Below are 56,830 nucleotides of genomic sequence, written 5' to 3' on the forward strand. Positions count from 1 at the left end.
CCGAAGTCCCGCCGGCCGCGACACCGCGCGTGCCCGCCTTCCGCCTGACCGATCCGCCGCGCCGCTTCGACCCGAAGGGCTGGGACGGCTGGCGCCCCTTTCCCGACACCGGTTTCACGCAGGCAGACCCGGACGAGGAGGTCAGCGCCGGAGCGCTCTGCCGCCGCATCGAGGCGCTGAAGCGCGCGCTCGACGATCTCGACGGCCATGCACGGCGCTTCGCCCGCCGGCAGGCGCGGCGCGCGCAGATGGCCCGGGCCGCACGCCGCTCGCCGCTGCGCGCCGGTCTCCCGCCCGGCCACGACAAGCGCGCCGCGCGCGCCGTCGACCACGTGCTCGCCGAATGCCACGGCCTCGCGCTTCAGGCGCTCAGGCCGCCGGACACCTCGTGAGAGCAAGAGGGCGAAACGGGAGTTTCGAACCGGCTTGCGACGGCAGGCGCGGTCGCGATCGCGCGCGCGCTTGCCTCCGTCCCGGCAGGGCCGTCAGCCCCGCGCCCCGTCCCGAAACAATCGAAACACACGCGCCTGCCCCCCGAAACACGGGTGAAACGGGCCGCCGGCATAGTCGCCCCATCGAAACTGATCCATGAGGAGACAAGACCATGCAGACCAAGACCTTCCCCGCCGCGCGCGCCATCGTCATCGACCCGATCCACCCGGTCGGCCCGGAACGCGCCCGCGTCTTTTCCCACCCGAACGCCGCCCCGGTCTGGGAGCGCGCCTTCAAGCGATAAGCCTGCCCCTCCGAACCTCCCTCCCGTCAAAAGGCCGCCCGCTCCCCCGCGGGTGGCTTTTTCGCTGGTGGGCCGGCGGGTCGGCCGATCGAGAAGTGTCTGGCAAATGGAGGCGCGGCGCCAATCCCACGCGCTACCTTCTCCCCCCGTGGGAGAAGGTGGCACGAAGTGCCGGATGAGGGGGCTGGAACTCGGTCTTGAAACGAGGGGGCCGTCGGCAAACATCGAGCGGCCCTTGATCGCCTATTCCTGCAGCCGCCGCTTCAGGAGGTCGAGATATTCGTCGTTGCCGCTCGTGTCGGCCGGTTCTGGCTGCGACACGCAATGCGGCGTGTAGTCCAGCGCCATGCCGGCCTTGACGCACGTGCCCACCTGCCAGCCCGGCGGCAGGGCGGTCAGGTCCACGGTCTTCCATTTCGGATGGCCGGTCTCCTTCAGCGTGCCGAGCCCCGACAGGATCAGGCTGGAGAAATCCGAGACCGTGTCGCAGCTCTCGCGGTGATAGGCGTTGCGGTCGGGATCGTAGTCATAGGTCATCAGCACGGCCTTGACCGCGACGAGGTCGACCGCGTCCGCCTGGAACCCGTAGGTGCCAGCGGGAATCGTCGCCTTGGTATAGGTCGCCAGCAGCGGCGCCTCGGTGATCGGCAGGAGATGGAACCGCTCGGCGTCGATCTCGGCATTCGCGAACAGCGAGGCCGGCGCGCCGGCGACGTAGAAGAAGGCGTCGATCTCGCCGGCGAGAAGCTTCGGCAGCGCCTGGTCGGGGTTCAGCGGCAGCCGCTCGGCCGCCTTGACCTGCAGGATGTCGAGCACCAGCGAGGCGGTCAGGAACGTGCCGCTGTCCTTCACGCCGATCGCGACCTTCTTGCCGGCGAGATCCTTCACCCCGGCAATGTCGGCGCTGGCCAGCACATGCACCTCTTCATTGTAGAGCGGGAACATGATGCGCACGCCGCGCACCGCGTCCTGCACCTCGGCGTCGCCTGCCTCGAAGGTCTTCAGATATTCCAGCACGTCGCTCTGCACGATGCCGAACTGCGTGTTGCGCCGCTTGCGCACGCCGATGAAATTCTCGAGCGAGCCGGCGCTTTCCACCACGTTAAGCGTCAGCCCGCATTGCGCGCCCAGCCCGGCGATGTCGCGGCCGATCTGGATATAGGTGCCGGTCGGGCCGCCGGTCATGATGTTGCGCTCGAATTCCGCCGCGCCGGCCGAACCGGCTGCCAGAAGCGCCAGCGCAGCGGCGGCGAAGCGAAGGATGAAGGCTTTCACGGGTCGGTCTCCTCTCGTCAGCAGCCGCTGTTCAGGTCGCGGATCAGGTTGCGCAGCGCCAGGATCGGCACGTCGGCAAAGACGGCTTCCAGCGCGGTCGTCACGCACTCGCCGGCGACGAGCGCGTCCTTCAGCCTTTGCCTGTCGGCTTGCGACAAGGTGGCGAGGCCGGGGGCGTTGCGCAAGGCCGCCTCGACCTCGGCCGGATCGCGCGCCGCCTGCGCTGTGGCGTCGGCGGGTTCGGTCGTCTCGCCTGCCGCCGGTTCGGTCCGCTCGGGCTGCGTCGCCGTCTCGGCGGGCCGCGCCTGCGCCTCGGCCAGCGCCTGCCGCGCGGCGGCAAGCTCGCTTTCCAGCGTCGAAATCCGCGCCTCGGCATCCGCCTTGGCGCCGTCGAGCGCCGCGACCTGCGCTTCCAGCTCGCCTGCCCGGCCGTTCGCCGCTTCCAGTTCCTGCGCCAGCCGGTCCCGCTCGTCGGTCAGTTCCGGAATGACCCCGTCGCGCAGCCGCGCCAGTTCGTCGGCCAGTTCGCCCTGCCCGGCGCTCGCGCTGTCGCGCAGTGCTGCGAGTTCGTCCTGCAAGGCCGCGACCGCGTCGGCCTGCGCTTCGGCGTCAGTGACGGCGGCTTGCCGCTCGTCGCTGACGGTGGCGAGCTGTTCGGTGAGCGCGTCCAGGTCGCGGGCCTGGCGGTCGATCGTCTCGCGAAGCCCGGTCTCGTCGGCGTCCTGCTGCGCCGTCGCGGCGGCCTGCGCCTGCGACAGTTCGGCCTCGGCCGCCTTCAATTCGTTTTCCAGCCGGGCAGTCTCGCCCGTCAGCCGCTCGATCGTCGCGCTGTCGTTCGGGCCGAACAGCCGCGACAGCAGATATCCGCCGGCAAGGCCGATATCCATCGCGATGAAAACGGCAAGAGCGAGTATCACGCGCCGGCCGGGCCCGCCCGATTGACCGCCGCTGTCCCTGCCCCATTGATTGGCCACGATCGCTCTTCCCCGTTTGTCCGCCTGCAGCCCCGGCGTAACCCGAATTCCCGGCCCTCGCAAGCAAACGGGCCGCCTCGCGGGCTAGCCGTAGCGCGTGACGAAGTTTCGCAGGATCCTCGCCCCCGCCTCCGGGTTGCCGCGCCGCGCCGCCTCGGTCAGGTGCTCGGCGTCGGCGGGATCGAAATAGCCCTTGTCGCGATAGATGCGGATGCGCAGCGCGAACACCTCGCCATCGGCTTCGGGGTGGAACTGCGTCGCATAGACATTGTCCCGGTAGCGGATCATCTGGAACGGACAGGCGTCGCCCGCGACCAGCTGCACGCAGCCCTCCGGCAGCGCCTGGACCGCTTCCTTGTGGCCGACGAAAGCGTCGAACGGCCCCTCGATCCCGGTCAGCAGCGGATCGGCCCGCCCCTCCTCGGTCGCTTCCGCCCGAACCACGGACACAGGCTCGCCAAAGCGCTCCTTGGAAACCGCGCCGCCCAGGTGATGCGCCAGAATGCCGATGCCGTAGCAGCAGCCGAGAAACGGAATGTCGCGCTCGGTGATCGCCGGCATCAGGCTCATCACCTCGTCCTCGATGTGCTTTTCCATCGGGCTCTTGTCTTCCGGCGCGTCGGAGACGCAGCCCGGCCCGCCGCCGACGATCACGCCGGCATAGTCACCCGGATCGAGCGGCGGCAGTTCCTCGCGCTCCAGCCGGATGCGGCGAACGCGGTCCTCGGTCAGCCCGCCCTTTTGCAGGATGGCGTGAAACTCGTCGTCGGAGGCTTCCGCCTCGGGGCGCAATTGCAGGATCAGAAAGGGCTTCATGGCAGTCGTCCGGACAGGAAACGCCGCTTAATGGGCCAATCGCCGGAACCCGTCAAATGCGCGGCCGCGAAACGACGTTCCACGCATCGGCGATCTCGCGAAAAGCTTTTTCCCGCCGCGCCCGAAAAAAGGGCCTGCCGACTTATCCACCGGCGCTTCCAGCGCCCATATTATGCTGAGCCCGGCTTTCGCCGGGCGTGTCGGTTTTGGAAAGGCGGCCCATGGCCCGGATAGCCCAGCTCGAAAAGAACGTCTTCGTGGCCTCGCAGCTCACCGAGGACGATTTCGCGGAAATCGCCGCGCGCGGCATCCGCTCGGTCGTCAACAACCGGCCGGACGGCGAAGCCGACGACCAGTTGCCGAGCGCAGAGGCCGAAGCCATCGCCCGCCGCCACGGCCTCGACTATCGCTTCCTGCCCGTCGCCAGCCATGACGTGACCGACGACGAACCGGTCGACGCCCAGACCGAGGCGCTGCGCGCCCTGCCCGGGCCGGTCCTGTTCTACTGCCGCTCCGGCAACCGCTCCACCATCCTGTGGACCCAGGCGGCCGCCGCGCGGCTGGGCGCGGACACCGTTCTCGACCGTGCCGCCGGCGCCGGCTTCGATCTCGAGGAACTGCGCGAATTCGTCGAGGACCGCGCCGAGGCCATGGCCGCCTGAAAAGCCTGAACCTGTCAATCTTTTACAAATTTACTGGCCGCGACATCGCATCGCAACATTTAGACACGAATTGAAAGCCAGATTTCCGGGATTTCCGTGACATTCCCCTCTCTTCGCTGCATTGCGGCGTGACAGATTTTTACAAATCGACGAGAGGAAGCCCACATGTCATACACGCAGGATATTCAGGAAGCCCGCGATCTGATCACCGGCCGCGGCAACAGCTGGAACGCCATCGACGCCGAGGCGGTCGCCCGCATGCGCGTCCAGAACAAGTTCAAGACCGGCCTCGACATCGCCCGCTACACGGCCAAGATCATGCGCCGCGACATGGCGGCCTATGACGCCGATCCGGCCAACTACACCCAGTCGCTCGGCTGCTGGCACGGCTTCATCGGCCAGCAGAAGATGATCTCCATCAAGAAGCATTTCGGCACGACCAAGGGCCGCTACCTCTATCTCTCCGGCTGGATGGTCGCCGCGCTGCGCTCCGAATTCGGCCCGCTGCCGGACCAGTCCATGCACGAGAAGACCTCGGTTCCGGCGCTGATCGGCGAGCTCTACACCTTCCTGCGCCAGGCCGATTCGCGTGAACTGAACATCCTGTTCCGCGACCTCGACGCCGCCCGCGACGCCGGCGACGTGAACAAGGCCGCCGAGATCCAGCACAGGATCGACAATCACGAGACCCACATCGTCCCGATCATCGCGGACATCGATGCCGGCTTCGGCAATGCCGAGGCGACCTACCTGCTCGCCAAGAAGATGATCGAGGCCGGCGCCTGCGCGCTGCAGATCGAAAACCAGGTCTCAGACGAAAAGCAGTGCGGCCACCAGGACGGCAAGGTCACGGTCCCGCACGAGGAATTCCTCGCCAAGGTCCGCGCCTGCCGCTACGCCTTCCTGGAACTCGGCGTCGATGACGGCGTCATCGTCACCCGGACGGATTCGCTCGGCGCGGGCCTGACCAAGCAGATCGCCTTTTCGCGTGAGCCGGGCGACCTCGGCGACCAGTACAACGCCTTCCTCGATTGCGAGGAAATCACCGCCGACGATCTCGCCCCGTCGGACGTCGTCATCAAGCGCGACGGCAAGCTGATGCGCCCGAAGCGCCTGCCCTCCAACCTGTTCCAGTTCCGCTCGGGAACCGGCGAGGACCGCTGCGTCCTCGATAGCATCACCTCGCTGCAGAACGGCGCGGACCTGATCTGGATCGAGACCGAGAAGCCGCATATCGGCCAGATCGGCGGCATGATGAACCGCATCCGCGAGGTCGTCCCGAACGCCAAGCTGGTCTACAACAACTCGCCGTCCTTCAACTGGACGCTGAACTTCCGCCAGCAGGTCTATGATGCCTGGGAGGCCGAGGGTCGCGACGTTTCCGCCTATGATCGCGGCACGCTGATGAGCGCGGCATATGACGGGTCGGAACTGGCGGCCGAGGCCGACGAGCGCATCCGCACCTTCCAGGCGGACGCGGCCCGCGAGGCCGGCATCTTCCACCACCTGATCACGCTGCCGACCTATCACACGGCGGCGCTGTCCACGGACAATCTGGCGAAGGAGTATTTCGGCGACCAGGGCATGCTCGGCTACGTCAAGAACGTCCAGCGCCAGGAAATCCGCCAGGGCATCGCCTGCGTCAAGCACCAGAACATGGCCGGCTCCGACATCGGCGACGACCACAAGGAATGGTTCGCCGGCGAAGCGGCCCTCAAGGCCGGCGGCAAGGACAACACGATGAACCAGTTCGCCGCCTGACGGCGAGACTGGCCCCATGCGCCGCCTGACCCGGCGTTGCGGAGGAGGAGAAGGAGGCGGGTTCCGGCCCGCCTCTTTCCATTTCGGTCCGAACACGCGATAGATGGTAAGACTGCGTTCCTGACAGGTGATCGTCTCCCGATGCGAGTATTTCCGTGTGTTGCCGCCTGTCTTTTCATGACCGTACATGCACAGGCGATCGATCTCGACGCGCTGGAATATACAAGCGACCAGGTCGCCGAGGACGTTGCCTTCGTTTACGAGAGGATCGCCGATCATCATCCGAACGCCTACGAATATGTCCTTGACACCGACTTCCAGGCTTACGCCGAAGACCGCTACTACGACGCGGAAGAGACGCTGAGCTTCTACCAGGCCTTCTACATCGTCCAGCAGGTCGCTTCCTTCGTCTGCGACGGCAACACCTGGCTCGACATCCCGACAGCACACATCCTCGATACCCGAAAGAAGACGGTCGCCGCGCCGTTCTTCAGCGTCGGGCCGGACGCAATGACCTATCTTGGAAGGGGGTCCCTGGCCTCGCGCGAAGTCTACGATTTCGAGGGCAGCAGGCCCGCCGAGCTCCACCATTGGCTCTACAGCGCCAGCGTCGCCGACGGCTGCGTCAACGACATGACCTACGATCTCTCCGCCGCCAGGCCGGACCTGGTCAAGATCGTCGGCGCCTTGATGGGCTTTCCCGAACGCTTTCACTACACGACCGGCACGACCTGGCATCCGCCCGGCGTGGACATCGAGGGTTGGTCGTGCTGCGAGCTACTTGCAGACGAGTTTGCCGTTTCGCTGGCGGCTGTTCCGCCCGACCAGATGAATCGGGTCATGCAGGCGCTGGCGTCGGGGTTCATCTCGCCCGACCCGCTGCTCTTCTCCACCGGACGGATCGCGGATGCGCTGCGCGGGTCCTATCGCGCCGAGAACGCCGCCCTTGAAGCCGAATATCTCATGATATCGACCTTCGGCGGCTCGCAACTGGACACCGGCATGCTGCGGGAGAGGGTCGGCCACATCCGGGAAAACGATCGCGCCCATCTGATCGTCGATCTCACCGGCAATGTCGGCCGCGACTGGACCGGTCTGGAGAGCGTCCTCGACGCCTTCGAACTGTCGCTGAGCTGGTACGCGCCGGCCTGGTACGAGCGTCTGAAGAAGGAGCGTACCGGCTTCCATCCGAAAGACCCCGACGCCGCGACCGAAGAAGCGCAGTCATGCGACACGTTCGATATCCGGCAGGGCTATTGCGACATCTACCTGACGCAGGATCGCGAATACGATCGGTCCTGGGCGCATCGCTACAGGACCATGCAGGTCCTGATCGACCAGCGCACCGGCGGCGCCGCCCTTGCCATGGCGCGCGTCCTGCAAATCGAATTCGACGCGACGATCATCGGCAGCACCTTGGACAATGCGGTGCGTTCGCAATGCCTGGGGCCCGAGGGCTACTTCGAACTGCCCAACCTTCCCGTGCGCCTGATGATGCCGTTCCGCTGCCTCCAGTGGTACGAAGCCTTCCACACGCCCCTGACGCCCGACATTCCCATTGCGAGCGGCATCGACGAGAATGGCCGCGTCAATCCGGTCCGGGTGCGGGCCCTGCTGCGCGCGGTCGACGAGATCAGGCGCAGCAATGCGACCGCCCCGGCGCCGGAGGAATTCGACTATCCGTGGATGCCACGCGGCTGAACGCCAAAACCGTCACAAAAACGTCAAGAGTCGCACCGTAACAAGCCGTCCGACACGCAGGGAGAATTGAGCCATGGCAGACGAGCCCAATCTGATGGACGGTAACGACTGGCTGGAGGCCGAACTCGCCGACACGCTGGACGAGGATTACGAGCTCGAGCTGGAAGACGCGGCGCTGTCGCTGGAGATCAAGAAGATCTACCAGCGCGCCCATGGCGCGACGATCCCCCGGCAGGATTACTTTCGCGGGCTCCTGAACCTGCAGGCCGAACTGATCAAGCTGCAGGATTGGGTCATCCACACCGGTCAGCGGGTGGTCGTCCTCTTCGAGGGGCGCGATTCGGCCGGCAAGGGCGGCGTCATCAAGCGCATCACGCAGCGGCTCAACCCGCGCGTCGTCCGCGTCGTCGCGCTGCCCGCCCCTTCCGACCGCGAGAAGACCCAGTGGTATTTCCAGCGCTACGTGCCGCATCTGCCGGCCGCCGGCGAGATCGTTCTCTTCGACCGCTCCTGGTACAACCGCGCCGGCGTCGAGCGCGTCATGGGCTTCGCCTCCAAGGACCAGGTCCAGCAGTTCTTCAATGACGTCCCGGAATTCGAGCGCATGCTGGTGCGCGACGGCGTGCATCTGGTGAAATACTGGTTCTCGATCACCGACGAGGAACAGCAATTGCGCTTCCTCATGCGCATTCACGATCCGCTCAAGCAGTGGAAACTGTCGCCGATGGACCTGCAGTCGCGGGTGCGCTGGGAGCAATACACCAAGGCCAAGGAGGAGATGTTCGCCCGCACTAACATCCCCGAGGCGCCCTGGTACATTGTCGAGGGCAACGACAAGAAGCGCGCGCGCCTGAACTGCATCGACCACCTGCTGACGCTGTTCCCCTATGAGGACGTCCCGAGCGAGGATGTCGCCCTGCCCGACCGCGTCTTCAATCCGGACTACGAGCGCGCCGTGCTGCCGCGGGAACTCTACGTTCCGAGCAAATACTGACGGTCACTGACCGCGCCGGGCATGGTCCTCGTCCGGCGCGATCACCGTCAGCGCGCCCGGCGCCGTGCGAATTTCGACGGGTCCGTGCATGTGCACCAATTCGCCGTCCATCGCGGCCCGGATCGTCCCGCGCCGCGTCAGCCGCAGGCGAGTCGTCGTGAAGCGCTCCATCTGCGGCATGCCCGCCCAGTCGCCGGTCGAAAGCCGTGCCGCGATCGCGGCCAGTTCCGCCGGCCGCACCGTATGCGCCAGGTAGACGCCGAGCACGCCCCCGTCCACGCGGTCGGCATAGGGCAAGTGCCCTTCGCCGAAGGGATTGTTGGAGATCGCAAGGCCGGCCGTCACGAGCCGGCGCTCATTTCCATGCCCGTCGTCGAACCACACCCTGACCCGCGGCGGCCGCATCAGCACGCGCCACAGGGAAGCGACGCTGCCCATCAGCTTGCCGATGCGCGAACCGAAACTCTGCCGGTCCCGCAACGCGATCATCTTCGGACGCAGCCCGAGCGAGAATTCGTGGATGAACGGCCGGTCATTGGCAAACGCGATGTCGGCCTTTGCCGGCTTTCCGCTCGCGACCGCGTCGACGGCCGCTTCCAGGTCGAGCGGAATGCCCAGCGAACGGGCGAACAGGTTCATGTTGCCGCCGGGCAGGATCGCGAGCGCCTTCTTCGCGTCATGTGCGATACCGGCCGCCAGCGAGATCGTGCCGTCGCCGCCCCCGGCCAGGATCGCGTCCGCTTCCGCGGAACGCGCGGCTTCGCCGAGCGCCTCCGGCAGGTCCTTGCCCTCGTGCAAGGTGACGGAAATCGTGTGACCTTCCTCGCCAAAGCGCGTCTCGATCTGCTCGACGAGCGCATCGAGGTCGGCCGTCTTCAGGCTGGAAGCATCACGATTGAGGACAGCGATATATCTCAAGATACCCTCTTGTCTCACACCCGGATCATCGGCACTGGCGATTGAACCATCGCGCGCCAGGCCTGTCACTTCTCGGTGCAGCGACGCCGGCCCGGCCACTCGGCAGTTGTGATATGCAAACAGATTGGCCTACAATTAGTTGCATAGATTCTTCATCATGGGGACCGCATGCGCTGCATGCGAAGATGATCGAATTTCGGCCAAAGGGGGGCCTACCGCCAAATGTATCGCGTACTGGTTGCGCCTGACTTTGTCATCGCGCCCTCCAATCCGGATTTTCCGCCGGCCATTCTCGAAGCGATGAAGATCGCGCGCGATCAGACGCAGAGCAACTACATCTCCTTCTGGGCGCGGCTGGAGGGCAACGGCCTTGCCTCCAACATCATCGTGACCACCTACCCGGCGCATTGGCTGGAGCGCTATACGGAACGCAACTACGCCCATATCGATCCGGTCATCGTCAAAGGCCTGGATTCGGTGGGTGCCGTCATCTTCGATCATCGCCATCCCGAACATGCCGGCCTGACGGAAATGGCCGAAGGCGCCATCGAGTTCGACATCGGCCTCTACACGGTCGGCATCCCCATCCACATCTCCCCGGGCATTCACTCGGTCACGACGTTTGCAACCGATGTCGATGTGACCGGGGCGACGGACGAAGCGGCCGGCCTGATGGCCAAGTTCCGCGAGCATGCCCATATCATCGCCCTGACGGTCACCGAGCGTTTCCTGAAGAACGATCCGCCCAAGGTCGCGCTCAGCGACCGGGAGATCGAGGTGCTCTACTGGGGCGCGCAGGGCAAGACCGACAAGGAGATCGGCGAGACGATGAAACTCTCGCGCTGGACGATCGTCGCCCACATGCAAAGCGCCAAGAGCAAGTTGCACGTGGCCAACAAGCCCGCCGCCATCGCCCGCGCCATAGAGTTGAATCTATTCAGTCGATACGAGCATAAGTTGTAATCCTCCTCCAGTTGAGATATGACAGCCTTCGATGTAACCGGAGGTTGCAATGATCATCCATGTCGAGACGCATGACCGTCCACGATACACGCGCGAGGTCTCGGCCTATTTTCGGTTGCGCAAGACGGTATTCCACGACCAGCTCGGCTGGGACGTTCCCGTGCATGGCGACGAGGAGCGCGACCCGCTGGACGAGATGCCCTGCACCTATGCGCTGTCGGTAGATGCGGCCGGCGCGGTCAATGCCGGCATCAGACTGATCCCGACGACGCAGACCACCCTGCTCGATCTCGCCTTCGACGGCCTCGTGCCGGAAGGCCTCCATTTCAGTTCGCCGACGATCTGGGAACTGTCCCGCTTCTGCGTCGATCGCCGGAATGCCGGGGGCCGGTTGCCGGTGGGGCTCGGTCTCGCGACGCTGGAACTGTCACTCGCCAATTTCGAATATGCTCGGCGCAACGGCATCACGCATTACATCACCGTGACGGAGCAGCGCATCTTCGAGCTCACCCGCGTCTTCGACCTCGGCTGCGAACTGCTGGGCCATCAGACGATCGACGGCTGTCCGGTGGTCTGCTGTCTCATCCAGATCGACGAGCATGTCCGGCGACTGACGGAACGCTACCGCCCGCTCATGCAGGCGCGACAGCCTTCTTGTAGAGATGCCACGTCGCATGCCCCAGCACCGGCAGCGTCACAACCAGACCGAGAAATACCGGTACCGACGAGACGATCACCGCAAGCGTGACGAACAAGCCCCATCCCAGCATCGGGATCGGGCTGGTGGAGACCGACTTCACGCTGGTGATCATCGCCGTGACGAAATCGGCCTCGCGGTCGAGAAGCAGCGGGATGGAGATGACGGTGATCGAGAACAGCACCATCGCAAGCACCGCGCCCACCACATGGCCGACCCCGAGGAAGATCCAGCCCTGGGTCGTGGTGAAGATGACGTCCAGAAACCGGTCGAGCGTCGAGAAGGAGGATCGCGCCAGGATGATCGCCACGAGCAGGCGTACCTGGTACATCCACACCCAGAAGACGAACAGCATCACGAAGGCCATCCACGCCAGTTCGCGTTGCCGCTGCAGCCAGATCACGCCCAGCACCTCGCCCCAGTTCAGGGGCTGGCCGGCCTGCAGCCTGCGGCTGACTTCGTAGAGCCCCACCGCGACGAACGGGCCGATCAGCGGGAAGCCGATCGCCACCGGGTAGATCATCCACGGAATGTCCCAGACGGTCAGCGACAGGGCGATGACGATGCCGCCCAGCGCATAGACCCCGCCGAAAAACAGCCCGAACAGCGGCGCCGACGCGAAGTCGGACAGGCCCTTGCGCAGCACCTCAGCGAGGTCGCGCAATTCTATTCTGTTGACCTTCGGCATGCCCGGCGCCCGCCGGACCGCGCCTGCCACTTCGTTGTCGTCCGCCATGATGTCTCCTCCCGCTCCCACCTGCGACAGATTGATGCGGGCGGCAATTGCGCTCATTGACGCATGTCAAACGCACAAGCTCCATGCGCGGCAAACTGTTGCGCTTGGAAGCCGAACCGGCATCGGATAACCTGAAAACATGAGCGAGAAGGCGATCAACGACCAGACTTCGATGTCTTCGGCGGCCCTGCCGGAGGGCCGCGTGCTGCTCGTGGGCGCCCTGATGACCGCGCTGATCGGGCTCATCGGTTTCGCCGGCTGGGTGCTGCATGGCGACACGCTTTTCTGGTCGCTTCTCCAGGCGGGTCTCGCCTGGTGCGGGTAGCCCTGCCCGCCGCGCCGAAATGACGGGATGAAATCTCGCCCCTGCGCGCCTAAATGGAAGCCGAAACATTCAAGAGGTTTGAAATGCGCACGATCATCGCCGCCCTCATTGTCGTGTTGGGCGCGACAGGCGCCTGGCTTGGCTACGAGATCTACCGCCAGTCCGCCACGGACGCAGGCGAGGCCTATGGCGTCGCCTTCAACCTGGTCGACCAGGATGGCGATCCGATCAGCGAACAGGCGTTCCGCGGCAACCCCACGGTCCTGTTCTTCGGCTTCACCCACTGCCCGGAAATCTGCCCGACGACGCTCTACGAGTTGAGCAGCTGGTTTGGCGAACTCGGCGACGACGGCGCAGACATCAAGGCCTATTTCGTGTCCATCGATCCGGAACGCGACACGCCCGACATTCTCGGCGACTACATCTCCAACGTGACCGATCGCGTCCGCGGCATCACCGGCGATCCGGATGCGGTGCGCGACATGGCACGCGGCTTCAACATCTATTTCAAGCGCGTCGATCTCGACGACGGCGACTACACGATGGACCACACCGCCTCGATCCTGCTGCTCGACAGCGAGGGACGGTTCCGCAAGACCATCGCCTGGGGCGAGAACACCGACACCGCGCTGCAGAAGCTGCGCGATCTGGCCAAGACCTGAACGATCGGCCCCAAGCTTGGGACGGACCCCGTGCGCGCCTTGCCGAACGCGGCGCGAAGCCGATATGACCGTGTGAACGGCAATCGAGGCGCGCGGTCATGGAACACATAGCGGTCAAGCTGGCCTTCGTCGCCGCAGCCGGCATTGCCGCCCAATGGCTGGCGTGGCGTCTTCGGCTTCCAGCGATCGTGCTGCTTCTGGCGGCCGGCTTTCTCGCCGGCCCGGTCACCGGATTCATCGTGCCGGCGCGCGATTTCGGCGACGTCTACCAGCCGGCGATCGGCCTTGCCGTCGCGATCATCCTCTTCGAGGGCGGGCTGACACTCAATTTCCGCGAGATCCGCGAGACGTCCAAGGCCGTGCGCCGCATCGTCATTCTGGGTGGCCCGCTGACCTGGATCGGCGCGGCGCTCGCCGGCCGCTATGTCGGCGGCCTGGAATGGCCGGTCGCGATCATCCTCGGCGCTCTGCTCGTCGTCACCGGGCCGACGGTGATCATGCCGCTGCTGCGCTCGGCGAAACTCACCGCACGGCCGGCCTCGCTGCTGCGCTGGGAAGCGATCGTCAACGATCCCATCGGCGCCCTCTTCGCCGTGATTTCACTGGAGATCTTTCTCGCCCTGCATGGCGGACACGGTGCCGACAACCTCTTCCTCGAGATCGTCGCCGCCTTCGCCTTCGCGGTCGTCGCCGGCGTCGGGGTCGGCCAGTTTTTCGTCTGGGCGTTCGTGCGTGGGCATGTGCCCGAATATCTCAAGGCCCCCGTCCTGTTCGCCTCGGTGCTCGCGCTCTTCTCCCTGTCGAACCTGATCCTCGAGGAATCCGGCCTTCTGACGGTGACGGTCATGGGCATCCGCATGGCCAACTCACGCCTCGCCTCGCTCACCGAATTGCGCCGCTTCAAGGAAACGATCACCGTGTTGCTCGTCTCGGGCCTGTTCGTGATCCTCACCGCGGCACTGGAATGGCGCGTGATCGAAGCGCTCGACTGGCGCGCCGTCGCCTTCGTCGTCGCCCTGCTCTTCGTCGTCCGGCCCGCGGCCATCTTCGTATCCACCGTCGGGGCGGGCCTCACCTGGCAGGAGCGGCTGCTTACCGCCTGGATCGCGCCGCGCGGCATCGTCGCCGTCGCCGTGGCCAGCCTGTTCGGCGCGCTTCTGACCGCCTCGCAGGTGCCGGACGGCGAACGCATGGTCGCCTTCACATTCGCCGTGGTGACGGCGACGATCTTCCTGCACGGCTTTTCGCTCGCCCCGCTCGCGCGCATTCTCGGCCTGCGCATGTCGGGCAAGCCGGGCGTCCTGATCGTCGGCGGTTCGCGCTGGGCGACCGCGCTCGCCGAAAAGCTGAAGGCGATGGAGGTTCCCGTCACCATCGCCGACGCCAACTGGAACCATCTCACCGACGCCCGCCAGGCCGGCCTGGACACCCATTTCGGCGAACCGCTCTCAGAACACGCCCATCACAATCTCAATGTCGGCCGCTTCGACGCGTTGATCGCGGCAACCGACAATGACGCCTACAACGCGCTGATCTGTACCGATTTCGGCCCGGAACTTGGCCGCAACAATGTCTACGAGATCGGCGATTCGCGTGAACGTTCGGACCGCCGCGCCATGCATTTCACCATTGGCGGCCGGCAATTGTTCAAGCCCGGCCTGCATTTTCGCGAGCTGCGCCGCCGCCACGACATGGGCTGGAGCTTCCAGTCCACCCGGCTGACCGACGAATTCACCTTCGAGGACTATCTGGAAAGCCGGCCGGAGGACACACGGGTCATACTGTGGCGCAAGCCGGACGGCGCGCTGATCTTCCACTGCAACTGCAACGGTTCGAAGCCGCATCCAGACGACGAGATTTTGAGCTTCGCTCCGCCGCGGCCTGCTGATAAGGCTGGCGACCGCGACCCGAAACCGGCCAAGACCGCCGACAACAAGACCGACTGACATGCCGCAAACCCGCCTTCACCTCTCCGCCCAAAAGAATGAAGCGGACCGTATCTTCGCGCTCCTGGAACAGGAGTTCGAGGAAGACGGCCTCGCCCTCGCCAACATGGAAATCGACGAGGCGGCACTGCTCTACGAGGTCTCGGTCTACGTGGACGGGGAGGACGAAGACATCGCCGCCGTCGAGGACAGGATCGCGTCGTGCCTCGGCTCGGACGGCTTCGGCCTGGACATCGGCCGCGAAGTGCTGCCGGAAATCGATTGGGTGGCCAAATCGCTGGAGGGGCTGAAACCGGTGCGCGCCGGGCGCTTCCTGGTCCATGGAAGCCATGACCGCGACGCCGTGCGCGCCAACGACATCGCCCTCGAGATCGAGGCCGGCCAGGCCTTCGGCACGGGCCACCACGGCACCACGGCCGGCTGCCTGATCGTCCTGGAGCAGCTCATCGCCGCGCGGCAGCCCGCCAACGCGCTCGATCTCGGCACCGGCAGCGGCGTGCTGGCGATCGCGCTTGCAAAACGCGCCCACTGCCCGGTGCTCGCCACCGATATCGATCCGGTGGCGACCCGCGTGGCGAAGGCCAATGCCCGCCTCAACGGCGAAACCGGTGTCATCCGTTTCGAGACGGCGACCGGGTTCAGCCATCGCGCCTTCGTCGAGGAAGGCCCCTTCGACCTGATCGTCGCCAACATCCTGGCACGACCGCTGATGCGCATGGCGCCGAAGATCGCGGACAATCTGGCTCCGGGCGGACGCGTCGTTCTTTCGGGCATCCTGGCGACTCAACGCTGGAAGGTGCTCGCGGCCTTCCGGCAGGCCGGTCTCTTCCATCGGCGCACCCTGTGGCGCGACGAATGGGTCACCCTGCACCTCGAGGGCCACTGAAACGACAAAGGGCGGCCCCGAAGGACCGCCCCCAATCTCAATGGCGCAGCGCGCGAACCTAGAACGGATAGAAAGCCGTCGGCTTGCGGCGAAGCTGCTTGCGGTCGTAGCCATAGGACTTCAGCGTGTCGTCGTCGAGCATCAAAAGTGCACCGTTGACATAGGACGAAGCCTGGCGTGCGCGAGCGTTGACCATTGCGTCAAAGGCATTGTGAAGCATGCCCTTTTTCGATTTGACGGTCATATCTGGTCTCCTGAATCTTACCCGGTGATACCGATGCACCAAATATGCGGATGGTCATGCGGATTGACTACGACCAATGTCGCAGGGCAGCCATGCGTCTTTCGCATATGCGAAATGGATTGCTGCACTGCAATAGGCATCGATTCTCGGCCGGCGCGGATTGATCCCTCACCGGCCGGCGCTTAACGTCCGGCGCGGAACAGGGCAGCAAAGGCGCATTGATGTTTCAGAAATTCTCCGAAAAGAGCGACCCGTCTTCAGGCAGGGCGCGGGTGACCGCATTGCGCGCGCGCATGCCGGCCGACGGTCTCGACGCGTTCCTGGTGCCCCACGCCGACGAACATCAAAACGAGTATCTGCCGGAACGCGCCGAACGGCTCGCCTGGCTGACCGGCTTCACCGGATCGGCCGGAAGCGCGATCATCCTGATGGACGCTGCCCATGTGTTCACCGATGGCCGCTATACGCTGCAGTTGCGTGCCCAGACCGATCCGGAGGTCTTCACGCCCGAAGACATGATCGCGACGCCGCCCCATGACTGGCTGGCCGAGCATCTGCGGCCCGGCATGCGCATCGGCTTCGATCCGTGGCTCCACACGGTCGACGGGGCAGACAGGCTTTCAGAGGTCTGTGAGGCCGCAAAAGCCGAACTCGTCGCCGTGGATCGCAATCTCGTGGACGCCATCCGCAACGACCTGCCGGCGCCGCCGCTGGAAACGGTGACGATCCACCCGCTCGACTATGCAGGCGAAACCGCCCGCGACAAGACGGGAAGGATCACCGATGCGGTGAAGGAAAAACAGGCCGACGCGCTTGTGATGACCGATCCCGCATCCATCTGCTGGCTGTTCAACATCCGCGGCGGCGACGTCTCCCACACCCCGTTGGCGCTTGCCTTTGCGGTTCTGCCCGTCGAGGGGGAGCCGACGCTCTTCATCGACAAGCGCAAGCTTCCCGTGCGCACGGAAGCCTATCTGACCCAGCTTGCCACGCTCCGCCCGCCATCCGAGTTCGAGGACGGGCTGAAGGCGTTGGGCGAAGCCGGGCTGAAGGTAATGATCGACCCCGGCCTCACCGCTCGCGCCATCGCCGATACGCTGCGGCAGTCCGGTGCGGCTCTGGTCGAGGCGCCGGATCCCGTACGCCTGCCACGCGCCTGCAAGAACACGGCCGAACAGGCCGGCGCCCGCAACGCCCAGCGTCGTGACGGCGCCGCGCTGGCAGCCTTTCTCGCATGGCTCGACGCGCAAGGACCGGAAACGCTCGACGAGATCGCGGTCGTCACGGCCCTCGAGGATTTCCGCGCAAAGACTGGCGAGCGGCTCGGCATGGACCTGGCCGACATCTCTTTCGACACGATCTGCGGTTCCGGTCCGAACGGCGCCGTCATCCATTATCGCGTCACCGAGAAGACCAACCGCAAGCTCCACTCCGGAGAACTGCTGCTGGTCGATTCAGGCGGCCAGTATCACGACGGAACCACCGACATCACCCGCGTCATTCCGTTGGGCGAGCCCTCGTCGGAGCATCGGCGTCATTTCACGCTCGTCCTGAAGGGCATGATCGCGATCTCCATGGCCCGATTTCCGAAAGGCACGCGCGGCGTCGATATCGACGCATTCGCCCGCAGCGCGCTCTGGCAGGCAGGCCTCGACTATGCCCATGGCACCGGCCATGGCGTCGGCTCGTTCCTCGGCGTGCATGAAGGCCCGCAGACGATTTCGCGACGCGGCATGCAGACCCTCCTGCCCGGCATGATCGTCTCCAATGAGCCCGGCTACTACAAGGCCGGCTCGCACGGCATTCGCATCGAGAACCTCGTCATGGTGCGTCCGGCCGAAACGCCGGAAGGCGGCGAGATCGCGATGCACGACTTCGAAACGCTGACGCTCTGCCCGATCGACCGCCGCCTCATCGAGGTACCGCTGCTGAGCGACGCTGAACTCGACTGGCTGAACGCCTATCACGCGCGGGTGCGCGAAGAAGTCGGCCCCCTGGTCGATGACGCCGATGTCTCGGCCTGGCTGGAAGGAATGACCGCGCCGCTCAGCCGATGAGCGCGCGGAATGCCAGAATGGCCGCCCATCCGAGCGCGAACACGGCCATGGCGGGCAGGTAGAAGGTCGCAACGACCGCAACGATGATCGTGGCGATTTCGGCCGGGCCGCTGAACACGGCAGCGGGTGCGACCAGCGTGGTCAGAACCGCCGCCGGCACGGCGTCGAGCGCCGCCTGCACTCGCGGATGAATGCGCTTGAAGCGCGACAGCACCACATGCCCGCCGATGCGGGTCAGATAGGTTGCGAGCGCTGCCGCGAGAACGATCCAGGCCGTGGTCGAAAGTTCCATCGGACTATCCTTCCTCGGCAGGCGCTGCCGGGGCGCCGATCACCGCCGCGACGACGATGCCTGCCAGCGCCCCGAGGGAGACATGCCAGGGCGAGCCAACCAGCGCGTAGGCGGCGATGGACGCGGCAGCGCTGGCGATGACGACCGGCAACCAGTTCGCCCGCTTGCGGAAGCCCATGACGAGGCCGAGGAAATAGATCGGCAACAGGAAATCGACCCCATAGGCGGCCGGATTTTCGACCAGCCGACCGAAGACCGCGCCAAGCCACCCTTCGACGACCCACATGATGTAGAACGCGACGCCGCCGGTGATGAACCAGACGAAGGTGATCGGCCTGCCCGTCTCCGCGCGCTTCTCCGTCTCCGCGTAATGCGGATCGATGAGAACGAAGAAGCCGAGATAGCGCTGCAGCGTCGACCAGCCACGCATGTGCCGGCTCATCGCCGCCGAATAGAGAACGTGGCGGAAATTCACAGCGAAGATCGAAAGGACGATCAGCCAGGGCGCGACGCGGTCGCCGAACAGGTCGATGCCCACCATCTGGCTGGCGCCCGCGAACACCGTCGCACTCATCAAAACGGCCTCGCCGACCGTGAAGCCATTGTCGACCGCGAGCGCGCCGAACAGCAATCCGAACGGCGTCGCCGCCAGCATCCCGGGCGTGGCCGCTCGGATACCCTCGATGATGTCCCGTCTCGCATTCATGGTGATCGCTCCGCGCGCGGTATAGGTCAACGATGCTGACGCGTCACGGGGAGAATTGTCACGGGGACAAACCGCGCCCGGCTACAGCGCCTCCACGCGGCGGAACCACTCGTCCTCGTCGATCACCTCGATCCCGAATTCCTGCGCCTTGGCGAGCTTGGAGCCCGCCCCCGGCCCGGCGACGACAAGATCGGTCTTCTTCGACACCGAACCCGACGCCTTTGCGCCGAAGCGTTCCGCCATTGCCTTGGCCTCGTCGCGCGACATGCGCTCCAGCGAGCCGGTGAAGACGATCGTCTTTCCCGAGAGCGCGGTGTCGGTCGCAGGCCTCTCCGCCTCCTCGACGGTGAGCTGCCCGACCAGCGCCTCGACCATCGCCCGATTGTGCGGTTCGTTGAAATAGCGTGCGAGCGAGTCGATCACCGCGTCGCCGATGTCTTCCAGCGCGTCCATCTCCTCTCGCGCCGCCTCGTCGCCCTCCGCGATCTTCAGCGCCACCGTTTCGAAGGCCGCCCAGGTGCCGTAGGATCGCGCCAGCGTACGCGCCGTCGATTCGCCGACATGACGAATGCCGAGCGCATAGATCAGCCGCTCCAGCGGGATCGTCCGCCGCTCCTCGATGGCGTCGAAAAGCTTCTGCGCCGAGACCTCGCCATAGCCGTCGCGGTTCTTCAGCTTGGCAAGCGCGCCCTTGTCCCGCTCCGCCAGCGTGAAGATGTCCGCCGGCGTCCTGATCTCCAGCCCGCCCTCGTCGTCGAAGAAATACTCGATCTGCTTGTCGCCAAGCCCCTCAATGTCGAAAGCGCGCCGAGAGACGAAGTGCTTCAGATGCTCCTTGCGCTGGAACGGGCAGGCGAATTCGCCCGAGCAGCGCCGCACCACGCTCTCCTCGCCGCTGGCGTTCAATTCGCGCATGATCGGCGTCTTCAGGTCGCACGGGCAGACGGTCGGAAACTCGAAGGCCTGCGCGTCGGCCGGCCGCTTCTCCTCGACGAACCCAAGCACCTGCGGAATGACGTCGCCGGCACGCTGCACGATCACCGTGTCGCCGATCATCACCCCCAGCCGCTCGATCTCCTCGGCATTGTGCAGCGTCGCATTTTCGACAACGACACCACCGACAGTCACCGCCTCCAACCGAGCCACCGGCGTAATCGCGCCGGTACGGCCGACCTGGATGTCGATGGCCTCCAGTGTCGTCATCGCCTTCTCGGCGGGGAACTTGTGTGCGATCGCCCAGCGCGGCGACCGCGACACGAATCCGAGCCGCTCCTGCAGCTTCAGGTCATCGACCTTGTAGACGACGCCGTCGATGTCATAGGCGAGTTCGCCACGCTGCATCTCGATGTCGTGGTAATGTTCAAGCAGTTTCTCAATTCTGTCATGAACTGCCATCAACGGATTGATTTCAAAACCGAAATCCGCAAACGCCCGAACCATGCCCATCTGCGTGTCCGCCGGCATTTCTGACACTTCGCCCCAGGCATAGGCGAAGAACTTCAGCGGACGCGCCGCCGTGATCGAGGCATCGAGCTGCCGCAGCGAACCGGCTGCCGTGTTGCGCGGATTGACATAGGTCTGCTTGCCGGCCGCTTCCTGCCGGGCGTTCAGTTCGGCGAAATCCTGCTTGGTCATGTAGACCTCGCCGCGCACCTCCATAACCGCAGGCGGCTGGCCGTTCAGCCTGTGCGGAATGTCCGCGATCGTCTTCGCATTGGCGGTCACGTTCTCGCCAGTCGCGCCGTCGCCGCGCGTCGCGGCATGCACCAGTTCGCCATCCTCGTAACGCAGCGACAGTGACAGTCCGTCGATCTTCGGTTCGGCGGTCAGCCGCAGCGGCGTCTCTTCGCCAAGCTTCAGGAAGCGCCGGATCCGCGCCGCGAAATCGCGGACGTCGTCGTCGGAAAATGCGTTGTCGAGCGACAGCATCGGCACCCGATGACGGATCTTCTCGAACTTCTCCGACACCGCCGCGCCGACCGTCTCGCTCGGCGAATCGGCGCGCTTGAGATATGGAAAGCGGGCTTCGATGGCAAGGTTGCGCCGCTTCAGCGCGTCATAGTCGGCATCCGAGATGACCGGCGCGTCCTCGCGATGATAGCGCAGATCATGACCGGCTATCTCTTCGGCAAGCCGCGCGAGCTCGGCCACAGCCTGTGCTTCGGTGAGGTCTACAACGGGAATGAGGGTCTGGCTGGCCATGGCACGATCCGGATATTCGTCAGCGGCGAAAATAGCGACAAACGCGCCGGCAACAACCCGGATATTGCGTCCTGCTGACGGACCGTCAGCCCGCCTCGAGCAATCGCGCCGCTGCCGCCCGCGCTTCGTCGGTGATCGTCGCGCCAGCCAGCATGCGCGCGATCTCCTCGCGCCGCTCGTCCACGCCCATGCTGGCGATAGAGGTGGCAAGCTGTTCGCCCCCGGACGCCTGCTTGGCGATCAGGAAATGGGTGTCGGCGCGCGCAGCGACCTGTGGCGCATGGGTGACGGAGAGAACCTGGACCGTCCCGGCAAGCCGCGCCAGGCGTGCACCGATCGCGTCGGCGACCGCCCCGCCGACCCCCGTGTCGATCTCGTCGAAAACAAGCGTGGGCGCCGAGCCCCGGTCGGCCAGCGCCACTTTCAGCGCCAGCAGGAAACGCGAGAGCTCGCCACCGGACGCGACCTTCATCATCGGGCCGGCCCGCGTTCCGGGATTGGTACGTACCCAGAACTCGATCCGATCGACGCCGTCTTCCGAACGCTGCTCGGCGTCGCTCTCCATCTCGACGATGAATTCCGCGCGTTCGAGCTTCAGGTCCGGAAGTTCCGCCATCACCGCGGCGACCAGATCGCCGCGTGTGGTCTGGCGTGCGTTCGACAGGCCCGCGGCGGCCCGATCATAGAGATCGCGCGCCTCGCTGGCCGCCTTCTCCAGTACGGCGAGCCGGCTTTCCCCCGCATCCAGATCGGCCAGCTGGTCGGCGAAACTGACGGCGAGCGCAGGGAGCTCGTCGACCGCGACATTGTATTTGCGCGACGCCGCGCGCAGCGCGAACAAGCGCTCCTCGATGGCCTCCAGCTCCCGCGCGTCGAATTCGCTCGTATTGACCGCAATTTCGATGCGCGACTGCGCGTCGGCCAGATGGTCGAGCGCCGCGCCCAACGCCGCGTTCACCTCTTCCAGCAGGCCCGGCGCATCCGCTGCCTTGCGCTCCAGCCGGCGCAACAGGCTGGCGATATGCGGCACTGGCGACGCCTGCCCCGAAAGCACGTCATGCGCCTCGTTGAGATCGCCCGCAATCTTCTCGGCGCGCATCATCTGTGCACGCTTTTCAGCCAGGCTCTCTTCCTCGCCGCCTTCCGGCGCCATCGCGGAAAGTTCTTCATGAGCGGCGCGCAGATAGTCCGCCTCGCGCGCCGTTTCCTCGACGCGCGCGCGATGATCGGCGAACGCCCTTTCGGCCGCCCGCCACGCGCGATGCAGCGTCCCGACATGCGCGACTTCGTTCTTCAGCCCGCCAAAGGCGTCGAGCAATTCGCGATGAGTGGAGGCATCGACCAGGGCGCGGTCGTCATGCTGTCCGTGGATTTCCACGAGGGCGTGACCGATCGTGCGCAACAGGCCCGCGCTCGCCGGCTGGTCGTTCACAAATCCGCGTGTGCGTCCGTCTTGGGCCTGCATGCGCCGCAGAATGACCGGCTCGCCCGGATCCGCGTCGATGCCGGCCTCCTCCAGCGCCTGACGCACCGGATGGGCAGGCGCCAGATCGAACATGGCTATCACCTGGCCGTGCTTGGCGCCATGGCGCACGAGAGAGGCGTCACCCCGCGCGCCGAGCGCAAGCGACAGCGCGTCGAGCAGGATGGACTTGCCCGCCCCCGTCTCGCCGGTCAGTACCGACAGTCCCTTGGAAAAATCGATGTCCAGCGTCTCGATCAGAACGATATCGCGAATCGAGAGCTGCGACAGCATGATCGGTCAAAATCCCGTGGCCGGAAGCCTTAGCTTCCGAAGATGCCCCGGCCTGCGCGCGAAATCCAGGAACCCTTGTTTTCACGCGGCTGCACTCCGCCGGATTGCAGCAACGCATAGGAATCCGAGTACCACTGGCTGTCGGGGAAGTTGTGGCCGAGCACCGCTGCCGCTGTCTGGGCCTCCGAGACGAGCCCCATGGCCATGTAAGTCTCGACGAGGCGGGCCAAGGCTTCTTCAACATGACGGGTGTTGGCGTAGTCCTGCACGACCGTGCGGAAACGGTTGAGCGCGCCAGGATACTCGCGACGCTCCAGATAGTAGCGCCCGATCTGCATTTCCTTGCCGGCCAACTGGTCGCGTGCCGCGCGCATCTTGGTCCTGGCGTCTTCGACATAGATCGAATCGGGATAGCGCTCGATCAGTTCGTTGAAGTTCTGCAGGGCCAGCTTCGTGTCGCGCTGGTCGCGGGTCACTTCCGGTATCTGGGCGTAGTAGGACAGGCCGATGATGTACTGCGCATAAGCCGCGTCTTCATCGGTCGGATAGAGATTGACGAAGCGCCGCGCGGCCTGGATCGCGTCATCGAAATTGCCGAGCTTGTAGGAGGTGAAGGCCCCCATCACATTGGCCTTGCGGGCGTATTCCGAATAGGGATGCTGACGGTCGACGGCCTCGAATTTCTTCGCTGCCTCGCGCAGGCGTCCCTGCTCCATGTTCGCCAGCGCCTGATTGTAGAGAACGTCGGCGGGCTCGATCGTGTCCACATAGGCTTGAAGGTCGACGCCCTTGTCCTTGCCGGCGCAGGCGCCGAGCAGTCCGGCGCACACCGCCACACTGGCGAGTTGGAGGACCATCCGGCCGGTTCGCGCAGCAGTTCCAACAATCAACATCGCCATTCTTTCAGTTCCCGTCCTGACCGCGCACGGCTCGTTAGCCGGACGCGACGCCGTCCCTTACCGAGTCACGCGGTAACCAGCAACGCCGTGCGACCGGAATGTCGCGATTTTGTGGCGCGACGTCAATCATCCGCTGCCGCGTTCGCCGCAGCGATCCCTTAGCGGTCGAAAACGAAGGTCGTCCTCAGAGGATCCAGGGCGCGTGCATCGGGCCCTGCGCAGCCGCGACCGCGACGAAATCACCCGAAAACACGCGCTCGCGCCGTTCCGGTGTCTCGACAATGTCATAGGCGCTGCGATCGATGAGCAATGCCTTCAACGCCGTTGCATTGAGGCGGTGCCCGCCGCGATAAGAAGCGTAGCAGCCGATGAACTGCGCGCCAGCAAGCGCCAGATCGCCAACGGCGTCCAACGTCTTGTGACGAACGAATTCGTCGCTGTGGCGCAGTCCTTCCGGATTGATCACCGTGTGCTCGTCGCTGATGACCACCGAATTGTCGAGCGACGAACCCAGCGCGTGACCAGAGGCCCACAGGCGCTCCACATCCTTCATGAAGCCGAAGGTGCGGGCATTGGCCAGTTCCGTGCGGAACACGTCGCCGTCGATGTCGGCCTTGAATTCCTGCCGTCCGATCAGCGGGCTGTCAAAATCGATGACGACCTCGAACCGCGTACCCGGATGCGGACGAAACTCAGCCCAGGAACCGCCGATCTCCACGCGCACGGTCTTCTTGACCCGCACATAACGCCGCTTCACGGCGTGGCGAGAAATCCCGGCCGCGTCGATCGCCTCGATGAAAACCTGGCTCGAGCCGTCCATCACCGGCACTTCGTTGCCGTCGATCTCGACGATCACATTGTCGAGACCCGTTGCCCAGAAGGCAGCCATGATGTGTTCGATCGTCGCAACATGCGCACCTGCGGGATCACCCAGCATGGTGCAGAGGTCGGTCGCGCCGACCTGGGCGGCAACCGCGGAGAACTCCGCGACAGAGCCGTCTTCATAAATTCGCCTGAATTTCACCCCAGTGTCGGGCGGTGCGGGGAGAAGCGTGATCGAGACCTGTTCACCGCTGTGAACGGCAATGCCGGACAGTGTCGCCTTTTCACAGAGCGTGGCTTGGTATCCCAACAACATTGGTCCCCATCGATATGCCCGCTTGCGCAACCCTGAAATCGTTTGCGGCGGACTTGCACACAACCTGGCCCGAATGAAATGATTCGACCCGGCTCACCCCTCTTCGCAGGACAATATCCGCGAGTCGCCACCGGGGCCAAATCACGCTTTTTTACCGACTGTTACCGAGGGGTCGGCCGGCCCTCCGGCTAAAAAGCTTTTATTTACAAATATTTAAAAAAACAGGAGGCCGGCTCTCGCCGACCTCCCTTCACCGTTTGTTACAGCCTTCGGCAATCAGTTTGCCTGACGGCGCAGGAAGGCCGGAATTTCCAGGTGATCGTCTTCCGCGGAAGCCGGCGCATGCGCGGACCGGCGGCCGTGATCATCCAGTTGTCCCTTTCGCGGCGCATAGAGCTGGGCGTCCTGCGAGAGCGCACGGCGCGGCTCGGCCGGGCGGCGTTCCAGGTCGTGGTCGGCCGGCTGCAGCTTCGGCGAAGCAGCCGCCTTCTCCTCGCGCGACAATCCATGCGTCAGCCGCTTCAGGAGACCGAGCGGGCCACGCTCGTCGTCCTCTGCCGCGTGCGAACGCGTGGTCGCGGCCGATTCCATCTCGGCCTGCACCATCGGCGGGAAGTCCTCGACGCGCGGCATGCGCGACACTTCGCGCACCGGCGCTTCACGCTCGATCGGTTCACGCATCACCGGCTCGCGCTGCACGGGCTCCCGCTGGATCGGCTCGGGCTGGGGCGCACGCTCGCGAGCGATCGGAGCAGTGGCCGGCGCTGCACGCATCGGCTGCTGCGCCGACGTGAACAGCCGGCTCTTCGGCGCGAAGGTCGGGGCCGACGATCCGCCGCTCGCAGCGACCTTTTCCTCGAAGGCGGCCATGTCGCGCTCGGTTTCGCGGATCACGTCACTCATCTCGTCATCGGAGAAGATCGGATCGGGCGAAGACGCCTTGGGGGCCGGAGCCGGGGCCGCTGCCGGAGCGACGGCCGAAGGCGTCAGCGACGAGGTCGTCGCCGATGCGGGCGCTGCGGCGGGACGCGGCGCGATGGTCGGAGCAGCCGGACGCGGCTTGGCGCGCAGTTCGGTGTCCGGACGGACGGCGACACCCGGCTGGGTCTCGATGCCGGTCGCCACGACCGAAACGCGGATGATGCCTTCCAGCGTCTCGTCGAAGGTGGCGCCGAGGATGATGTTGGCGTCCTGATCGACTTCCTCGCGAATGCGGGTCGCCGCCTCGTCGACCTCGAACAGGGTCATGTCGCGGCCGCCGGTGATCGAGATCAGCAGGCCCTGCGCGCCCTTCATCGAGGTCTCGTCGAGCAGCGGATTGGCGATCGCGGCTTCGGCAGCGGTCATCGCGCGTCCTTCGCCGGAGGCTTCGCCGGTGCCCATCATCGCCTTGCCCATCTCGCGCATCACCGAGCGGACGTCGGCGAAGTCGAGGTTGATCAGGCCTTCCTTGACCATCAGGTCGGTGATGCAGGCAACGCCGGAATAGAGAACCTGGTCGGCCATGCCGAAGGCGTCGGCGAAGGTCGTCTTGTCGTTCGCGATGCGGAACAGGTTCTGGTTGGGAATGACGATCAGCGTATCGACGTTCTTCTGCAGTTCCTCGATGCCGGCTTCGGCGGTGCGCATGCGGCGCTGGCCTTCGAAGTCGAACGGCTTGGTGACGACGCCGACGGTCAGGATGCCTTTTTCGCGCGCGGCGCGTGCCACCACCGGTGCGGCGCCCGTGCCCGTGCCGCCGCCCATGCCGGCGGTCACGAAGCACATATGCGTGCTGTTCAGGTGGTCGACGATCTCGTCGATGCACTCTTCGGCCGCGGAGCGGCCGATGTCGGGCTGCGATCCCGCGCCCAGTCCCTCGGTGACACCGAGGCCGAGCTGGATGATGCGTTCCGCCTTGTTCATCGACAGGGCCTGCGCGTCGGTGTTGGCGACCACGAAATCGACGCCCTGCAGACCGGCGTTGATCATGTTGTTGACCGCGTTGCCGCCGCCGCCCCCGACACCGAATACCGTGATGCGCGGCTTCAGCTCAGTGATATCCGGCTTTTTGAGATTGATCGTCATTATGTCCATCCTTTCTGATGCCGGATGCGCCGCCACACCCGCTTGCGGGCGTCGCCCGCAGTTTCCCCGAAACTAAAAACTGTCTTTCAACCATTGCGTGACGCGCCCGAGAGGGCCGTCGGTTCCCGTTCCCGCCAACCGGAACGGATGTGCGAATTTCATCGAGCTGTGGTCGTTCTCGGCCACCTGCGGATAGATCATCAGCCCGGCAACCGCCGCGAAAGCCGGCCCCTTGGTCGCCGTCGGCAGACCGCTGACGCCGAGCGGCCGTCCGATGCGCACATTGCGCCCGAGGATACGCCGCGCCAGTTCCGGAAGCCCGGTCAGTTGCGCTGCGCCGCCGGTGAGCACCACCCGCTTGCCGACCACGCTCGAATAGCCTGACTTGTTGATCCGGTCGCGCAGTATCTCCAGCGTCTCCTCCACCCGCGCCGCGATGATGCGGTTCAGGAGGCTGCGCGGCACTTGCGTCGCCTGGGTCATGTCGTCGTCGCCGATCGCCGGCACCTGAATGACGTCTCTCTCGTCGGCAGGCGTCGCCAGAGCCGAGCCCTGCATCACCTTCAGCCGCTCCGCGACGTCCAGCCGGCAGGAAAATCCGCGCGCGATGTCCATCGTCACATGATGACCGCCGATAGGAATGGAATCGGCGTGAATGAACGCCCGGTCGGCGAAGATGGCGACCGAGGTCGTCCCGCCGCCCATGTCGACGCAGGCGCAACCCAGATCGAGTTCGTCGTCCACCAGCGCGGACAACCCGCTCGCATAGGGCGTCGCGACCATCGCCTCGACGCTCAAGTGAGCCCGGTTCACGCACATCTCAATATTGCGCAGCGGCGCGGCGTCGGCCGTAAGCACATGCAGGTTCAGCGACAATTCGCGCCCGATCATGCCGCGCGGATCGACAATCCCGCGCTCGCCGTCGAGCATGTGATCGACAGGCAGCATGTGCAGAACCGTGCGATCGACGTTCCCCGCCCGCGCGACACCGGCCTTCAGCACCTTCTGGATGTCCGACCGCGAAATCGGGCGATCCTCGTCGAGCTCGATCGATGCACTGGAGATATGGCTGGACAGCCGCCCCGCGCTGACATTGACGATCATCGAATCGACGGTCAGGCCCGCCATGCGCTCGGCCGCATCCACCGCCTGGCGGACGGATTGTTCGGCTGCTTCCAGATCGTTGATCAGGCCGGATTTCACGCCATGCGACTTGGTGTGGCCGATGCCGATCACCTCCGGCGCATGGGTGCGGCCATGCAGGTATTGTCCTGCTTCGCACGGCACCATGCGCGCGATCACGCACACGGTCTTCGTGCTGCCGATATCCAGCACCGTGACGACGGTGGACCGTCGGGCCTTCTTCTGTTCGGGAGCGCGGGACTTTGACGGCATCAGATGCTGCTCCGCCTTGCGGCCTTGATGGCCTTGTCGCGCGCCTTCAGGACGGCTTCGCGCCGCGCCATCGCGTTTTCGGTCAGGGCCACGGTCGTGCGATCGGACAGGCGCAGATCGATCGACGCGATGTCGCGCGACAGGATCTGCGTTTCCGCGTCCATGGCGAGGAGCCGTTCCACAGCCTGTCCGGGATTGTCGGCCGGCAGCTTGACGGTGATCCCGCTGGCGAGCCGGACATCCCAGCGCCGCTCGCCGATATGGATGAGTGCTTTCACCTGCGTCGCGAAATCCGGATAGGCGGCCAGCCGCTCCATGAAGGGCGCAGCGGCTTCGCCCGCCCCCGGTCCGACAACCAGCGGAAGCGTGTTGAAGCCGACGCCGGCATAGGCCCCGATCACACGGCCGTCGCGCTCGATCAGCGAGAGGGTCTCGCCCGTCTGCCAGATGGCGAAGGCCTCGCGCTCGGTGATGCTGATCTCCAGCTTGCCGGGATAGACCTTGCGCACCTGCGCCGCCTTCACCCAGGGCAAGCCCTGCAGCGCGGTGCGGGCCGCGCGAACGTTGACGGTGGCAAGTGACGACGATTCGTCGATGCCGAGTGCCGAAATGACGGCGACTTCGGAGGTGTTCACCTGACCGGAGATTTCGACCTCGGAGACCGCGAGACCCAGAAAAGCCGTCACCTGATTCGCGGCCGAGCCGAATTGCCCGCCGACGACCGAGCCGTAAAGCGCAGTCGCCGCGAAGATGGATGCGAGCCCGGCGCCTTCGACATAGCGCGGAATGACAATGTCGCCGGCGAAGACCTTGGAGAAGAAGCGGGCAGGACGCCGCAGAACGCGCGGCAGCACGACGCCGCCGTCTCGCGCGGTGCGGGTGCTTTCCCTGCTTTTTCTCTTCAACGCAAACAAGATGCGTCCTCCACCATCCAACTCAAGAGCTCCCCGAAGGAATGCCCGGCATAAGCGGCCAGTTCGGGAACCAGCGACGTCGCCGTCATCCCCGGTTGGGTGTTGATTTCCAGCCAGACGACTTCGCCATTTTCGGAGAACCGGTCGTCGTAACGGAAGTCAGAACGGGTAACGCCCCGACACCCAAAAGCCTGATGCGCTTTGAGGGCCAGCTTGGTTATCGTTTGGTTAATTTTTGGTGAAATTTCCGCCGGACAGACATGATTTGATCCACCTGCAACATATTTGGAATCGTAGTCGTAGAACTGGTGTCCCTGCGGGATGATCTCGGTGACGCCCAGCGCCACGTCGCCCATCACCGCGCAGGTCAGTTCGCGACCGTGAACGTAGCGTTCCACCATCACCCGATCGCCATATTTCCAGTCGGGAGACGTGAGGATCTGGGGCGGATGCGCCTGATCCTCCTTGACGATCACGACGCCGAAACTGGACCCTTCCGCCACGGGCTTGACCACGTAAGGCGGCTTCATCGGATGCGTCGAGGTGAAGTCGTGCCGGTCCATGACCTTGGATTCCGCCACGGGGATGCCGTGCGTCTTCGCCACGCGCTTGGCGATTTCCTTGTCCATCGTCACCGCTGCCGCCAACACGCCGGAATGCGTGTAGGGGATCTGCAGATATTCCAGGATTCCCTGGATCCTTCCGTCCTCGCCGAACGGGCCGTGCAGCGCATTGAACGCAACGTCCGGCCGAATTTCGGCCAGCTGTTGGGCCACGTCGTGCCCGACATCCAGACGGGTCACCTGGTAGCCGCAGCGTTCCAGTTCATCCGCACAAGCCGTTCCCGACATCAGGCTGACAGGACGTTCGGACGAGAATCCGCCCATCAGTACCGCGACATGCTTGTGCTGACTTCCGCTCATGCTGCACTACCCTTTCACCCGAACGCCAGGATCGAAAACCAAGACCCACCCGCACCGGCTCGCACATTGACGTGACACGAACGCGGCTGGGCGCGAACGGCGCCCGAATCAGTCGACCAAGGAACTGGGTGAAAAGAATCAGAGCTTTGATTCGCTGACAAGCGCCAGCGCACAAAAACGCGCCGGCGGTCAGCTCTGTGGCTTCGGCCGCAACAGCATGAAACGGCCGTTCAGCGACACGGCAGCCAGGCCAAGACCGGCAGCCAGACCGCTCCAGACGCCGACGCCGCCGAGGCCTGCGATAAACGCGAGACCATAAGCCATCGGAAAGCCGACGCCCCAATAGCTCGCGATCGCAAGCAGCATCGGCACGCGCGTGTCTTTCAGTCCGCGCAGCAGCCCGGCGCCGACCGCCTGGGCGCTGTCGAGAAGCTGGAAGGCGGCAGCAACCATCAGCAGCGGCACGGCATAGGCGATGACCCGCGGCGCCTGCGGCTCCGCATTGTCGAGAAACAGGGAGATCAGGAATTCTGGCAGGACCCAGAACAGGACCCCGCTCATCGAGGCGAAGACCAGACAGATCGCAAGCGCCGAACCTGCGGCCCGGTTGAGGGCCATGGCGTCGCCTCTGCCATGGGCGCGTCCGACCCGCACGGTCGCCGCCTGCGACATGCCGAGCGGCACCATGAAGGCGATCGACGTGATCTGCATGGCGATGCCATGCGCGGCAAGCGCAGCCACACCGATCCAACCCATCAGGATCGACGAGACGACGAACATGCCGACTTCGGCCAGAATCATGATCGAAATCGGCAGGCCCAAGCGCAGCACCTCGCGCAGATCCGGCCAGTCCGGGCGCCAGAAGCGCGCGAAAACCTCGTATTCAGACGCCTTCCGGTCGAAGCGCACATAGGCGACGAGGACAGCGAGGGTCAGCACGGTCGTGCCGAGCGACGCGATCGCCGCGCCACGCACGCCCATTTCCGGGGCGCCCCAATTGCCGAAGATCAAGGCCCAGTTGAGCCCGGCGTTCAAAATCGCGCCGGCGACCGTCGACCAGAAAATGACCCGCGGCCTCTCCACCGCCGACAGGAACGCCCTCAGCCCCTGTGCGACCAGTGTCGGCAGCATCGCCCATTGGGCGATACGCATGTAGTCGCCAGCGGGCGCGGCGACGCCCGGGTCCTGGCCCAGCGCCAGCAGGATGTCCTCGGTGAACCAGAGAAGCGCCATGACCAGCGCCGAATAGGCGATCGCGACCCAGAGCCCCATGCGCACTGCGCGGCGCACGCCTCTTGTGTCGCCACGGCCTTCCGCCTGCGCGGCAATCGGCATCACTGCCTGGCTGAAACCCGAACCGAATATCATCACGGTGAAGAACATCGGCGTCGCCAGCACGGCGGCCGCAAGCGCCTCGATCGAATACCAACCGAGCATCACGGTGTCGGTCGTGTTGATGAGCGTCAGACCGATCTGCGACCCGACAAGTGGCCCGCCAAGCTTCAACGTCGCGCGCAGATGCCCGCCCCAGCCCATGGGGACAGACGTATCCTGCGGCCGTTCTGGACGGCGAAGCGTGTGGATCGTGTCGGTCATTGCCGCGCTATGCCCGATTTCGACACGCGGCGCCATGAATTTCAGTCGGCAGTTGGTCGATGCCGCCTACAGCATCCGCCCGAGGAACGTCTGGACCTCCTGCCCCGGCCTGAACAGTCCGATGCGCTTGATCTCCCATTCGAGCCGGATGCCGGAAGTTTCCATCACCCGTGCGCGCACCGTCTCGCCCAACGTCTCCAGGTCATGGCTGGTCGCCGTGCCGGTGTTGATCATGAAATTGCAGTGCATCGGGCTCATCTGCGCCCCGCCGATCATCAGCCCGCGACAGCCGGCCTTGTCGACCTCTTTCCAGGCCGACGTCCCCTCCGGGTTCTTGAAGGTCGAGCCACCGGTCTTTTCCTTCACCGGCTGCACCGTCTCGCGATGATGCTGGACCGCGTCCATGGCTGCCCGGATCTCGTCGCGATCCGCCGGCGCGCCCTCGAACAGCGCCCCGGTGAAGATCAGATCCTTCGCGGCGCCGGAATGACGATAGGAATAGCCCATCGCATCATTGGTCAGCACATGCCGCTCGCCCTGCCGGTCGATGGCATGCACCTCGAGCACGCGGTTACGTGTTTCGACGCCATTGGCGCCGGCATTCATGCGCAACGCGCCGCCGATGCCGCCCGGGATGCCGTGGTAGAAATGAAACCCGCCAATGCCGGCTTCCAATGCCACCGCAGCCAGCCGCTTGTCGGGGATCGCCGCGCCGGCACGAATGCGCGTCGGCGACACGACGTCAGCCTGGCCGAAACCCTTCGCCGAAAGCCGGATCACGACGCCGGGAATGCCCCCGTCGCGCACCAGCAGATTGGAGCCGACCCCCACAACCATCACCGGAACATCCTCCGGCAGCGCCTTCAGAAACGCGGAGAGATCGTCCTCGTCGGCCGGTTGGAACAGCAATTCCGCCGGTCCGCCGGCGCGAAACCAGGTGATCTGGTCCATCGGCGCATTCGGCGCCAATCGCCCACGAATCCCGTCCAAGCTGCCGGACAGTCTCTCCAGAAGCGCCTCGCCGTCGATCGCCGTCATGAAACCGGCTCGCCGCCAAGTTCGCCGGGCAGGGCATAAGCCCACTGGGTGATGTTGCCGGCACCGAGGAAGATGACGAAATCTCCGGGCTGAGCCGTGTCGCGGATCGTCTGAGCGATTGCCTCCGGCCCTTCGATGAGCCGCGCGTCGCGGTGTCCGCCCGCCTTCATCCGCGAGACGAGTTCAGCCGAGCCCACGCCCTCGATCGGCTTCTCGCCGGCCGGATAGACCGGCGCGATCAGGACCGTCTCGGCGTCATTGAAACAGGAGGCAAAATCGTCGAACAGGTCGCGCAGGCGGGTGTAGCGATGCGGCTGCATGATAGCGATCACACGCCCCTCGCCGGCAGCATCCCGCGCCGCCCGCAGCACCGCCCGGATCTCGACCGGATGGTGGCCATAGTCGTCGAAGATGCGCACGCCGTTCCAGGTTCCGGTCGCGGTGAAGCGGCGTTTCACCCCGCCGAAGGCGCCGAGGCCCCGCTTGATGCCGTCGGCATCCATGCCGAGTTCATGTGCCACCGAAATCGCGGCGGTCGCGTTGGAGACATTGTGATGGCCGGGCATCGGCAGCCGCAGGTCGCGAATCTCGGTCACAGTGCCGGTCTTGCGGTCGCGGATCGTCACGTCGAAGACCGAGGTCGCGCCGTCCATGTGATGGTTGGAGAAGCGCACGTCGGCCTGCGGGTTCTCGCCATAGGTGACGACACGCCGGTCTGTAATGCGCGACACCAGCGCCTGCACCTCCGGATGGTCGATGCACATCACGCCAAAGCCGTAGAAGGGCACGTTTTCGACGAACTGCCCGAAGGCCTCTCGCACCTTGTCGAAGGAGCCGTAATGATCGAGATGCTCGGGATCGATGTTGGTGACGACCGCGATGTCGGCCGGCAGTTTCAGGAAGGTGCCGTCGCTCTCGTCGGCTTCCACGACCATCCAGTCGCCCTCGCCCATCCGCGCATTCGTGCCGTAAGCGTTGATGATGCCGCCATTGATCACGGTCGGGTCCAGCCCGCCGGCTTCCAGAAGCGTCGCCACCATGGATGTCGTGGTCGTCTTGCCATGCGTGCCGCCGATCGCCACCGCGTTGCGGAAGCGCATGATCTCCGCCAGCATTTCGGCGCGCCGCACGATCGGCAGCAGGCGCTCGCGTGCCGCGACCACCTCGGCGTTGTCAGGCCTGATCGCCGTCGACACCACGACCACTTCGGCGTCGCCCAGATGTTCGGCCTCGTGACCGACAAAGACCTCGATGCCCTTGGCGCGCAATCGCTGCACATTGGCGTTGTCGGACTGGTCGGACCCCTGCACCCGATAGCCGAGATTGTGCAGGACTTCGGCGATGCCGCTCATGCCGATACCGCCGATCCCGATGAAATGCACAAGGCCGATCGTCTGCGGCATCTTCATGTCGAGTGTCCTGCGTCTAGAATTTCAGCCGGCCTTGAACTCGGCCGCTGTCCGGCCCGAGGCAATAGCCTCTACCAGATCGGCAAGCAAGGCGGTGGCCTCGGGCTTGCCGGCCCTGCGCGCCGCCTCGGCCATGGCCGACAGACGGTCCGGATCGGCGAGAAGTTCGACCAAGAGGCCGGACACTTTCGCCGCGTCGAGATCCTGCTCGCGCCGCACCAATGCGCCGCCCGCAGCCTCCAGCGCCGCGGCATTGGCCGCCTGGTCGTGATCCAGCGCATACGGATAAGGCACGAGGATCGCAGGCCGGCCGATCGCGGCGATTTCCGAAACCGTGGACGCGCCAGAGCGCGACATGACCAGATGTGCCGCGGCGACCCGCGCCGGCAGGTCGGAGAAGAAAGGCGACACGTCGGCCGTCACGCCCAGTTCCGCATAGCGCGCCCTGACCCGCTCCTCGTCCTCGGGCCTGGCCTGTTGGGTGATCTCGATCCGTCCGCGCAAATCGTCGGGAAGCTGTGCGATCGCGTCGGGCACCGCGTCGGAGAAGAACCGCGCGCCCTGGCTGCCGCCGAAGACTACGAACCTGAGCGGCCCGGTCCGATCCGGCGCGAAATAAGGCGCCTGCGACGCGGCGATCACGGCCGGACGGACCGGATTGCCGGTTTCGACGATCCTGTCGGCCAGCGCTCCTTCCGCCTTGAGGAAGCCGCCGGCAATCGCGGTCATGCGTCGCGCCAGCATCTTGTTGGCGCGCCCCATCACGGCGTTCTGTTCATGGATCACGGTCGGAAACGCGCCCGCCGCCGACCACAGGGGCGGCACCGTCGGATAGCCGCCGAAGCCGACCACCGCCTTGGGCTTCAGGACGTTCAGAAGCGCGCTCGACTGGCGCATGCCCTTGAACAGGCTCCACAGCGCCCGTACGACGGTCACGGGGTTCTTGCCCGACACCGTCGCCGACTGGATGACGTGCAGCCGGTCTTCCGGGAACCGGTCGGCGTAGCGCGTCGCGCGCTCGTCCGTCGCCAGCGGCACCGACCATCCGCGCGCCTTCAGCTCATGTGCGAGCGCCTCTGCCGGAAACAGGTGGCCGCCGGTACCGCCGGCCGAGATCAGGATCGTGCCCTTCGAGGTCTCCATGCATGCACCTCAAGCCGCCGGCTGGAACCGCGACGCGGCATGGAAGCGGATGCGGCTGGCCCGGCTCTCGGGGCGGCGACGCGTGAGCGCCAGCAGCATGCCCGCCGTGAGCGCGACCGCGATCATCGACGATCCGCCATAGGACACGAAGGGCAGCGTCATGCCCTTGGCCGGCATCAGTTGCAGATTGACCGCAATGTTGATCGTCGACTGAAAGCCGATCAGCACCGCCAGCCCGCTGACTGCGAAGCGCTGGAACGGGTCCTGGTCGTGCATCGCGCGGATCAGCGCGCGAACCACGATGAAGGCGAAGACCGAGACCAGCACCGCGCAGAGGAGAATGCCGAATTCCTCCGCGAGGACAGAGAAGACGAAGTCGGTATGGCTGTCCGGCAGGATGCGTTTCACCGTCCCCTCGCCCGGACCCTGGCCCAACCAGCCGCCGCGCACGATCGCCTCATGCGCGCGGTCCACCTGCCAGGTGTCGCCCTCGCCCGTCAGGAACCGGTTGATGCGCCCCGCCACATGCGGAAACACGTAATAGGCGCCGACCATGCCGGAGGCGGCGACGCCGCCGAGCACGATGATCCACAGCCAGGACAGGCCGGCGATGAAGAACATCGCACCCCAGGTGCCGGCGAGCAGCACCGTCTGACCGAGATCCGGCTGCGCGATCAAGAGGGCCGACATGGCGCCGAACAGGATCATCGCAATCAGGCTGCCGGGGATTTCCGGCCGGCGCTTCGATTCCGCGAACAACCATGCGCACAAGATCACGAAGGCCGGCTTCATGAATTCCGACGGCTGCAGCGACATGCCGGCGAGCCGCACCCAGCGCCGCGATCCCTTGATCTCGGTGCCGAAGAACAGCGCCATGACCATCAGCGCCACGGAAATGAGCAGAACGATCAACGCAAGGCGGCGGATCTGGCGCGCGTCGAGAAACGACACGCCGATCATCACGACGAGCGCGGGCGCCAGGAACAGCGCGTGGCGCTTGACGAAGTGATAGGTGTCGAGGTCGATGCGTTCGGCCACCGCGGGGCTCGCCGCAAAGGACAACACGACGCCAAAGCCTATCAGGATGATGAAGGCCGCCAGGAACCAGCGGTCGATCGTCCACCACCATTCGGCGACAGGGCTGCGGTCGCTGCGCGTGTACATTATGCTTCGCTCCCCGTTTGTCCGGCCATCACAGGCTCAACGTCCATCAATGCCATGACCGCATTAACAAAGGCTTCACCACGTTTTTCGAAGTTCCGGAACTGGTCGAAACTGGCCGCCGCGGGCGCCAGCAGCACGACCGGCTCCGGCGAGGAAGAGCGTTCGGCCGCCGCCGCCGCATGGGCCACCGCCGCGTCCAGCGTGCCGGAAATCTCGTAGGGCGTCGCCTCGCCCAGGGTCGCAGCGAATTGCGGCGCGGCCTCGCCGATCAGATAGGCCTTCTCGATGCGCCCGAACAGCGGCCGCAATGCCTCGATCCCGCCCTCCTTGGGCAGGCCGCCGGCAACCCAGTGGATCGCATCGAAGCTCGACAGGGATTTCTCCGCCGCGTCGGCGTTCGTCGCCTTGGAATCGTTGACGAAGAGCGTTCGGCCCCGCCGGGCGACGATCTGCATGCGATGCGCCAGCCCCGGAAAGCTGTTCAGGCCTGCGGTGATCTCGTCGGTCGACAGTCCGAACGACCGACAGACGGCCGCCGCGGCGAGCGCGTTTTGCAGATTGTGGTCGCCGCGCAGCGACGGCGCGCCGGACAGGTCGATCGAGCCGCCACCGCCGTTGACCGACACGCTTTCGACCATCTTGCCGTCATGCTCCAACCCGATGGCGATGCGCCGGCAGAAATCGTCGTCGATGCCGCAAACCGCGTAGTCGCTGCCCTGCAAGAGCCGCGCCTTGATGGCGGCGTAGTTCTCCATGCTGCCATGCCGGTCGAGATGGTCCGGGGACAGGTTGAGCAGCACCCCGACGCTCGGGTCGAGCGAAGGTGCGAGATCAATCTGATAGGACGAACATTCGACGACATGGAAACGATGCGGCGCCGGCGGCTCCAGATCGAGGATCGGCGTGCCGATATTGCCTCCGAGCTGCACGTCGCGGCCGGTTTCACGCAAAATATGCGCGATCAGCGCCGTGGTCGTCGATTTGCCGTTGGTCCCGGTGATCGCGACGAAAGGCGATTTCGGGGCCAGCACGCGGCGCTCGCGGCAGAAAAGCTCCACGTCGCCGATGACCTCGACACCGGCGGCCGCGGCGAGATCGACCGACCAGTGCGGCTTCGGATGCGTCAGGGGCACGCCGGGCGCAAGCACCAGTCCGTCGAGCGCGCTCCAGTCAAGATCGCGCAGGTCGCCGGTCTCGATCCCCTCGGCCTGGGCCCGTGCCACCGCGTCGGGATTGTCGTCCCAGGCGGTCAGGCGCGCTCCGCCGGCGATCAGCGCGCGCGCCGTCGAAAGGCCCGACCCGCCGAGGCCGAACAGGGCGATGCGCCGGTCTTTGGCTGTCGTGACGGGGATCATCTGAGCTTCAGCGTCGACAGGCCGATCAAAGCCAGGATCACGGCGATGATCCAGAAACGGATCACGATCTGGCTCTCCGTCCAGCCGAGTTTCTCGTAGTGATGGTGTATCGGCGCCATCAGGAAGACGCGCCGGCCGGTCATCTTGAAATAGGCGACCTGGATGATCACCGACAGCGCCTCGACCACGAACAGTCCGCCGATGATCCCCATGACGATCTCGTGCTTCGTGGCGACCGCAACCGTGCCGATCAGCCCGCCCAGAGCAAGCGAGCCCGTGTCGCCCATGAAGATCGCCGCCGGCGGCGCGTTGAACCAAAGGAAGCCGAGCCCTGCGCCGATCACGGAGCCAAGGATCACGGAAAGTTCGCCCGTGCCCGGCACGAAATGGATCTGCAGATACTCCGCGAAGATCGCGTTGCCCGACAGATAGGCGATCACGCCGAAGGAGGCGGCGGCGATCATGATCGGCACGATCGCAAGCCCGTCCAGCCCGTCGGTAAGATTGACGGCATTGCCGGCCCCGACCACGACAAACGCGCCGAAGGGAATGAAGAACCAGCCGAGATTGATGATCCAGTCCTTGAAGAATGGGAAGGTCAGGCTTGATGAAAACGGCGCGTCGCCGGCCTGCAGGATCGTGTAGGTCGCAATGCCCGCGATCACGAATTCCAGCCCCAGACGCGCGCGGCCCGAAAAGCCCTTGTCGCTCTGCTTGGTGACCTTCAGATAGTCGTCGTAGAAGCCGATCAGCCCGAAGCCGAGCGTCACCAGCACGACCACCCAGACATAGACGCTGGTCAGGTTGCCCCACAGCAGCGTCGATCCGATGATGCCCGACAGGATCATCAGCCCGCCCATCGTCGGTGTGCCGGCCTTCTTGAAATGGGTCTGCGGTCCGTCCGCACGGATCGGCTGCCCCTTGCCCTGCCGGATGCGCAGGCCCGCGATGATACGCGGCCCGAACAGGAACACGATGAAAGCGGACGTGATCAGAGCGGCGCCGGTTCGAAACGTGAGATATCGAAACAGGTTGAAGATCTGAAAATGCTCGGAATATTCCGTCAGCCAGTAAAACATGCCGTCAATCCCTCTCCCGGCGCGCCGGTTGATGTCCCCACAACCCCTACTCCGCCACGGCCGGATACGTGTCCAGGAACGCCTTGACGATGCGCGAAAAGCCAAGGCCGTTCGAAGACTTGACCATGAACACGTCGCCGGGCTGCGGCGCCGCGATCAGGGAAGCGGTCAGGTCGTCGACGGTCGGCTGGTACTCGCACGCAAGGTCGTCCGGCACCGCGCCCGCGAGCGCCGCCATCTCAGGACCGGCCAGATAAAGCCGATCGACGCCGGCCGCGGTCACCGCGCCGGCAAGTCCCTCATGCAAGGCGCGTGCATGATCGCCGAGTTCGAGCATGTCGCCGAGAACGGCGATGCGCCGGCCATGCCCCTCGACGGGCGCGGATGCCAACAATTCGAGCGCGACCTCCATCGAGGTCGGGTTCGCATTGTAGCTCTCGTCGATCAGTGTAAAGGCGCCCTCGCCGACCGCCAACATGTGGCGCTGGCCGCGCCCCTTTTCCGGGCGAAGCGAAGCGAGCGACTGTCCGGCCATGGCAAGGTCCGCGCCCGCCAGATGCGCCGCGCCGAGCACCGCAAGGCAATTCTGCACCATGTGCCGACCGGGTGCGCCGATCATCGCGGTGACGTCTTCGTCGAACACCCGCGCTGTCACCGCGGACCCGTCGTCAAAATACTTCGCGTTCAGGAGCCGGACCTTCGCCCGCTCATGCGCACCGAAACCGTGAATGTTGTTCACGCCCGCCTGCCTGGCGAGGTCCTGCAGCAGATTGAAGCGCGGATCGTCGCGATTGATCAGGGCGTGGCCGCCCGGCTCGACGCCGGTGAAGATCTCGGCCTTGGCGCGGGCGATAGCGTCGAGATCCTCGAAATAGCCCAGATGCGCGGCGGCGATCAGCGTCACGATGGCGACATGCGGACGCACGAGCGCAACCAGCGGCGTGATCTCGCCCGGATGGTTCATGCCGATTTCGAAGACGGCGAAATCCGTGTCTGCAGGCATGCGCGCCAGCGTCAGCGGCACGCCCCAGTGGTTGTTGAAGGAGGCAGCCGAGGCATGCACCCTGCCCGACGGCGCCAGCGCAAGGCGCAGCGCTTCCTTCGTCGTCGTCTTGCCGGCCGAGCCCGTCACCGCGACGACCTTGGCCTTCGACCGCGCCCGCGCTGCAGCACCCAACCGGCCAAGCGCGTCGAGGACGTCGTCGACGACCAGCATCGGAATGGTCAGCCGACCGAGCGCAGGCAGCCTGGCTTCCGAAACGACGAGCAAGGATGCGCCGGCGGCGACTGCGGCCGTCGCGAAATCATGTCCGTCGAACCGGTCACCCTTGATTGCGAAATAGGCTTCGCCCGGCTGCAGCGAGCGCGTGTCGATGGAGATGCCGGTGACCGCTTCGGGCAGGCCGTGCACCGGCCGCGCGCCCATCGCATCGACCATCGCCTGACCCGTCCAGAGCGGTTCGGTCGTCGTTTCCGTCATGCTGTCTCCCTGCTGACGGCCGCGCGCGCTTCCTCGTGGTCGGAGAAATGCGTCGTCACGCCATTTGCCGTCTGGCCGGTCTCATGCCCCTTGCCCGCGATGATCAGCGTGTCGCCGCGTTTCAGGGACGCGACCGCGGCGCGGATTGCCTCGCGCCTGTCGCCGATTTCGATCGCGCCAGGCGCGGCCTCCATGATCGCCGCGCGGATTGCGGCAGGATCCTCGGATCGCGGGTTGTCGTCCGTCACATAGACCCGATCGGCAAGCCGGCTGGCGATCTCACCCATGATCGGGCGCTTGCCGGTGTCGCGATCGCCGCCCGCGCCGAAGACGACGATGACCTCGCCGGAGGTAAAGGGCCTGACCGAGGTCAAGACCTGTTCCAGGGCGTCCGGCTTGTGGGCGTAATCGACATAGACAAGCGCGCCCGCTTCGGTATGCGCAACGAGTTCCAGCCGGCCCGAAGCGCCCTGCAGCTTCTCAAGCGCAGAGAAAGCGGTTGCCGGCGCCACGCCTGTCGAGATGGCGAGCCCGGCGGAAACGAGCGCGTTGGACACCTGGAATTCGCCCGCCAGCGGCAACTCGATCCGGTAGGTTTCGCCGGCATGTACCACTTCGATGATCTGCCGGTAGCGCTCATGCTCCACCCGCTTCAGCGAGATGAAGCCGCCCTTGCGGCCAACCGTCAGGACGTCAAGACCGGCCGCGGTCGCTGCATTGATCGCCCGATCCGAAAAGGCGTCGTCTGCGAAGATCACCGCGGGCGCCCCCTTGGCGAGCAGCGTGTCGAACAATCGCATCTTGGCGCCGAAATAGTCGTCGACCGTCGGATGATAATCCATGTGGTCACGGCCGAGATTCGTGAATCCGCCGGCCGCAAGCCGAACGCCGTCGAGGCGTCGCTGGTCGAGGCCGTGGCTGGATGCTTCCATCGCGACATGGGTCGTGCCGGCCTGCGCCAGATCGCGCAAGATCGTGTGCAGCATCACCGGGTCCGGCGTGGTCAGCGAATCCGTAATCCGGATCTTCGGCGAGATGACGCCGGTCGTCCCGAGGCTCGCAGCCTCGAAACCGGCCTCTGCATAGATCTGGCGTGTGAAAGAGGCGACGGATGTCTTGCCGGCGGTTCCGGTGACCGCCACCACCGTGTCGGGCTGCGGACCGAAAAAGCGGGCTGCGATCAGCGCCAGGGCCCGTCGCGGATCCGGCGTGCGGATCACGGGCGCTGCCAGCTCTCCCACATCCGCGTCCGTACCGCAGATGACGGCGACGGCGCCGGCCGCAACAGCGGCCTTCGCATAGGCCGCGCCGTCCTGCTTGACGCCGGCCAGCGCGACGAACACGTCACCGGCGGCGACCTGCCGCGAATCCGCCGTCACGCCGGAGAATTCGACATCGACCGTCGACGCCCCAGCGTTTGCAAAAGACAGCCCGTCGATTTCCTGCAAACGCATGGCGATGTCCCGGTCTACGCTCCGAATCGTTTCCCACGCCTGTTTATACGTCAATATGACACGAGCAAGGTATCATCGCCTTCGCCGAACTGCGGCGTAAGCCCCAGCAGCGGCGCGGCGCGGCGGATGATCGCGCCGGCGGCCGGCGCCGCGTTGGAGGCCGCCGTCGCGCCCTGACCGGAGCCGGGCACCGGTTTCGGCTCGTCGACGATGACAAGAACCACATAGCGCGGATCGTTGATCGGGAAGGCGGCGAGATAGGCGTTGAAGCGCTTGTTGCCGACATAGCGCCCGTTGACGACCTTCTCGGCCGTGCCGGTCTTGCCGCCGACCGCGTAGCCCTCGACCAGCGCCTGACGGCCCGATCCGTGCTCGCCATTGAGATCGAACAGCGCGCGCATGTTGTCGCTGGTCTGGCCGGAAATCACCCGCTGCGCCAAGGCCTTGGCGTCTTCCTCGCTGCGCGGCAGGAAAGTCGGCGGGATCAGCCATCCGCCATTCATCAGCGCCGCGCCGGCAACCGCCGTGTTCAGCGGCGTCGTCGCCACGCCGTGACCGAAGGAGATCGTCATCGAGTTGATCTTCTTCCACTCATGCGGCTGCGTCGGGGTGGCGACCTCCGGCAATTCCGTGTCCAGCCGGCTCAGAAGCCCCAGCCGCGTCAGGAACGCCTTGTGGCCTTCCACGCCGACCATGTCCGCCTCGCGCGCCGAGCCCACATTGGAGGAATACTTGAAGATCTCGGGCACCGTCAGCGAGCTGCCCTTGTTGTGGAATTCCTTGATCGTGTAGCCGGCGACACGGAACGGCCGGGTGTCGACCCTGTCCGTCATGTTCACAACACCCGAATCGAGCGCCATCGCGGTGGTGAAGCTCTTGAAGGTCGACCCCATCTCGAACACGCCGCCCGACATGCGGTTCAGACGATCCTTGTCATTGGCGTTGAACGGATTGTTCGGGTCGTAATCGGGAAGCGACGCCATCGCCACGACTTCGCCCGTGCGCACGTCGATGATGACGCCGCCGGCGGCGATCGCCTGGTAGCGTTCCAGCGCCTGGCTCAGTTCGTCGCGCACCGCATATTGCACGCGCGCGTCGATCGACAACTGCACCGGCGGCAGGTCCACCCCGACATCGAGGCCGAGGTCCTGCATGGTGCCAAGCCCCTGGTCGTCGATATATTTCTCCAGCCCGGCGATCCCGGCATTGTCGACGTCGACAAGCCCGAGAATATGCGAGGCAACCGGCCCGCCGGGATAGAAGCGCCGCTTCTCGGTGCGGAATCCGAGGCCGGGGATGCCGAGCGCCAGAACGTCAGCCTGCTGGCGCGGCGTCAATTCGCGGCGCAGCCAGACGAAGGCCGCGCCAGACGACAATTTGCGATGCCAGTCCTTGTAGTCAACATCCGGCAGCACCGTGGACAGCGCTTCCACCGCCTCGTCGGCATCGACGATGTTGCGCGGCTCGCCGTAAAGCGAGGCGACACGAATGTCGGTCGCCAGCACGTCGCCATTACGATCGACAATATCCGGCCGCGAGGCAAGGCTGCGGTCGATGGTTGCGTAGTGTTGGACGTCGTCGATGTCGGCGAACCCGTATTGCACGAGGCGGCCGGCGATGGTCGCGTAGACGGCGAGGAAGCAGACCACGGCGATCACCGTGCGCGAACGCACCTGCGCGACGCTCTCGCGCGCCGGACTTTTCGTGTTCACGCCCGTGGCGGCCATATCAGTTGCCTCCCACGCTGCCGGTGGTCATCGGATCGGGGGCGCTGCCGGCGATGATGTCGGCGACGCCGTCGCTCATGGGCAGTTCCGGCGCCGCCGGCAATTCCTGCGGATGCACGATCTGGCGCGGCTCGGTCTGCTGCAACTGCAGTTCCTCGCCATAAAGGTCGGAGAGCGTCTTCAGCCGCGCGGGCTGGCTGAGATAGGACCAGTCCGCCTCCAGAAGATTGATCGTCTCCTTCTCCAGCCCGATGCGCCGCTCCAGTTCGGCGATCTCCGCGACCCGGCGCTCGGCCGTGTATTTGACCGCGTAGGTCCAGGTGGCCGCGCCGAGCATCAGGACGATGAGCACGATATTGACGATCCGCATCATGATGCGCTCCTCCGGCTTCCCGGCAGATTGGGCCAGGGCAGGTCAGGCAGGCCGAACAGACCCATTTCGACGGCCCGCGCGGGCGCGTCCGTGCGGATGCCGGCGCGCAGCTTGGCGGAACGGGCGCGCGGGTTGCGCTCCGCTTCGGCCTCCGACGCCTTCACCATCGCCTTGCCTCGAATTTCGAATGTTGCCGCCTTTTCGGCGACCTCCGGCATGTGCCGCGATCCGCCAGCGCCGCCGGCCCGGTCCTGGAAGAAGCGCTTGGCGATGCGGTCCTCCAGCGAGTGGAAGGTGACGACGACGAGCCGTCCGCCCGGCTTCAGGATGCGCTCGGCGGCAAACAGCGCGCGCGCCAATTCGCCGAGTTCGTCATTGACGAAGATGCGCAGCCCCTGGAAGGTCCGCGTCGCCGGATGGATCCGGTCCTTCGGGCCCCGGCCGACCGCCTTTTCGACGATCCGGGCCAGATGGCCCGTCGTCTCGATCGCCCCGACGGCGCGTTCACGCTCGATCGCGCGGGCGACGCGCCCGGCGTGGCGTTCCTCGCCGAGAATGCCGACGATGCGGGTCAGGTCGGACACGGCAAAGCCGTTGACCACGTCGGCGGCGCTGAGGCCAGACTGCGCCATACGCATGTCCAAAGGCCCGTCCGCCTGGAAGGAAAAGCCGCGTTCGGCCTGATCGATCTGCATGGACGAGACGCCGATATCGAGAACGACGCCATCGACGCTGCCGGCGTCGAAATGGTCGCCCATCTGCGAGAACGGCGCCTCGACGAGATCGAGACGGTCGCCGAATTCGGCCAGCATCGGTTCGGCGCCGCGGATCACGTCCGGGTCGCGGTCGAAGCCGGTCACCCGGGCGCCGCGTTCCAACAGCGCGCGCGAATAGCCGCCCGCCCCGAACGTGCCGTCGACGACATGTTCGCCGACACCGGTCGAAAGCGCGGCGACGACCTCGTCCAGCATCACCGGAACATGGCGGGCCGCATCGCTCATGCCTGCGCCTCGCGCTGGGCGCGCAGCCGCGCCCGCACTTCCTCGCGATAGGCGCGAAAGGTGTCCGGCCGCCACATCTGGAAGAAATGCCCTCGCCCGACGAAGGCGACCTCGTCGGATATGCCGGTGTGCTCGCGCACGAAATCCGTGACCGTCATGCGTCCCTCGCCGTCCAGCTTCAGAAACGCGCCATCCCCGTGAAAGAAGAGCGACATGTCGTCGGAGGAGCGCAGAAACGGGTCGTCCTGCGCCAGCCTCTGCTCGTAGCGTTCGAGAAGATCCGTGCCGCCGGTGTCGATCGCCGGCATGTCGATCGCCTGCAGCGCGTAGAGCTCGCCCAGGCCGCGCTTCTGCAGCACGTTGCGAAACAGGGCCGGCACCGAGACCCGACCCTTGGAATCGATCCTGTTCACTGCATTCGACAGAAACCGGTCCACGCCCGACACTCACCGCTTCCGCCCCGCTGAAGGCCCGTCCCGCAGCCATCGACAAAGACTTTCGTTCACCGCGCCGCGCAAGGCGGCTTGACCTCACGCCGACCATCCAGAAGCGCCGTGTAAAGGACGAAAGGCGCCGCACGAGGCGACATGCCCCGCCGCGATCGCCCTTTGCGAGCGGCGTTCAATTCCTGATGGAGGAGGCAATCCTGCCCGGTCCGACATGTGTGTTTTTGGGATATCATGGGACTGCCTGGGAATCAATGGGAGCGCACGACACTTTCCGCCTCTGCCGCCTGCGCAAGGGTCCTCTTTAGTGTGCGGGCGTTAACCTTAAGGAATGGTTGAAACCGCCCGCAGCTCCGGCTTGACAGCGGCGCGGACGCAGGTACCGAGAAGAGGCGGACGTCGCGGAGGAGGAACCCATGTCGAACGCACCGGTCCATGACATCGATCCGCAGGCCTTCTGGCGCGATCCCTATCCCGAGTTGAAGATCATGCGGCGCGACTGCCCGGTCGCCTATGTGCCGCAACTGGGCGCGACGCTGATGACGAGGCGCGACGCCATCTTCGTCAACGAGAAGCGCACCGACATCTTCTCCTCGCTCCAGCCCGGCGGCCTGATGACGCAGCTGATGGGCGAGAACATGATGCGCAAGGACGGCGAGGCCCACGCGGTCGAGCGCAAGGCGATCTTCCCGACCGTCTCGCCGAAGACCGTCAAGACGGTGTGGCTGGAGCAATTCTCGCGCGACGCCGACCGCATTCTCGACGGCATTGCGCAGCGCGGCGAGGCCGATCTCGTCGCCGATTATGCCATGCCGCTCTCGGCGGAGGCGCTGAAGGCGATCACCGGGCTCACCAACATGCATTTCGCCGAGATGAACCGCGTCAGCCAGGGCATGATCGACGGCTGCGCCAATTACGCCGGCGACCCGGCCGTCGAGGCGCGCTGCAACGACTGCACGGCCTCCATCGACCGCCATATCGACGAGCGCATTCCACAGGTGGAAGCCGCGCCGGATTTCTCGCTCCTGTCGGTGCAGATGCGCGCCGGCCTGTCGCAAGACCAGCTGCGCGCCAACATCAAGCTCGCCATTTCCGGCGGCCAGAACGAGCCACGTGACGCGATTGCCGGCGCGGCCTGGGCCCTGCTCGCCCATCCCGGGCAGAGGGCGCTGGTCGATAGCGGCCAGGCGACGTGGCTCCAGGCCTTCGAGGAATATGCGCGCTGGATCTCGCCAATCGGCATGTCGCCGCGCCGCATCGCCCGCGACGCCGAGCTCGACGGCGTCAGATACGAGGCCGAGGAGCGCTTCTTCTTCATGTTCGGCTCGGGCAATCGCGACGAGGACGTCTTCGAGGACGCCGACGAATTTCGCATCACCCGCGACCTGTCGAAATCGATCTCGTTCGGCGCGGGTCCGCATTTCTGCGCCGGCGCCTGGGCCTCGCGCGCCCTGATCGCCGAGGTGGCGCTGCCGAAACTCTTCGCCCGCCTGCCCGGCCTGCGCCTCGCCGAGGGCGCGGACGTGCCCTTCGTCGGCTGGGCCTTTCGCGGGCCGCTGAAGGTCCCGGTCGTCTGGAACGCATGAGGGAAAGAGTACCAGCCGGCCTGTAAGCCGGGTTCTGTACGGCGCAAGCGCCGTGACGGCCATTCCTCTGGGACGGACATTGCTGCCCGCCTCTAGCAACCTACCCGGACGACATCCCGGAAACAGGATCGGGCCGAAGCCCTGTGCCGTCCCTATTCGGTCTTGCTCCCGGTGGGGTTTGCCGTGCCATGCCTGTTGCCAGCCATGCGGTGGGCTCTTACCCCACCCTTTCACCCTTGCCCCGCCTGGTTTTGCGCTGCCGTTTCAGCGCAAAAGGCAGACGGGGCGGTTTGCTTTCTGTGGCACTTTCCCTAGGGTTGCCCCCGCCGGACGTTATCCGGCACCGTGTCTCCATGGAGCCCGGACTTTCCTCGCCCGCCGCCTTTCGGCTCATGACAGGCGCGGCCGTCCGGCCGGCTGGTCCCGCTCATCTATTGGCGAACGGCCTCGCGCGCAAGGCCCGGGCTGCCGCCGCGCGCCCTGCGCGCCGGCTTCACGAAGCGCAAAGCCAGCAGGCCGACGACGATGACGAGATAGATGATCGGCTCCGGCGGCCACGCCTTGACCAGCAGCAGGTAATGCACCGCGCCGAACAGCACCGCCGGATAGACCAGCCTGTGCAGTTTGCGCCATCCGGCCGCACCCATCTTGCGGATCGACAGCCGGTTGGAGGTCACCGCCAGCGGCACCAGCAGAACGAAGGCCGCCATGCCGATGGTGATGTAGGGCCGCTTGACGATATCCGCCCCGATCTCGCCCCAGAAGAACTGCTTGTCGAGCACCAGATAGACGCCGAGATGCAGCACGACATAGATGAAGGCGACCAGCCCCAGCGCCCGGCGATACTTCACCAGATTGATCCGCGCCAGCCGCATGAGCGGCGTCACCGCCAGTCCCAGGATCAGGAACCGGAGCGCCCATTCGCCGAGCCCGTTTTCCAGGATACGCAGCGGATCCGCGCCGAGTGCGTTGGAGAAAGCCCGCACGAACAGGTCGGCGGCCGGAACGAGGCCGACCGCGTAGACGGCCCATTCGGGCGCGGCGGTCCAGAGTTTCGATTGCGCCATCTGTCGGAACCGTCGGGTCTCAGAAATACTTAGACAGGTCCATGCCCTCGTAGAGCGAGGCGACCTGGTCGGCATAGCCGTTGAACATCTGCGTCTCGACACGTTTGGCGAACAGCCCGCCGCCGATGCGCCGTTCCGTCGCCTGGCTCCAGCGCGGATGGTCCACCTGCGGATTGACGTTGGAATAGAAGCCGTATTCGCGCGGGTTCTGGAGGTTCCAGGTCGCCGGCGGCTCTTCCTCGGTGAACTTGATCGACACGATCGACTTGATGCTCTTGAAGCCGTATTTCCACGGCACGACGAGCCGCACCGGCGCCCCGTTCTGGTTGGGAAGCACCTCGCCATGCAGGCCGACGGCGAGAATGGTCAGCGGGTGCATCGCCTCGTCCAGGCGAAGCCCTTCCACATAGGGCCAGGGCAGAATGCGGTAGCCGGCGCGCTGACCGGGCATTTCCTCCGGCCGCACGAGCGTTTCGAAAGCGACATATTTGGCGCTGCCCTGGACGTCGAACTTCTCCAGCACGCTCGCCAGCGGAATGCCGACCCATGGCACGACCATCGACCAGGCCTCGACGCAGCGAAGGCGGTAGATCCGGTCTTCCAGCGTGTAATTGGTCATCAGGTCGTCGATATCCAGCGTGCCGGGATTGTTGACCAGCCCGCCGACCTCGATCGTCCATGGCCGCGTCGTCAGGTCGCCCGCATAGCTGGCCGGATCGCCCTTGCCCGTGCCGAATTCGTAGAAATTGCAGTAGCCGGATATGTCGTCGAGCGGGTTCGGCGCCTCGTCGGTCGAAAACGGACTGGCGACGGTTGTCAGCTTCTCGGCCGCCCGCGCCGGCGCGACCTGCGAGGCGAACGCCAGCCCGGCGGCCCCGGCCATGAAGGCCCTGCGGTTGAGCACGACGGATTTCGGCGTGATTTCGGATGCGGGCGGAACGGGGTAGCGATAGACGGACAATGAAGCCTCCCTGAGCGTGACGACTGCCATCTATATAGCGCGCGCCCTTGCGCCTGCACTTCACAACTTCTCCGCGCCGAGTCACGGCTTGGTGACACGCCTGTGAGGCCGCGGAGGCTGGGATCCATCCCGCGACGCAAGCTGGCCGGCTGCCTGCGCGCTCGCCCCTGAGTAGAAATTTGGTAGATCCATCGACGAGGGGGAAATCCGATGCGTCTCACCCGACTGCGGCTGCTCGCCGGGCTTGTCGCCCTTGCCGGCCTCCTGGCCGGCTGCGTGCAGGGCGCCGATCCCGACCTGGAGGGGACAACCACGACGATCATCGCGGTGCGTCACGGCGACCGGAACAACTCTCTGGAGGATCGCCTGAACGAAAAGGGGCGCGCCCGCGCCCAGGCTCTCGCCGCCGCTCTGAAGGGTACGCGCATCGACGCGATCTACATTCCGGACACGCAGCGCAATCGCGAAACCGCGGCCCCGCTCGCCGCCGCCCGCGGTCTCGAGCCGCGCGTCGTCCCGACGACCAATCTGGCTGGAACGCTTCTGAGCGGCAATGCCGGCAAGACCGTGCTCTGGATCGGCAACAAGCCCAATCTGTCCGCGCTCTGGACAAGCCTGAAGGCAAAGGATCCGCCGCCGCTCGACTATGGCGACCTCTTCATCGTGCAGGTGGAAGGCAGGACAGCGACGCGCGTCAGGCGCCGTCATTTCGGCGACTGAGGCCGCGCCTACTCGTCGTCGAGATTTTCCTCGGCCTCGGTCACCGGGATGGCATAGCTTCCGGACAGCCACCGGTTGAGGTCGATGTCCTTGCAGCGCTGCGAACAGAACGGATAGGTCTCGCGCCGGCTTTCACGGCCGCATTCCGGGCACTTGCGCTTCGGACGCAGCGGTTCGACTTTCGCACTCATCGGATCAGGCCGTCACCCGCGGCCAGCGCGCATGCACATTGTAGCCCTCGCCGCCGAGCAGCGACACGGTCTCGTAGATCGGCAGTCCGACCACGTTGGAATAGGAGCCGACAAGCCGCACGACGAAGGTGCCCGCCAGGCCCTGGATGGCGTAGCCGCCGGCCTTGTCGCGCCATTCGCCCGTCGCGAGATAGGCCTTCATCTCTTCAGAGGTCAGCCGCTTGAAGCGCACGCGGCTTTCCACGACCCGCTGGCGGATCTTGCCCTTCGGCGTGATCAGGCAGAGCCCGGTATGCACCTTGTGGTTTCGGCCGGACAGGAGCCGCAGGCATTGCGACGCCTCGTCCAGCAGGTCCGGCTTGGGCAGGCACAACCGCCCGACCGACACGACCGTGTCGGCGGCAAGGACGAACGCGTTGTGATGGGCGTCGCTGTCGCGCAGATGCTCCCAGCCGGTCTCCGCCTTGACCCGGCTCAGACGGCGGGCCAGCGAACGCGGATGCTCCGACTTCAGCGGCGTTTCATCGACATTCGTCGGCAGCAGCCGATCCGGCGACGCCCCGGCCTGCTCCAGGAGTTCGACACGCCGCGGCGAGCCGGAAGCCAGCACGAATATCTGATCCTGGCTCATGGTCGCAGAAGAAACCCCGTTTCGCGCAAGCGCGGCACCGGCCCGAAAGGTCGGCTATTTGAATCGATAGGTGATGCGGCCCTTCGTGAGGTCGTAGGGCGTCATCTCGACAAGCACCTTGTCGCCGGCGAGAACCCGGATACGGTTCTTGCGCATCTTGCCGGCGGTGTGGGCAATGATTTCGTGATCGTTTTCCAGCTTCACCCGGAAGGTGGCGTTCGGCAACAATTCCGTCACCACGCCGGGAAATTCAAGAACTTCTTCTTTCGCCATTCGGTCTCTTTTCTTCCAACGCAAAAAGGCTGCCTTTCTGGCGCAGCCTCGTTTTCCGCCATCTCATATAGTGTCAGCCTTGCAGCGACAACACCCTTGTGTCGAATTGGTTCCGGCAAACTCAGGGGTCGCCGCGGTCCATCCTCACGAAGACGACATCGCCGCCCTCGTGGCCGGATTTCTCGATGGCGCGATATTGCGGCTCCTGCGCGGCCCGGCCGATGACCATCGGCACGATGAAGCCGTCGAACAGCTCGCGCGCCGAAAAGGCGTCGTCGACATTCTCCTCGAGCCCCGTCAGCAGGGCGCGCGCGAACACCGAATGCCCGCCCCCGCCGGTGTCGGCGACCGGCTCGTTGCCGCCGGAGGTGATCAGGATTCGCGACCGGCGGTCGGACAGCCGTTGAAGAGCCAGCAGCCGGTCCTCCGCGATCACCTTGGCCGGCCCCTCGCCGCCCCGCAGAAGCTGGCCGGAATAGCAGCTGTCGGAAATGACGATGACATTGCCCGCCTGGATGCGCGTCAACGCCTTGGAGAGATTGTCGGGATCGTAATAGGAGGGCGGATAGCCGGCCCGCGCGTCGGCAGGCACCCAGAAGGCGGCGCCCGTCACCTGCTCGTAGATCCCGTGCCCGGCGTAATAGATCAGCACGCTGTCGGCGTCGCCCGCGAACTGGCTGACCTGGAACAGGACGTCGGCGATCTGCGGCCCGCTCGCGTCCTTCAGCACCAGGGGAACGGTGCGCCCGTCGAAGGACGCCTCGGTCACGTAGCCGTATTTGTCCGTCAGGATCGCGGCCAGCGCGTCGATGTCGGCGAACGGCGTCTCCAGCCGCGCCATGCCCGACTGTTCCGAATAGTTCTGGTTGGCGATCAGCACGGCGTAGCGCGTTCCCGTCCCGGTCAGTGCTTCGCGGTCACCCTCATAGACGATCTCCGTCACCAGCTCGTGGAACACGACGTCCCGGGTCAGGGCCGAGATGGTGATCTCGTTTCGGCCCGGCTTCAGCTTCACGGGAAGCGAGAAACGACCGTCGGGCGTCAATTGCGCCTGCCGCCCGTCGACCGTCACGATCATGGTCTGCGCCGGCCATTCGACCAGGCCGCGAATCTCGATCTCCGGCGTCTTCTTCGGCGCCGCGGACCGCGTCGGCGCCGGGTTGGTCAGCTTGATCGCCTTGCGCGACGGCGTGGCCGGCGGCCGCTGCTCGGCGATGATGGCGACCGACGGATCGGTCGTCTCGAAGATGTAGCGGCGGTTGAGATCGCGCCCCTCGGCGCCGTCATGCGCCGCAAGCGACACCGTCTCCACCCGCCGCGCCAGATCGGGCACCGTCGCCTTGCCGTTGGACAGAAGCGCCACCGCGATCTTGTAGGAGAAGATGCCGTAGGTCTCGCCGTCGGGATCGCCGGTCGGCAGCTTCATCTCGAAGGCCGGGTCGGTGCGCCCCGCCGCGTAGAATGTGGTCAGCCCGCCATGCCCGGCCGAAAGCCTCGTCGCCTCGGGAAATTCGATCGCCTCGTCGGCCGTTTCCGGCGCGAACGGGATCTGCGTTTCCGTCCACAGCCGCGCCGGGTCGATCTGCGCCTGGCGCGCCTGTAGGTCGGTGTCCGCCACGAGGCGCGAATCCAGGATGACGACCACATTGGCCATGCGGTTGCGAAACTGCGTGACCAGTTCAGACAGTGCCGGCGCGGAAACCAGTTGCGCCTGCCCGGCCGAAACCTGGTTCAGCGCCAGAAAGGGCCCCGCTTCCACCAGCCGCGCAAGATCCGAGGCATTCGGGTTGCGGTCGGAATATTCGGCAAGCGGCACGCCCCTTTCGCCGCGATCGAAGGGCGCCTGCCCCGACAGCCCGAAGGCCAGTTCGCCGGCCATGAAGGTCGTGCCGGAGAAATGGAGGACGACGGTGTCGTCGCAGCCGACTTTGCGCAACAGGTCGAGCGCCGCGGCGGCCAGTCCCGCCCTGCTCGCACGGTCCCCGGCAAGCGTCACGATGTTCTCGTCGGACGCGCCGCCCGCGACGAGCGCGGACCGTAGAAGTGCGGCGTCGTTCGCCGGCCCCTCCAGAAAATACTGGTCGTACTGGCCGAACCGGTCGGCGGCGATGATCAGCGCATGCGTCCGGCGCGGCGCCGCTGCGTCGCAGCGTGGCGACGCGAGGTCCGGCGCGTCGAACAGAAAGCCCTCGAGGCCCGGAAAGGCCGCGAGGAACCGCTCGCGATACTCGGCCGGCGCCATCATCGACGGTTCCGAACCCACCGGTTTGACACCCGCACATGCCGGTGCCGCGCACAACAGCATCGCAGCGCACATCAATGCCCTGATCATGTTCCGAATTCCCTCGCCGCCCGTGGTCCGCGCGATAGTTCCGGCACTTTCCGACGGTTTCAAGGCACGGTTTGCCGAGGCGTCAGCCGCGCCAGTGCAGCACGCAGACCAGCGTGAACAGCCGCCGCGCCGTGTCGAAGTCCATCTCGACCTTGCCGGCCAGCCGATCCATCAGCGTTTGCGATCCCTCGTTGTGGACGCCGCGCCGCGCCATGTCGATCGTCTCGATCTGGCCGGGCGTCGACATCTTGATCGCCTCGTAATAGCTGTCGCAGATCATGTAGTAGTCCTTGATGATTCGCCGGAACGGCCCGAGGGCCAGGATGTGCGTGGCGACCTTTTCGCCGTCTTCGCGGGTGACGTCGAAGACCAGCCGCCCCTCGACGATGGAAAGCGACAGCTTGTAGGGCCCGCTGGCCTCGTCGCCGACGACCCGGAACCTGTTTTCTTCCAGCAGGTCGAAGATCGCGACGGCGCGCTCATGCTCGACATCCGGCGTGGACCGGCCGATCGACTCGTCGAGGACGACATCGATCAGTCGTGCATCGGGTCCGAGTGTTTCGCCGTCCGCCATCGCCGCAAACCGAACCGCTACAGGTTGAGCCGGATGGCAACCGAACGGCCATGCGCATCGAGGCCCTCGGCTTCCGCCAGCGCGATCGCGGCCGGCGCGAGTTCGCGCAACTGGTCGGGGCCGAGTTGCAGAAGCGAGGTCCGCTTGACGAAATCCATGACCGACAGGCCCGAGGAGAACCGGGCCGAGCGCGCCGTCGGCAGAACGTGGTTCGATCCGCCGACATAGTCGCCGATCACTTCCGGCGTATAGCGGCCGATAAAGATCGCGCCGGCGTTGCGCACCTTGGCGACCGCGTCTTCCGCGCCGTCGAAGGCCAGTTCCAGATGCTCCGCCGCAATGCGGTTGGCGATGGTGAAGGCCTGATCGCTGTCGACCGCCTCGACCTGGATGATCGCGCCGTAATCGCGCCAACTCGCCGCCGCCGTCTCCGCGCGCGGCAGCGACTTCAACTGCGCCTCGACCGCGTCCGTCACGCGCGACGCGAAGTCGGCGTCATCGGTGATCAGAATCGACTGCGCCGCCGTGTCATGCTCGGCCTGGGCGAGCAGGTCGGCCGCGATCCAGTCGGGATCGTTCTCGCCGTCGGCCATGACAAGCACTTCCGACGGACCCGCGATCATGTCGATGCCGACCGTGCCGAACACCCGCCGCTTGGCCGCGGCGACAAAAGCGTTGCCCGGTCCGACGATCTTGGCGACCGGCGCGATCGTCTCCGTGCCGTAGGCCAGCGCGGCGATCGCCTGCGCGCCGCCGATCCGGTAGATCTCGCGAACGCCGGCCAGATGCGCGGCCACCAGCACCAGCGGGTTGAGCACGCCGCCCGGCGACGGCACCACCATCGCGATCCGTTCCACACCGGCCACGACCGCCGGCACCGCGTTCATCAGCACCGAACTCGGATAGGAGGCCGTTCCGCCCGGCACGTAGAGGCCGACGGCCTCGACCGCCGTCCAGCGCGAGCCGAGCCGAACGCCGATCGGATCGACATAGATGTCGTCCTTCGGCATCTGCCGCTCATGGTGCGAGCGTATCCGGTCGCGCGCCAGCCGCAGCGCATCGACCACCGAGGGGTCGGCCGCTTCCAGCGCCGCCTCGATCTCGTCCTCGCCGACGCGCATCGCGGTTTCGGCCAGGTCGAGGCGATCGAATTTCCTGGTGTATTCGGCCACTGCCGCGTCGCCGCGCGTCCGCACATCGTCGAGGATCGCGCGCACGGTCGCGTCCACGTCCTCCGAAACCTCGCGCTTGGTGGCGAGAAGCTCGGCGAACCGGGAGTCGAAATCGGCATCACTGGCATTGAGAAGGAGCGGCAAATCGGTTCTCCGCTGGATCAGGCTACGGGGTGGCGCGGCTTGAAACGCGTTTCCCAGGCGGCGCCGAGATCTTCGAGCTGCGCCTCGACGCATTCGACATCGAGCTGGATGATCGGCCCGTCGGCAAAGACCAGTTCAACCGTGCCGGCCGGCGCGTCCGTCTCGGAAAAACGGATTGCGAGCAAGGAAAGCACCTGGCCGTCATCGCCGCGTCGCACGCCGTTTGTACGCACCTTGAGCACACGCGCAAAGGACAGCACGGCCTGGCGGCGCTCATAGCCCTCGCCGTCTCGCGTCTTGCGCCCGGCCGCGTCCCAGGCGAAGCGGTTGATAACGAGGGTGAAACGTTTCTCGCGGGGCCGGTAGTCGAGCGCGTCGGGCCGGGTCACGGCGTCCTGGACCTGCGCCGAGATCACGGCTAGGTCTTGCGCATCCAGGGCCATCAGTTTGAGCCGGTCCATTGTCTTCGACACCAGGGAGACCGCGCGTCGCACGCTGTCAATTGGCTGTGCTGATACGGCTTTCCATGCTGCAACGCAACCGGACCGCAAGCCCCGATTGCGGTTGATGTCGCGCGTCAGCCGGAAACGCGTTCGATATCCGCACCGCAGGCCTGCAACTTGGCTTCGAGCCGCTCGAAGCCGCGATCGAGATGGTAGACGCGATTGACCACCGTCTCGCCTTCCGCCGCCAGGCCGGCGATGACCAGCGACACCGAGGCGCGCAGATCCGTCGCCATGACGGGCGCGCCCTTGAGGACCGGAACGCCGTGCACGGTCGCCTGCTGGCCGGACAGCGAAATGTCCGCGCCCAGCCGCGCAAGCTCCTGCACATGCATGAAGCGGTTTTCGAAAATCGTCTCGGTGATGCGCGACGTGCCGTTGGCGCGCGTCATCAGGCCCATGAACTGCGCCTGCAGGTCGGTCGGAAATCCGGGATAGGGATCGGTGCGCACGTCCACCGGCATCAGCCCGTTGCCGTTGCGATAGACGCGAATGCCGTCCTCGACATCGGTGATCTCGATGCCCGCCTCGCGCAGCACGTCGAGCGCGCTGTCGAGCAGGTCGGCCCGCGCGCCCTTCAGAACGACGTCGCCGCCGGTCATGCCGACGGCCATCGCATAGGTTCCGGTCTCGATCCGGTCGGGGATCACCCTGTGGCGCGCGCCCGACAGCGACGTGACGCCGGTGATGCGGATTTCCTCGCTGCCGGCGCCTTCAATCCTGGCACCCATTGCGTTGAGGCATTCCGCGAGATTGACGACTTCCG

53 protein-coding genes, 1 other RNA gene and 1 pseudogene (1 of these 55 cut by a window edge) are annotated in these 56,830 nt (G+C 65.6%); 15 read left to right on the forward strand and 40 right to left on the reverse strand.

The features are described from left to right. Both MRY80_RS04170 and MRY80_RS04175 read left to right on the forward strand, forming a co-directional pair. Positions 1-392, forward strand: a pseudogene (locus MRY80_RS04170) (hypothetical protein); the annotation flags it as partial. A 212-nt stretch (positions 393-604) separates the two neighbouring features. Next, positions 605-736, forward strand: a complete 132-nt coding sequence (locus MRY80_RS04175) for a hypothetical protein (RefSeq protein WP_293288371.1) — start codon at positions 605-607, stop codon at positions 734-736. Between the two features lie 243 nt (positions 737-979). Here the strand turns inward: MRY80_RS04175 and MRY80_RS04180 are convergent, their stop codons facing one another. The 3 genes from MRY80_RS04180 to MRY80_RS04190 form a co-directional block, all read right to left on the reverse strand. Then, positions 980-2,011 (reverse strand): TAXI family TRAP transporter solute-binding subunit, encoded by a 1,032-nt coding sequence (locus tag MRY80_RS04180; RefSeq protein WP_293288373.1) that lies wholly within the window; start codon positions 2,009-2,011, stop codon positions 980-982. 17 nt (positions 2,012-2,028) lie between these two features. Continuing rightward, positions 2,029-2,985, reverse strand: coding sequence for a hypothetical protein (locus MRY80_RS04185; protein WP_293288375.1), 957 nt, complete (start codon positions 2,983-2,985; stop codon positions 2,029-2,031). A gap of 84 nt (positions 2,986-3,069) precedes the next feature. Then, positions 3,070-3,801 (reverse strand): glutamine amidotransferase, encoded by a 732-nt coding sequence (locus MRY80_RS04190; RefSeq protein ID WP_293288377.1) that lies wholly within the window; start codon positions 3,799-3,801, stop codon positions 3,070-3,072. 221 nt (positions 3,802-4,022) lie between these two features. On the opposite strand from MRY80_RS04190, the gene MRY80_RS04195 reads away from it, so the two are divergent. From MRY80_RS04195 to ppk2, 4 genes are all read left to right on the forward strand, one after another. Then, positions 4,023-4,463, forward strand: a complete 441-nt coding sequence (locus tag MRY80_RS04195; RefSeq protein WP_293288379.1) for a TIGR01244 family sulfur transferase — start codon at positions 4,023-4,025, stop codon at positions 4,461-4,463. A 165-nt stretch (positions 4,464-4,628) separates the two neighbouring features. Then, positions 4,629-6,224, forward strand: a complete 1,596-nt coding sequence (locus MRY80_RS04200; RefSeq protein WP_293288381.1) for an isocitrate lyase — start codon at positions 4,629-4,631, stop codon at positions 6,222-6,224. A 177-nt stretch (positions 6,225-6,401) separates the two neighbouring features. Then, entirely contained in the window at positions 6,402-7,925 is a 1,524-nt protein-coding gene (locus tag MRY80_RS04205; RefSeq protein ID WP_293288383.1) for a hypothetical protein, read from the forward strand. Between the two features lie 73 nt (positions 7,926-7,998). Then, on the forward strand, positions 7,999-8,919 hold the full coding sequence (gene ppk2 / locus MRY80_RS04210; RefSeq protein WP_293288385.1) for a polyphosphate kinase 2: 921 nt from the start codon (positions 7,999-8,001) through the stop codon (positions 8,917-8,919). A 3-nt stretch (positions 8,920-8,922) separates the two neighbouring features. Here ppk2 and MRY80_RS04215 read toward each other — a convergent pair whose 3' ends face one another. Then, positions 8,923-9,837 (reverse strand): diacylglycerol kinase family protein, encoded by a 915-nt coding sequence (locus MRY80_RS04215; RefSeq protein WP_293288387.1) that lies wholly within the window; start codon positions 9,835-9,837, stop codon positions 8,923-8,925. A 222-nt stretch (positions 9,838-10,059) separates the two neighbouring features. Between MRY80_RS04215 and MRY80_RS04220 the strand changes: the two genes are divergently transcribed. Together MRY80_RS04220 and MRY80_RS04225 are read left to right on the forward strand one after the other, a co-directional pair. Next, entirely contained in the window at positions 10,060-10,800 is a 741-nt protein-coding gene (locus MRY80_RS04220; RefSeq protein ID WP_293288389.1) for a LuxR C-terminal-related transcriptional regulator, read from the forward strand. Positions 10,801-10,849: 49 nt separating this feature from the next. Beyond that, a complete protein-coding gene (locus MRY80_RS04225) occupies positions 10,850-11,548 on the forward strand; it encodes an acyl-homoserine-lactone synthase (RefSeq protein WP_293288391.1) in 699 nt (232 codons plus the stop codon). Here the strand turns inward: MRY80_RS04225 and MRY80_RS04230 are convergent. After that, a complete protein-coding gene (locus MRY80_RS04230) occupies positions 11,433-12,290 on the reverse strand; it encodes a DUF2189 domain-containing protein (protein ID WP_346433378.1) in 858 nt (285 codons plus the stop codon). The genes MRY80_RS04225 and MRY80_RS04230 overlap by 116 nt on opposite strands. An 82-nt stretch (positions 12,291-12,372) precedes the next feature. Between MRY80_RS04230 and MRY80_RS04235 the strand changes: the two genes are divergently transcribed. The 4 genes from MRY80_RS04235 to MRY80_RS04250 all read left to right on the forward strand — a co-directional run bounded on the left by MRY80_RS04235 (position 12,373) and on the right by MRY80_RS04250 (position 16,052). Next, positions 12,373-12,558, forward strand: coding sequence for a hypothetical protein (locus MRY80_RS04235; protein WP_293288393.1), 186 nt, complete (start codon positions 12,373-12,375; stop codon positions 12,556-12,558). 83 nt (positions 12,559-12,641) lie between these two features. After that, positions 12,642-13,220, forward strand: coding sequence for an SCO family protein (locus tag MRY80_RS04240; RefSeq protein WP_293288395.1), 579 nt, complete (start codon positions 12,642-12,644; stop codon positions 13,218-13,220). A 98-nt stretch (positions 13,221-13,318) separates the two neighbouring features. Beyond that, positions 13,319-15,166, forward strand: a complete 1,848-nt coding sequence (locus tag MRY80_RS04245) for a sodium:proton antiporter (RefSeq protein ID WP_293288397.1) — start codon at positions 13,319-13,321, stop codon at positions 15,164-15,166. A gap of 1 nt (position 15,167) precedes the next feature. Continuing rightward, positions 15,168-16,052, forward strand: a complete 885-nt coding sequence (locus MRY80_RS04250; protein WP_293288399.1) for a 50S ribosomal protein L11 methyltransferase — start codon at positions 15,168-15,170, stop codon at positions 16,050-16,052. A 58-nt stretch (positions 16,053-16,110) separates the two neighbouring features. Here the strand turns inward: MRY80_RS04250 and MRY80_RS04255 are convergent, their stop codons facing one another. Further along, on the reverse strand, positions 16,111-16,296 hold the full coding sequence (locus tag MRY80_RS04255) for a hypothetical protein (RefSeq protein WP_293288401.1): 186 nt from the start codon (positions 16,294-16,296) through the stop codon (positions 16,111-16,113). 221 nt (positions 16,297-16,517) lie between these two features. Between MRY80_RS04255 and MRY80_RS04260 the strand changes: the two genes are divergently transcribed. Beyond that, positions 16,518-18,353: an aminopeptidase P family protein gene (locus MRY80_RS04260; RefSeq protein WP_293288403.1), complete on the forward strand. Its 1,836-nt coding sequence runs from the start codon at positions 16,518-16,520 to the stop codon at positions 18,351-18,353. Here the strand turns inward: MRY80_RS04260 and MRY80_RS04265 are convergent. The 23 genes from MRY80_RS04265 to mraZ form a co-directional block, all read right to left on the reverse strand. Next, a complete protein-coding gene (locus MRY80_RS04265; RefSeq protein ID WP_293288405.1) occupies positions 18,343-18,645 on the reverse strand; it encodes an AzlD domain-containing protein in 303 nt (100 codons plus the stop codon). The two genes, MRY80_RS04260 and MRY80_RS04265, sit on opposite strands and share 11 nt — an antisense overlap. A gap of 4 nt (positions 18,646-18,649) precedes the next feature. Next, a complete protein-coding gene (locus tag MRY80_RS04270) occupies positions 18,650-19,351 on the reverse strand; it encodes an AzlC family ABC transporter permease (RefSeq protein WP_293288407.1) in 702 nt (233 codons plus the stop codon). Positions 19,352-19,432: 81 nt separating this feature from the next. Then, positions 19,433-21,553, reverse strand: a complete 2,121-nt coding sequence (ligA, locus tag MRY80_RS04275; protein ID WP_293288409.1) for an NAD-dependent DNA ligase LigA — start codon at positions 21,551-21,553, stop codon at positions 19,433-19,435. Between the two features lie 85 nt (positions 21,554-21,638). After that, a complete protein-coding gene (recN, locus tag MRY80_RS04280; protein ID WP_293288411.1) occupies positions 21,639-23,309 on the reverse strand; it encodes a DNA repair protein RecN in 1,671 nt (556 codons plus the stop codon). 29 nt (positions 23,310-23,338) lie between these two features. Next, positions 23,339-24,208: an outer membrane protein assembly factor BamD gene (locus tag MRY80_RS04285; protein WP_293288413.1), complete on the reverse strand. Its 870-nt coding sequence runs from the start codon at positions 24,206-24,208 to the stop codon at positions 23,339-23,341. A 184-nt stretch (positions 24,209-24,392) separates the two neighbouring features. After that, positions 24,393-25,346 carry a UDP-3-O-acyl-N-acetylglucosamine deacetylase gene (gene lpxC / locus MRY80_RS04290; RefSeq protein ID WP_293288415.1) on the reverse strand — a complete coding sequence of 318 codons (954 nt, stop codon included), beginning with the start codon at positions 25,344-25,346 and terminating at the stop codon, positions 24,393-24,395. 276 nt (positions 25,347-25,622) lie between these two features. Continuing rightward, on the reverse strand, positions 25,623-27,413 hold the full coding sequence (gene ftsZ, locus MRY80_RS04295) for a cell division protein FtsZ (RefSeq protein WP_293288417.1): 1,791 nt from the start codon (positions 27,411-27,413) through the stop codon (positions 25,623-25,625). 72 nt (positions 27,414-27,485) lie between these two features. Next, on the reverse strand, positions 27,486-28,808 hold the full coding sequence (ftsA, locus tag MRY80_RS04300; protein ID WP_293288419.1) for a cell division protein FtsA: 1,323 nt from the start codon (positions 28,806-28,808) through the stop codon (positions 27,486-27,488). Continuing rightward, the gene (locus tag MRY80_RS04305; protein ID WP_293288421.1) at positions 28,808-29,713 is read right to left on the reverse strand and encodes a cell division protein FtsQ/DivIB; all 906 of its coding nucleotides are present in this window, start codon (positions 29,711-29,713) and stop codon (positions 28,808-28,810) included. Before MRY80_RS04305 ends, ftsA begins: the two co-directional genes overlap by 1 nt. Further along, positions 29,710-30,645: a D-alanine--D-alanine ligase gene (locus tag MRY80_RS04310; protein WP_293288423.1), complete on the reverse strand. Its 936-nt coding sequence runs from the start codon at positions 30,643-30,645 to the stop codon at positions 29,710-29,712. Before MRY80_RS04310 ends, MRY80_RS04305 begins: the two co-directional genes overlap by 4 nt. Before the next feature lie 189 nt (positions 30,646-30,834). Continuing rightward, entirely contained in the window at positions 30,835-32,181 is a 1,347-nt protein-coding gene (locus tag MRY80_RS04315) for an MATE family efflux transporter (RefSeq protein ID WP_293289598.1), read from the reverse strand. 126 nt (positions 32,182-32,307) lie between these two features. Next, positions 32,308-33,279, reverse strand: coding sequence for a UDP-N-acetylmuramate dehydrogenase (gene murB / locus MRY80_RS04320; protein WP_293288424.1), 972 nt, complete (start codon positions 33,277-33,279; stop codon positions 32,308-32,310). Next, the gene (gene murC / locus MRY80_RS04325) at positions 33,276-34,688 is read right to left on the reverse strand and encodes a UDP-N-acetylmuramate--L-alanine ligase (protein ID WP_293288426.1); all 1,413 of its coding nucleotides are present in this window, start codon (positions 34,686-34,688) and stop codon (positions 33,276-33,278) included. Before murC ends, murB begins: the two co-directional genes overlap by 4 nt. Positions 34,689-34,712: 24 nt before the next feature. Continuing rightward, on the reverse strand, positions 34,713-35,831 hold the full coding sequence (gene murG, locus MRY80_RS04330) for an undecaprenyldiphospho-muramoylpentapeptide beta-N-acetylglucosaminyltransferase (RefSeq protein WP_293288428.1): 1,119 nt from the start codon (positions 35,829-35,831) through the stop codon (positions 34,713-34,715). 9 nt (positions 35,832-35,840) lie between these two features. Next, positions 35,841-36,995, reverse strand: a complete 1,155-nt coding sequence (gene ftsW, locus MRY80_RS04335; RefSeq protein ID WP_293288429.1) for a putative lipid II flippase FtsW — start codon at positions 36,993-36,995, stop codon at positions 35,841-35,843. Then, positions 36,995-38,350 carry a UDP-N-acetylmuramoyl-L-alanine--D-glutamate ligase gene (murD, locus tag MRY80_RS04340; protein WP_293288430.1) on the reverse strand — a complete coding sequence of 452 codons (1,356 nt, stop codon included), beginning with the start codon at positions 38,348-38,350 and terminating at the stop codon, positions 36,995-36,997. Before murD ends, ftsW begins: the two co-directional genes overlap by 1 nt. After that, positions 38,347-39,429 carry a phospho-N-acetylmuramoyl-pentapeptide-transferase gene (gene mraY, locus MRY80_RS04345; protein ID WP_293288431.1) on the reverse strand — a complete coding sequence of 361 codons (1,083 nt, stop codon included), beginning with the start codon at positions 39,427-39,429 and terminating at the stop codon, positions 38,347-38,349. Before mraY ends, murD begins: the two co-directional genes overlap by 4 nt. A 46-nt stretch (positions 39,430-39,475) precedes the next feature. Continuing rightward, positions 39,476-40,909, reverse strand: coding sequence for a UDP-N-acetylmuramoylalanyl-D-glutamyl-2,6-diaminopimelate--D-alanyl-D-alanine ligase (locus MRY80_RS04350; RefSeq protein WP_293288432.1), 1,434 nt, complete (start codon positions 40,907-40,909; stop codon positions 39,476-39,478). Next, a complete protein-coding gene (locus MRY80_RS04355; RefSeq protein WP_293288434.1) occupies positions 40,906-42,363 on the reverse strand; it encodes a UDP-N-acetylmuramoyl-L-alanyl-D-glutamate--2,6-diaminopimelate ligase in 1,458 nt (485 codons plus the stop codon). The genes MRY80_RS04350 and MRY80_RS04355 overlap by 4 nt, the downstream gene beginning before the upstream one ends. A gap of 50 nt (positions 42,364-42,413) precedes the next feature. Beyond that, entirely contained in the window at positions 42,414-44,090 is a 1,677-nt protein-coding gene (locus MRY80_RS04360; RefSeq protein WP_293288435.1) for a penicillin-binding protein 2, read from the reverse strand. A gap of 1 nt (position 44,091) precedes the next feature. Then, positions 44,092-44,463 carry a hypothetical protein gene (locus MRY80_RS04365; protein WP_293288437.1) on the reverse strand — a complete coding sequence of 124 codons (372 nt, stop codon included), beginning with the start codon at positions 44,461-44,463 and terminating at the stop codon, positions 44,092-44,094. Next, a complete protein-coding gene (rsmH, locus tag MRY80_RS04370; RefSeq protein ID WP_293288438.1) occupies positions 44,460-45,464 on the reverse strand; it encodes a 16S rRNA (cytosine(1402)-N(4))-methyltransferase RsmH in 1,005 nt (334 codons plus the stop codon). The genes MRY80_RS04365 and rsmH overlap by 4 nt, the downstream gene beginning before the upstream one ends. Beyond that, positions 45,461-45,901: a division/cell wall cluster transcriptional repressor MraZ gene (gene mraZ, locus MRY80_RS04375; protein WP_293289600.1), complete on the reverse strand. Its 441-nt coding sequence runs from the start codon at positions 45,899-45,901 to the stop codon at positions 45,461-45,463. Before mraZ ends, rsmH begins: the two co-directional genes overlap by 4 nt. Before the next feature lie 425 nt (positions 45,902-46,326). Between mraZ and MRY80_RS04380 the strand changes: the two genes are divergently transcribed. Continuing rightward, positions 46,327-47,496, forward strand: coding sequence for a cytochrome P450 (locus tag MRY80_RS04380; RefSeq protein WP_293288439.1), 1,170 nt, complete (start codon positions 46,327-46,329; stop codon positions 47,494-47,496). Between the two features lie 7 nt (positions 47,497-47,503). Here MRY80_RS04380 and rnpB read toward each other — a convergent pair. The 3 genes from rnpB to msrP all read right to left on the reverse strand — a co-directional run bounded on the left by rnpB (position 47,504) and on the right by msrP (position 49,554). Next, positions 47,504-47,917: RNase P RNA component class A (rnpB, locus tag MRY80_RS04385), an RNA gene on the reverse strand. Between the two features lie 10 nt (positions 47,918-47,927). Beyond that, entirely contained in the window at positions 47,928-48,563 is a 636-nt protein-coding gene (gene msrQ / locus MRY80_RS04390; protein WP_293288441.1) for a protein-methionine-sulfoxide reductase heme-binding subunit MsrQ, read from the reverse strand. A 19-nt stretch (positions 48,564-48,582) separates the two neighbouring features. Next, positions 48,583-49,554, reverse strand: a complete 972-nt coding sequence (gene msrP, locus MRY80_RS04395) for a protein-methionine-sulfoxide reductase catalytic subunit MsrP (protein ID WP_293288442.1) — start codon at positions 49,552-49,554, stop codon at positions 48,583-48,585. A gap of 180 nt (positions 49,555-49,734) precedes the next feature. Here msrP and MRY80_RS04400 point away from each other — a divergent pair, with 180 nt between their 5' ends. Further along, complete coding sequence (locus MRY80_RS04400; RefSeq protein ID WP_293288444.1) at positions 49,735-50,244, forward strand: histidine phosphatase family protein; 510 nt, start codon at positions 49,735-49,737, stop codon at positions 50,242-50,244. Between the two features lie 8 nt (positions 50,245-50,252). Here the strand turns inward: MRY80_RS04400 and yacG are convergent, their stop codons facing one another. The 8 genes from yacG to murA all read right to left on the reverse strand — a co-directional run. Continuing rightward, positions 50,253-50,435: a DNA gyrase inhibitor YacG gene (yacG, locus tag MRY80_RS04405; RefSeq protein ID WP_293288445.1), complete on the reverse strand. Its 183-nt coding sequence runs from the start codon at positions 50,433-50,435 to the stop codon at positions 50,253-50,255. Between the two features lie 4 nt (positions 50,436-50,439). Then, a complete protein-coding gene (locus tag MRY80_RS04410) occupies positions 50,440-51,066 on the reverse strand; it encodes a Maf-like protein (protein WP_293288447.1) in 627 nt (208 codons plus the stop codon). A gap of 54 nt (positions 51,067-51,120) precedes the next feature. Further along, positions 51,121-51,339, reverse strand: coding sequence for a translation initiation factor IF-1 (gene infA / locus MRY80_RS04415; RefSeq protein WP_175275088.1), 219 nt, complete (start codon positions 51,337-51,339; stop codon positions 51,121-51,123). Positions 51,340-51,460: 121 nt separating this feature from the next. Next, positions 51,461-53,584 carry a caspase family protein gene (locus MRY80_RS04420; RefSeq protein ID WP_293288450.1) on the reverse strand — a complete coding sequence of 708 codons (2,124 nt, stop codon included), beginning with the start codon at positions 53,582-53,584 and terminating at the stop codon, positions 51,461-51,463. Between the two features lie 169 nt (positions 53,585-53,753). Continuing rightward, complete coding sequence (locus MRY80_RS04425) at positions 53,754-54,245, reverse strand: UPF0262 family protein (RefSeq protein ID WP_293288451.1); 492 nt, start codon at positions 54,243-54,245, stop codon at positions 53,754-53,756. 17 nt (positions 54,246-54,262) lie between these two features. Beyond that, on the reverse strand, positions 54,263-55,561 hold the full coding sequence (hisD, locus tag MRY80_RS04430) for a histidinol dehydrogenase (protein ID WP_293288452.1): 1,299 nt from the start codon (positions 55,559-55,561) through the stop codon (positions 54,263-54,265). 17 nt (positions 55,562-55,578) lie between these two features. Continuing rightward, on the reverse strand, positions 55,579-56,022 hold the full coding sequence (locus MRY80_RS04435; protein ID WP_293288453.1) for a DUF2948 family protein: 444 nt from the start codon (positions 56,020-56,022) through the stop codon (positions 55,579-55,581). A gap of 116 nt (positions 56,023-56,138) precedes the next feature. Then, a protein-coding gene (gene murA, locus MRY80_RS04440; RefSeq protein ID WP_293288454.1) for a UDP-N-acetylglucosamine 1-carboxyvinyltransferase crosses the window boundary here: on the reverse strand, positions 56,139-56,830 show its 3' portion. Its footprint extends 598 nt past the window's final position; the window shows 692 of its 1,290 coding nt (coding positions 599-1,290); its start codon lies beyond the right edge, outside the window; the stop codon is at positions 56,139-56,141.

Source organism: Oricola sp., assembly GCF_022763245.1.
In the GTDB taxonomy this organism is placed as follows: domain Bacteria; phylum Pseudomonadota; class Alphaproteobacteria; order Rhizobiales; family Rhizobiaceae; genus Oricola.

What these genes read in the sequence shown, in the direction of transcription:
- MRY80_RS04175 (WP_293288371.1), top strand. Translation starts at nt 605, where the DNA reads ATGCAGACCAAGACCTTCCCCGCCGCGCGCGCCATCGTCATCGACCCG.
- MRY80_RS04190 (WP_293288377.1), bottom strand. Translation starts at nt 3,801, where the DNA reads ATGAAGCCCTTTCTGATCCTGCAATTGCGCCCCGAGGCGGAAGCCTCC.
- MRY80_RS04195 (WP_293288379.1), top strand. Translation starts at nt 4,023, where the DNA reads ATGGCCCGGATAGCCCAGCTCGAAAAGAACGTCTTCGTGGCCTCGCAG.
- MRY80_RS04200 (WP_293288381.1), top strand. Translation starts at nt 4,629, where the DNA reads ATGTCATACACGCAGGATATTCAGGAAGCCCGCGATCTGATCACCGGC.
- MRY80_RS04205 (WP_293288383.1), top strand. Translation starts at nt 6,402, where the DNA reads ATGACCGTACATGCACAGGCGATCGATCTCGACGCGCTGGAATATACA.
- ppk2 (WP_293288385.1), top strand. Translation starts at nt 7,999, where the DNA reads ATGGCAGACGAGCCCAATCTGATGGACGGTAACGACTGGCTGGAGGCC.
- MRY80_RS04220 (WP_293288389.1), top strand. Translation starts at nt 10,060, where the DNA reads ATGTATCGCGTACTGGTTGCGCCTGACTTTGTCATCGCGCCCTCCAAT.
- MRY80_RS04225 (WP_293288391.1), top strand. Translation starts at nt 10,850, where the DNA reads ATGATCATCCATGTCGAGACGCATGACCGTCCACGATACACGCGCGAG.
- MRY80_RS04230 (WP_346433378.1), bottom strand. Translation starts at nt 12,290, where the DNA reads ATGAGCGCAATTGCCGCCCGCATCAATCTGTCGCAGGTGGGAGCGGGA.
- MRY80_RS04235 (WP_293288393.1), top strand. Translation starts at nt 12,373, where the DNA reads ATGAGCGAGAAGGCGATCAACGACCAGACTTCGATGTCTTCGGCGGCC.
- MRY80_RS04240 (WP_293288395.1), top strand. Translation starts at nt 12,642, where the DNA reads ATGCGCACGATCATCGCCGCCCTCATTGTCGTGTTGGGCGCGACAGGC.
- MRY80_RS04245 (WP_293288397.1), top strand. Translation starts at nt 13,319, where the DNA reads ATGGAACACATAGCGGTCAAGCTGGCCTTCGTCGCCGCAGCCGGCATT.
- MRY80_RS04250 (WP_293288399.1), top strand. Translation starts at nt 15,168, where the DNA reads ATGCCGCAAACCCGCCTTCACCTCTCCGCCCAAAAGAATGAAGCGGAC.
- MRY80_RS04255 (WP_293288401.1), bottom strand. Translation starts at nt 16,296, where the DNA reads ATGACCGTCAAATCGAAAAAGGGCATGCTTCACAATGCCTTTGACGCA.
- MRY80_RS04260 (WP_293288403.1), top strand. Translation starts at nt 16,518, where the DNA reads ATGTTTCAGAAATTCTCCGAAAAGAGCGACCCGTCTTCAGGCAGGGCG.
- MRY80_RS04265 (WP_293288405.1), bottom strand. Translation starts at nt 18,645, where the DNA reads ATGGAACTTTCGACCACGGCCTGGATCGTTCTCGCGGCAGCGCTCGCA.
- MRY80_RS04270 (WP_293288407.1), bottom strand. Translation starts at nt 19,351, where the DNA reads ATGAATGCGAGACGGGACATCATCGAGGGTATCCGAGCGGCCACGCCC.
- ligA (WP_293288409.1), bottom strand. Translation starts at nt 21,553, where the DNA reads ATGGCCAGCCAGACCCTCATTCCCGTTGTAGACCTCACCGAAGCACAG.
- recN (WP_293288411.1), bottom strand. Translation starts at nt 23,309, where the DNA reads ATGCTGTCGCAGCTCTCGATTCGCGATATCGTTCTGATCGAGACGCTG.
- MRY80_RS04285 (WP_293288413.1), bottom strand. Translation starts at nt 24,208, where the DNA reads ATGGCGATGTTGATTGTTGGAACTGCTGCGCGAACCGGCCGGATGGTC.
- lpxC (WP_293288415.1), bottom strand. Translation starts at nt 25,346, where the DNA reads ATGTTGTTGGGATACCAAGCCACGCTCTGTGAAAAGGCGACACTGTCC.
- ftsZ (WP_293288417.1), bottom strand. Translation starts at nt 27,413, where the DNA reads ATGACGATCAATCTCAAAAAGCCGGATATCACTGAGCTGAAGCCGCGC.
- ftsA (WP_293288419.1), bottom strand. Translation starts at nt 28,808, where the DNA reads ATGCCGTCAAAGTCCCGCGCTCCCGAACAGAAGAAGGCCCGACGGTCC.
- MRY80_RS04310 (WP_293288423.1), bottom strand. Translation starts at nt 30,645, where the DNA reads ATGAGCGGAAGTCAGCACAAGCATGTCGCGGTACTGATGGGCGGATTC.
- MRY80_RS04315 (WP_293289598.1), bottom strand. Translation starts at nt 32,181, where the DNA reads ATGGGCTGGGGCGGGCATCTGCGCGCGACGTTGAAGCTTGGCGGGCCA.
- murB (WP_293288424.1), bottom strand. Translation starts at nt 33,279, where the DNA reads ATGACGGCGATCGACGGCGAGGCGCTTCTGGAGAGACTGTCCGGCAGC.
- murC (WP_293288426.1), bottom strand. Translation starts at nt 34,688, where the DNA reads ATGAAGATGCCGCAGACGATCGGCCTTGTGCATTTCATCGGGATCGGC.
- murG (WP_293288428.1), bottom strand. Translation starts at nt 35,831, where the DNA reads ATGGAGACCTCGAAGGGCACGATCCTGATCTCGGCCGGCGGTACCGGC.
- ftsW (WP_293288429.1), bottom strand. Translation starts at nt 36,995, where the DNA reads ATGTACACGCGCAGCGACCGCAGCCCTGTCGCCGAATGGTGGTGGACG.
- murD (WP_293288430.1), bottom strand. Translation starts at nt 38,350, where the DNA reads ATGATCCCCGTCACGACAGCCAAAGACCGGCGCATCGCCCTGTTCGGC.
- mraY (WP_293288431.1), bottom strand. Translation starts at nt 39,429, where the DNA reads ATGTTTTACTGGCTGACGGAATATTCCGAGCATTTTCAGATCTTCAAC.
- MRY80_RS04350 (WP_293288432.1), bottom strand. Translation starts at nt 40,909, where the DNA reads ATGACGGAAACGACGACCGAACCGCTCTGGACGGGTCAGGCGATGGTC.
- MRY80_RS04355 (WP_293288434.1), bottom strand. Translation starts at nt 42,363, where the DNA reads ATGCGTTTGCAGGAAATCGACGGGCTGTCTTTTGCAAACGCTGGGGCG.
- MRY80_RS04360 (WP_293288435.1), bottom strand. Translation starts at nt 44,090, where the DNA reads ATGGCCGCCACGGGCGTGAACACGAAAAGTCCGGCGCGCGAGAGCGTC.
- MRY80_RS04365 (WP_293288437.1), bottom strand. Translation starts at nt 44,463, where the DNA reads ATGATGCGGATCGTCAATATCGTGCTCATCGTCCTGATGCTCGGCGCG.
- rsmH (WP_293288438.1), bottom strand. Translation starts at nt 45,464, where the DNA reads ATGAGCGATGCGGCCCGCCATGTTCCGGTGATGCTGGACGAGGTCGTC.
- MRY80_RS04380 (WP_293288439.1), top strand. Translation starts at nt 46,327, where the DNA reads ATGTCGAACGCACCGGTCCATGACATCGATCCGCAGGCCTTCTGGCGC.
- msrQ (WP_293288441.1), bottom strand. Translation starts at nt 48,563, where the DNA reads ATGGCGCAATCGAAACTCTGGACCGCCGCGCCCGAATGGGCCGTCTAC.
- msrP (WP_293288442.1), bottom strand. Translation starts at nt 49,554, where the DNA reads ATGGCAGTCGTCACGCTCAGGGAGGCTTCATTGTCCGTCTATCGCTAC.
- MRY80_RS04400 (WP_293288444.1), top strand. Translation starts at nt 49,735, where the DNA reads ATGCGTCTCACCCGACTGCGGCTGCTCGCCGGGCTTGTCGCCCTTGCC.
- yacG (WP_293288445.1), bottom strand. Translation starts at nt 50,435, where the DNA reads ATGAGTGCGAAAGTCGAACCGCTGCGTCCGAAGCGCAAGTGCCCGGAA.
- MRY80_RS04410 (WP_293288447.1), bottom strand. Translation starts at nt 51,066, where the DNA reads ATGAGCCAGGATCAGATATTCGTGCTGGCTTCCGGCTCGCCGCGGCGT.
- infA (WP_175275088.1), bottom strand. Translation starts at nt 51,339, where the DNA reads ATGGCGAAAGAAGAAGTTCTTGAATTTCCCGGCGTGGTGACGGAATTG.
- MRY80_RS04420 (WP_293288450.1), bottom strand. Translation starts at nt 53,584, where the DNA reads ATGATGGCGCCGGCCGAGTATCGCGAGCGGTTCCTCGCGGCCTTTCCG.
- MRY80_RS04425 (WP_293288451.1), bottom strand. Translation starts at nt 54,245, where the DNA reads ATGGCGGACGGCGAAACACTCGGACCCGATGCACGACTGATCGATGTC.
- MRY80_RS04435 (WP_293288453.1), bottom strand. Translation starts at nt 56,022, where the DNA reads ATGGACCGGCTCAAACTGATGGCCCTGGATGCGCAAGACCTAGCCGTG.